At 67.7% G+C, this 57,671-nt stretch carries 48 protein-coding genes; 36 read left to right on the top strand and 12 right to left on the bottom strand.

The window, feature by feature from the left end; all coding sequences use genetic code 11:
- The first annotated feature begins 41 nt into the window (after positions 1-41).
- From BSZ40_RS06980 to BSZ40_RS06935, 10 genes are all read left to right on the top strand, one after another.
- Positions 42-1,034 (top strand): bifunctional riboflavin kinase/FAD synthetase, encoded by a 993-nt coding sequence (locus BSZ40_RS06980; RefSeq protein ID WP_073824676.1) that lies wholly within the window; start codon positions 42-44, stop codon positions 1,032-1,034.
- Between the two features lie 97 nt (positions 1,035-1,131).
- A complete protein-coding gene (locus BSZ40_RS06975; RefSeq protein ID WP_073824584.1) occupies positions 1,132-1,800 on the top strand; it encodes a hypothetical protein in 669 nt (222 codons plus the stop codon).
- Positions 1,801-1,966: 166 nt separating this feature from the next.
- Positions 1,967-2,236: a 30S ribosomal protein S15 gene (gene rpsO / locus BSZ40_RS06970; protein WP_073824582.1), complete on the top strand. Its 270-nt coding sequence runs from the start codon at positions 1,967-1,969 to the stop codon at positions 2,234-2,236.
- 250 nt (positions 2,237-2,486) lie between these two features.
- On the top strand, positions 2,487-4,814 hold the full coding sequence (locus tag BSZ40_RS06965) for a polyribonucleotide nucleotidyltransferase (protein WP_073824580.1): 2,328 nt from the start codon (positions 2,487-2,489) through the stop codon (positions 4,812-4,814).
- A gap of 66 nt (positions 4,815-4,880) precedes the next feature.
- On the top strand, positions 4,881-6,236 hold the full coding sequence (locus tag BSZ40_RS06960) for a M16 family metallopeptidase (RefSeq protein WP_073824577.1): 1,356 nt from the start codon (positions 4,881-4,883) through the stop codon (positions 6,234-6,236).
- Positions 6,237-6,319: 83 nt separating this feature from the next.
- Positions 6,320-7,441 carry an AAA family ATPase gene (locus tag BSZ40_RS06955; protein ID WP_245793949.1) on the top strand — a complete coding sequence of 374 codons (1,122 nt, stop codon included), beginning with the start codon at positions 6,320-6,322 and terminating at the stop codon, positions 7,439-7,441.
- Between the two features lie 339 nt (positions 7,442-7,780).
- Positions 7,781-8,524: a 4-hydroxy-tetrahydrodipicolinate reductase gene (gene dapB, locus BSZ40_RS06950; protein WP_073824574.1), complete on the top strand. Its 744-nt coding sequence runs from the start codon at positions 7,781-7,783 to the stop codon at positions 8,522-8,524.
- A 213-nt stretch (positions 8,525-8,737) separates the two neighbouring features.
- The gene (locus tag BSZ40_RS06945; RefSeq protein ID WP_084542693.1) at positions 8,738-9,286 is read left to right on the top strand and encodes a WD40 repeat domain-containing protein; all 549 of its coding nucleotides are present in this window, start codon (positions 8,738-8,740) and stop codon (positions 9,284-9,286) included.
- A 618-nt stretch (positions 9,287-9,904) separates the two neighbouring features.
- Positions 9,905-10,891 (top strand): aldo/keto reductase, encoded by a 987-nt coding sequence (locus BSZ40_RS06940; RefSeq protein WP_073824570.1) that lies wholly within the window; start codon positions 9,905-9,907, stop codon positions 10,889-10,891.
- Positions 10,892-11,008: 117 nt separating this feature from the next.
- The gene (locus BSZ40_RS06935; protein ID WP_073824569.1) at positions 11,009-12,619 is read left to right on the top strand and encodes an alpha/beta hydrolase family protein; all 1,611 of its coding nucleotides are present in this window, start codon (positions 11,009-11,011) and stop codon (positions 12,617-12,619) included.
- Positions 12,620-12,623: 4 nt separating this feature from the next.
- Here the strand turns inward: BSZ40_RS06935 and BSZ40_RS06930 are convergent, their stop codons facing one another.
- A complete protein-coding gene (locus BSZ40_RS06930) occupies positions 12,624-13,202 on the bottom strand; it encodes a GNAT family N-acetyltransferase (protein WP_073824567.1) in 579 nt (192 codons plus the stop codon).
- An 88-nt stretch (positions 13,203-13,290) separates the two neighbouring features.
- Between BSZ40_RS06930 and dapA the strand changes: the two genes are divergently transcribed.
- From dapA to BSZ40_RS06910, 4 genes are all read left to right on the top strand, one after another.
- On the top strand, positions 13,291-14,184 hold the full coding sequence (dapA, locus tag BSZ40_RS06925) for a 4-hydroxy-tetrahydrodipicolinate synthase (RefSeq protein WP_073824565.1): 894 nt from the start codon (positions 13,291-13,293) through the stop codon (positions 14,182-14,184).
- Between the two features lie 21 nt (positions 14,185-14,205).
- Positions 14,206-15,882 (top strand): ribonuclease J, encoded by a 1,677-nt coding sequence (locus BSZ40_RS06920; protein ID WP_073824564.1) that lies wholly within the window; start codon positions 14,206-14,208, stop codon positions 15,880-15,882.
- 121 nt (positions 15,883-16,003) lie between these two features.
- Entirely contained in the window at positions 16,004-17,017 is a 1,014-nt protein-coding gene (locus BSZ40_RS06915) for a PfkB family carbohydrate kinase (RefSeq protein ID WP_073824562.1), read from the top strand.
- 245 nt (positions 17,018-17,262) lie between these two features.
- A complete protein-coding gene (locus BSZ40_RS06910) occupies positions 17,263-19,650 on the top strand; it encodes a DNA translocase FtsK (RefSeq protein ID WP_073824561.1) in 2,388 nt (795 codons plus the stop codon).
- A gap of 10 nt (positions 19,651-19,660) precedes the next feature.
- Here the strand turns inward: BSZ40_RS06910 and BSZ40_RS06905 are convergent, their stop codons facing one another.
- Positions 19,661-20,923 (bottom strand): CapA family protein, encoded by a 1,263-nt coding sequence (locus tag BSZ40_RS06905; protein WP_073824559.1) that lies wholly within the window; start codon positions 20,921-20,923, stop codon positions 19,661-19,663.
- A gap of 76 nt (positions 20,924-20,999) precedes the next feature.
- Here BSZ40_RS06905 and pgsA point away from each other — a divergent pair, with 76 nt between their 5' ends.
- From pgsA to miaB, 10 genes are all read left to right on the top strand, one after another.
- Positions 21,000-21,584 carry a CDP-diacylglycerol--glycerol-3-phosphate 3-phosphatidyltransferase gene (gene pgsA / locus BSZ40_RS06900; RefSeq protein WP_073824557.1) on the top strand — a complete coding sequence of 195 codons (585 nt, stop codon included), beginning with the start codon at positions 21,000-21,002 and terminating at the stop codon, positions 21,582-21,584.
- 222 nt (positions 21,585-21,806) lie between these two features.
- Positions 21,807-22,148: a helix-turn-helix domain-containing protein gene (locus BSZ40_RS06895; protein WP_245793928.1), complete on the top strand. Its 342-nt coding sequence runs from the start codon at positions 21,807-21,809 to the stop codon at positions 22,146-22,148.
- A 108-nt stretch (positions 22,149-22,256) separates the two neighbouring features.
- Complete coding sequence (locus BSZ40_RS06890; RefSeq protein ID WP_073824554.1) at positions 22,257-22,475, top strand: DUF3046 domain-containing protein; 219 nt, start codon at positions 22,257-22,259, stop codon at positions 22,473-22,475.
- A gap of 78 nt (positions 22,476-22,553) precedes the next feature.
- Positions 22,554-23,828: an LLM class flavin-dependent oxidoreductase gene (locus tag BSZ40_RS06885; protein ID WP_084542701.1), complete on the top strand. Its 1,275-nt coding sequence runs from the start codon at positions 22,554-22,556 to the stop codon at positions 23,826-23,828.
- Positions 23,828-24,502, top strand: coding sequence for a CE1759 family FMN reductase (locus tag BSZ40_RS06880; RefSeq protein ID WP_073824553.1), 675 nt, complete (start codon positions 23,828-23,830; stop codon positions 24,500-24,502). Before BSZ40_RS06885 ends, BSZ40_RS06880 begins: the two co-directional genes overlap by 1 nt.
- Positions 24,503-24,504: 2 nt before the next feature.
- Positions 24,505-24,972, top strand: a complete 468-nt coding sequence (locus BSZ40_RS06875; RefSeq protein ID WP_073824551.1) for a MarR family winged helix-turn-helix transcriptional regulator — start codon at positions 24,505-24,507, stop codon at positions 24,970-24,972.
- A gap of 179 nt (positions 24,973-25,151) precedes the next feature.
- Positions 25,152-26,318, top strand: coding sequence for a recombinase RecA (gene recA / locus BSZ40_RS06870; protein WP_073824550.1), 1,167 nt, complete (start codon positions 25,152-25,154; stop codon positions 26,316-26,318).
- Positions 26,319-26,350: 32 nt separating this feature from the next.
- A complete protein-coding gene (locus BSZ40_RS06865) occupies positions 26,351-26,866 on the top strand; it encodes a regulatory protein RecX (protein ID WP_073824548.1) in 516 nt (171 codons plus the stop codon).
- Positions 26,863-27,381 carry a CinA family protein gene (locus BSZ40_RS06860; protein WP_084542690.1) on the top strand — a complete coding sequence of 173 codons (519 nt, stop codon included), beginning with the start codon at positions 26,863-26,865 and terminating at the stop codon, positions 27,379-27,381. The genes BSZ40_RS06865 and BSZ40_RS06860 overlap by 4 nt, the downstream gene beginning before the upstream one ends.
- Before the next feature lie 11 nt (positions 27,382-27,392).
- The gene (miaB, locus tag BSZ40_RS06855) at positions 27,393-28,922 is read left to right on the top strand and encodes a tRNA (N6-isopentenyl adenosine(37)-C2)-methylthiotransferase MiaB (protein WP_073824546.1); all 1,530 of its coding nucleotides are present in this window, start codon (positions 27,393-27,395) and stop codon (positions 28,920-28,922) included.
- Positions 28,923-28,978: 56 nt separating this feature from the next.
- Here miaB and BSZ40_RS06850 read toward each other — a convergent pair whose 3' ends face one another.
- A complete protein-coding gene (locus BSZ40_RS06850; RefSeq protein WP_073824545.1) occupies positions 28,979-29,917 on the bottom strand; it encodes a YbjN domain-containing protein in 939 nt (312 codons plus the stop codon).
- Between the two features lie 34 nt (positions 29,918-29,951).
- On the opposite strand from BSZ40_RS06850, the gene miaA reads away from it, so the two are divergent.
- The 3 genes from miaA to BSZ40_RS06835 all read left to right on the top strand — a co-directional run bounded on the left by miaA (position 29,952) and on the right by BSZ40_RS06835 (position 33,379).
- Positions 29,952-30,857 (top strand): tRNA (adenosine(37)-N6)-dimethylallyltransferase MiaA, encoded by a 906-nt coding sequence (gene miaA, locus BSZ40_RS06845; protein ID WP_073824543.1) that lies wholly within the window; start codon positions 29,952-29,954, stop codon positions 30,855-30,857.
- Positions 30,857-31,795 (top strand): diaminopimelate epimerase, encoded by a 939-nt coding sequence (gene dapF, locus BSZ40_RS06840; RefSeq protein ID WP_073824542.1) that lies wholly within the window; start codon positions 30,857-30,859, stop codon positions 31,793-31,795. Before miaA ends, dapF begins: the two co-directional genes overlap by 1 nt.
- A 126-nt stretch (positions 31,796-31,921) precedes the next feature.
- Positions 31,922-33,379, top strand: a complete 1,458-nt coding sequence (locus BSZ40_RS06835) for an OmpA family protein (protein ID WP_073824540.1) — start codon at positions 31,922-31,924, stop codon at positions 33,377-33,379.
- A 23-nt stretch (positions 33,380-33,402) separates the two neighbouring features.
- Here BSZ40_RS06835 and BSZ40_RS06830 read toward each other — a convergent pair whose 3' ends face one another.
- Positions 33,403-34,014 carry a class I SAM-dependent methyltransferase gene (locus tag BSZ40_RS06830; protein ID WP_073824539.1) on the bottom strand — a complete coding sequence of 204 codons (612 nt, stop codon included), beginning with the start codon at positions 34,012-34,014 and terminating at the stop codon, positions 33,403-33,405.
- Between the two features lie 97 nt (positions 34,015-34,111).
- Between BSZ40_RS06830 and hflX the strand changes: the two genes are divergently transcribed.
- From hflX to BSZ40_RS06815, 3 genes are all read left to right on the top strand, one after another.
- Positions 34,112-35,581 (top strand): GTPase HflX, encoded by a 1,470-nt coding sequence (gene hflX, locus BSZ40_RS06825; protein WP_073824537.1) that lies wholly within the window; start codon positions 34,112-34,114, stop codon positions 35,579-35,581.
- A complete protein-coding gene (locus tag BSZ40_RS06820) occupies positions 35,578-37,575 on the top strand; it encodes an ATP-dependent DNA helicase (RefSeq protein WP_073824535.1) in 1,998 nt (665 codons plus the stop codon). The genes hflX and BSZ40_RS06820 overlap by 4 nt, the downstream gene beginning before the upstream one ends.
- A gap of 70 nt (positions 37,576-37,645) precedes the next feature.
- Positions 37,646-38,641, top strand: a complete 996-nt coding sequence (locus tag BSZ40_RS06815) for an L-lactate dehydrogenase (protein ID WP_073824534.1) — start codon at positions 37,646-37,648, stop codon at positions 38,639-38,641.
- An 88-nt stretch (positions 38,642-38,729) separates the two neighbouring features.
- Here BSZ40_RS06815 and lexA read toward each other — a convergent pair whose 3' ends face one another.
- Positions 38,730-39,404: a transcriptional repressor LexA gene (gene lexA, locus BSZ40_RS06810; RefSeq protein WP_073824532.1), complete on the bottom strand. Its 675-nt coding sequence runs from the start codon at positions 39,402-39,404 to the stop codon at positions 38,730-38,732.
- Between the two features lie 131 nt (positions 39,405-39,535).
- Here lexA and BSZ40_RS06805 point away from each other — a divergent pair, with 131 nt between their 5' ends.
- The gene (locus BSZ40_RS06805; protein WP_073824531.1) at positions 39,536-39,955 is read left to right on the top strand and encodes a hypothetical protein; all 420 of its coding nucleotides are present in this window, start codon (positions 39,536-39,538) and stop codon (positions 39,953-39,955) included.
- 122 nt (positions 39,956-40,077) lie between these two features.
- Positions 40,078-40,524, top strand: coding sequence for a transcriptional regulator NrdR (gene nrdR / locus BSZ40_RS06800; RefSeq protein WP_073824529.1), 447 nt, complete (start codon positions 40,078-40,080; stop codon positions 40,522-40,524).
- 72 nt (positions 40,525-40,596) lie between these two features.
- Here the strand turns inward: nrdR and BSZ40_RS06795 are convergent, their stop codons facing one another.
- From BSZ40_RS06795 to BSZ40_RS06770, 6 genes are all read right to left on the bottom strand, one after another.
- Positions 40,597-43,413, bottom strand: coding sequence for a glycoside hydrolase family 3 N-terminal domain-containing protein (locus BSZ40_RS06795; RefSeq protein ID WP_073824527.1), 2,817 nt, complete (start codon positions 43,411-43,413; stop codon positions 40,597-40,599).
- Positions 43,414-43,484: 71 nt separating this feature from the next.
- Positions 43,485-45,341: a glycoside hydrolase family 3 protein gene (locus tag BSZ40_RS06790; protein WP_124912176.1), complete on the bottom strand. Its 1,857-nt coding sequence runs from the start codon at positions 45,339-45,341 to the stop codon at positions 43,485-43,487.
- 41 nt (positions 45,342-45,382) lie between these two features.
- Entirely contained in the window at positions 45,383-47,056 is a 1,674-nt protein-coding gene (locus tag BSZ40_RS06785; protein ID WP_073824525.1) for an AMP-binding protein, read from the bottom strand.
- Positions 47,053-48,816 (bottom strand): AMP-binding protein, encoded by a 1,764-nt coding sequence (locus BSZ40_RS06780; protein ID WP_245793925.1) that lies wholly within the window; start codon positions 48,814-48,816, stop codon positions 47,053-47,055. The genes BSZ40_RS06785 and BSZ40_RS06780 overlap by 4 nt, the downstream gene beginning before the upstream one ends.
- 188 nt (positions 48,817-49,004) lie before the next feature.
- Entirely contained in the window at positions 49,005-50,210 is a 1,206-nt protein-coding gene (serA, locus tag BSZ40_RS06775; protein ID WP_073824523.1) for a phosphoglycerate dehydrogenase, read from the bottom strand.
- Positions 50,211-50,265: 55 nt separating this feature from the next.
- On the bottom strand, positions 50,266-52,524 hold the full coding sequence (locus BSZ40_RS06770; RefSeq protein ID WP_073824521.1) for a HelD family protein: 2,259 nt from the start codon (positions 52,522-52,524) through the stop codon (positions 50,266-50,268).
- 144 nt (positions 52,525-52,668) lie between these two features.
- Here BSZ40_RS06770 and BSZ40_RS06765 point away from each other — a divergent pair, with 144 nt between their 5' ends.
- Positions 52,669-53,646 carry a PAC2 family protein gene (locus BSZ40_RS06765; protein ID WP_073824519.1) on the top strand — a complete coding sequence of 326 codons (978 nt, stop codon included), beginning with the start codon at positions 52,669-52,671 and terminating at the stop codon, positions 53,644-53,646.
- Between the two features lie 207 nt (positions 53,647-53,853).
- Positions 53,854-54,060 (top strand): cold-shock protein, encoded by a 207-nt coding sequence (locus BSZ40_RS06760; RefSeq protein ID WP_073824518.1) that lies wholly within the window; start codon positions 53,854-53,856, stop codon positions 54,058-54,060.
- 132 nt (positions 54,061-54,192) lie between these two features.
- Here the strand turns inward: BSZ40_RS06760 and BSZ40_RS06755 are convergent, their stop codons facing one another.
- On the bottom strand, positions 54,193-55,065 hold the full coding sequence (locus BSZ40_RS06755; RefSeq protein ID WP_143180904.1) for a spermidine synthase: 873 nt from the start codon (positions 55,063-55,065) through the stop codon (positions 54,193-54,195).
- 40 nt (positions 55,066-55,105) lie between these two features.
- Between BSZ40_RS06755 and dinB the strand changes: the two genes are divergently transcribed.
- Complete coding sequence (gene dinB / locus BSZ40_RS06750; protein ID WP_073824516.1) at positions 55,106-56,422, top strand: DNA polymerase IV; 1,317 nt, start codon at positions 55,106-55,108, stop codon at positions 56,420-56,422.
- The gene (locus BSZ40_RS06745; protein ID WP_073824515.1) at positions 56,397-56,816 is read left to right on the top strand and encodes a DUF3040 domain-containing protein; all 420 of its coding nucleotides are present in this window, start codon (positions 56,397-56,399) and stop codon (positions 56,814-56,816) included. Before dinB ends, BSZ40_RS06745 begins: the two co-directional genes overlap by 26 nt.
- The last annotated feature ends 855 nt before the right edge of the window (positions 56,817-57,671 follow it).

The raw sequence follows: 57,671 nt of genomic DNA, 5'->3' as shown, positions 1-57,671 counted from the left end.
CCGCGGCAAGTCGGGTGGCTGCGGCTGCGGAAAACGCTGAGGTGGAGATCTATCACGGCCGGGAAGAGATCCCGGCGGATTTCACGAGCGTGGTGACGCTGGGCAACTTTGACGGAGTGCACTTGGGGCACCAGCGATTGCTGGGACACACTGTGCAGGCTGCCCGCCGGGCCCGGGCCCGGGCGGTGGCCCTGACTTTCGATCCGCATCCCCTGCACGTGCACCGCCCGGAACTGGCTCTGCCGCTCATCACTTCACTGCCTGACCGCCTGGAGGCGATCGCGGCCACCGGTATCGACGCGACCGTGGTGGTGGACTACACCCTGCGGTTTGCGGCCCAGACTCCCCGCGAATTTGTCACCCACTGGCTGGTGGAGTGCTTGGGAATGCAACGCATCGTGGTGGGGGAGGACGTGCGTTTCGGGGCTGAGAACGCCGGTTGTCTGTCGGATCTAGAGGCGCTGGGGGGCGAGTTGGGCTTTGCCGTCGACGTGCTGCCCGACGTGGGCGGACCGTCCGGACGCCGCTGGTCCTCGACCTGGGTGCGGGAGCTTTTGGCGGCCGGGGATGTGGCTGGCGCCGGGCAGATCCTGGGGCGGGCGCACCGCGTGCGCGGCACTGTCATCCAGGGAGCGACCCGTGGGCGGACCCTGGGCTTCCCCACCGCCAATCTGGACGCTGACACGGCGGGAGTCGTGCCCCCGGACGGCGTGTACGCCGGCTGGTTGGTGCGGGCCGATACGCACGCCGTGCCCGAGCGTCTGCCTGCGGCGATCTCTATTGGCACCAACCCGACATTTGACGATGTCGCCCGCACCGTGGAGGCCCACGTGCTCGGGCGCGCCGACCTGAACCTGTACGGCCAAGAGGTGGTGGTGGAATTGACGCACCGGCTGCGGCCGATGCTCAGCTTCGCCGATGTGGGGGAGTTGTTGGCGCAGATGCGCACCGACGTGGAGCAGACCGCCGCCCTGCTCGGGGTGCCGGTGCCCGACCCGATCGACCCGGCGGCGGTCACCGCGCAGCCTGCCTGACGTCGGGCCGGGCCGGTCGCCGAATTGCGACAGCGACCGTCCCCGCCGCGGCCGCAGGGTGGGCCAGGATTGGGGCGAGTTGTGAGGAGGAAACCGCATGTCCACGAACCTGTTGCCCGGCCTGACCGAAGTCCCTGCCCTGCCGGGTGTGTCTGGGGCGGCGGCCATGAATGCCCTGGTGTGGGTGTGGCAGGACCTGCTAGCAGGCGAAGCCGAGCTGGAACTGCTGGAGCTGGCGGCCTGGGGTGGTATCGAGGCCAGCGTGGGGCAGGCGCCGCGGCCGCCCGGGCTACGGCAGTGGTGTGAACACCTGCTCCAGCTGCGGCGCCGCCGCCTGGCGGACTACGCGGGCGGAGTGGTCGAGGAGTTGCTGGCCGCCTGGCGGCAGGCCGACGTCTGGGCGGAGGTGTCCATTGAGGCCTGCGACGTGCCCTGCCCGCCGCCGCCTCGCAACCAGTGGCGTGCCACCGTGCTGCTGCTGACCGACGGGGCAAACATGCTGCAGCGCCGCGCCCAGCTCATGTGCTGGCCGCACCTGGGCTACCGCCAAGGGGAAAACTTCGAGGCCAGCCTGGGGGCGAAGCGGCGCCGCCGCCTGGAGGCGCAGGCCCTGATGGATCTGTACACCGAGGTACTTGAGCCCAGCATCACCGAGGCCGGGCTGCGGTGGGACTGGGACGGCAATGTCCGGCACAATCCGTGGGTGGAGGGGATCGAGGTCGTGCTGCCCCTGCGGGAGGGCCACGGAGAGGCGGAACAGGACTGACCGCCCCGTGGCCAGGGCGCCGGACCCGTGGGCGGGCTCACTTCGGGGCGGGCCGACCGCGGCGGCGGGCTCTGCTAGGCTGGGCGGGCCGTTAACGCCGGCCACGGAATTGGCATGCCCAAGGAAATGCCTTGGCGCTCCGTGCAACGAGAAGAAAAGGGTATCCATGTCGCTTTCCCCCGAGGTCAAGAGCAAGATCATCGCCGAGTACGCCACCCACGAAGGTGACACGGGCTCGCCCGAGGTGCAGGTGGCGCTGCTGAGCCAGCGCATCAAGGACCTGACCGAGCACTTCAAGACCCACAAGCACGACCACCACTCCCGCCGCGGCCTGATGCTGCTGGTCGGGCAGCGTCGTCGTATCCTCGGCTACCTGGCTGGCATCGACATTGAGCGTTACCGGTCGCTGATTGAGCGCCTGGGGCTGCGCCGCTAAGAGACGCAGCGGAGTAATAAAAGTGGGCGCGGGGCCAGTTGGTCCCGCGCCCACTTTTGCCGCTAGTGATACGCCACACGCGCCCCGGGCGTGCATAACGGTCCGGTTTCGGTCATTATTGATCCCGATAGAAAGACGAAAATGTGGGCTCGACCGGGCCCGCGGCGTGTGCCCACCGACGCCTCGGTGGGGCCGCCACGAGGGTGGCGAATGTCGCGCGGATGCACGCCGTTGAAGAGAAGGGGGACCCGTGGAGGGTTCTGAGATCAAATTCGCTGAGGCCGTCATCGATAATGGCCGCTTCGGTAAGCGCACCATCCGTTTCGAGACCGGCCAGCTGGCCCGCCAGGCCGCCGGGAGTGCGGTGGTCACGCTCGATGACGAGACGACGCTGCTGAGCGCCACGACCGTCGGCAAGCACCCGAAGGATCAGTTCGACTTCTTCCCGCTGACCGTCGACGTCGAAGAGCGTCAGTACGCCGCGGGCAAGATCCCGGGTTCGTTCTTCCGGCGGGAGGGACGCCCGGGCACCGAGGCCATCTTAGCTGCGCGCCTCATCGACCGCCCGCTGCGCCCGTCCTTCGTCAAGGGCCTGCGTAACGAGGTGCAGGTGGTGGAGACCGTGCTCTCCATTCACCCCGACGACGCCTACGACGTGGTGGCCATCAACGCCGCCTCCATGTCCACTCAGCTGGCAGGCCTGCCGTTCTCCGGCCCGGTGGGGGGGACCCGCATCGCGCTGATTGACGGCCAATGGGTGGCCTTCCCGCGCTACTCGGAGCTGCACCGCGCCGTGTTCTCCATGGTGGTGGCCGGCCGGGTGGTGGACAACGCCGATGGTTCGGACGTGGCCATCATGATGGTCGAGGCCGAGGCCACCGAGAACGCCTGGGAGCTCATCAAGGCGGGCGCCCCGGCACCCACCGAAGAGGTTGTGGCCCAAGGGCTGGAGGCCGCCAAGCCCTTCATTCGGGCCTTGGTCGAGGCGCAGGTCGAGTTGGCCAAGGTGGCTGCTAAGCCGGTGCGGGAGTTCCCGCTCTTCCTGGACTACACCGACGAACAGTACGCCCGGGTGGCCGAGGCCACCGGCGACAAGCTCGACGCCGCCCTGGTCATCGTGGAGAAGGCCGAACGCGAGGAAGCGATCGACGCGGTGCGCGACGAGGTGCTGGCCACCTTCGGGGAGCTGACCGAGGACGAGGAGAAGGACTACAAGGCGGCCTTCCGTTCCCTGACCAAGAACGCTGTGCGCACCAAGGTGCTGACCGACGGCGTGCGCATGGACGGGCGCACCACCACCCAGATTCGCCGCCTGGCCGCCGAGGTGGAGGTGCTGCCGCGCGTGCACGGCTCGGCCCTCTTCGAGCGGGGCGAGACCCAAATCCTCGGGGTGACCACCCTGAACATGCTGCGCATGGAGCAGCAGCTGGACGCGCTCAGCCCGGTGACCCGCAAGCGCTACATGCACAACTACAACTTCCCGCCCTTCTCGACCGGTGAGACCGGGCGCGTGGGTTCGCCCAAGCGGCGCGAGATCGGGCACGGGGCCCTGGCCGAGCGGGCCCTGGTGCCGGTGCTGCCGAGCCGGGACGAGTTCCCCTACGCCATCCGCCAGGTCTCCGAGGCGCTGGGCTCCAACGGTTCGACGTCGATGGGGTCGGTGTGCGCCTCGACCTTGTCGCTGCTGAACGCGGGCGTGCCGCTGCGCGCCCCGGTGGCGGGTATCGCTATGGGGTTGATGAGCGACGAGGTGGATGGTCAGACTCGCTACGCCGCCCTGACCGACATTCTGGGGGCCGAGGACGCCTTCGGTGACATGGACTTCAAGGTGGCCGGTACCCGCGAGTTCGTTACCGCCATCCAGCTGGACACCAAGCTGACCGGCATCCCGGCCTCGGTGCTGGCTGCGGCCCTGACCCAGGCGCGCGACGCCCGCCTGCACATCCTGGACGTTATGGAGTCCGTCATCTCGACCCCGGACGAGATGGCCTCCACGGCGCCACGGGTCATCACCGTGCACGTGCCGGTGGACAAGATCGGCGAGATTATCGGCCCCAAGGGCAAGATGATCAACCAGATCCAGGAGGACACCGGCGCCGACATCACGATCGAGGACGACGGCACCGTCTACATCGGCGCGGTCGATGGTCCGTCGGCCGAGGCGGCCCGCAACGCCATCAACCAGATCGCCAACCCGCAGATGCCGGAGGTGGGGGAGCGCTTCATCGGCACCGTGGTCAAGACCACGACGTTTGGGGCGTTCGTGTCGCTCTCGCCCGGCAAGGACGGACTGCTGCACATCTCCCAGATTCGGCGCCTGGTGGGCGGCAAGCGCGTGGAGAACGTTGAGGACGTGCTCGACGTCGGCCAGCAGGTTGAGGTCGAGCTGGCGGAGATCGACGCGCGCGGCAAGCTGTCGCTGCACGCCGTGGTCGACGAGCAGACGGCAGCCGCCGAGGCCGAAGCGGCGGCAGCCCCCGAGACCGAGGCCGCCCCGGCGCGCGGCGAGGGCGAGCGGCGTACCCGTCGTCCCCGGCAGCGCACCCGCCGGTCGCGCGAGGACCAGAGCGAAGACTGAGCAGTCCGCTAGGTGAGGCCCGGGCCGATGGCCCGGGCCTCACCCCGTGAGGGAAGTGAAGAAACCATGCGAAACCTCATAGATCTGCCCCTGACGGGGGCGAGCAGCTTCACCGTGGCGCAGGCCGACAGCACGATCACTCGCACGGTGCTGCCGGGTGGCATTCGGGTCATCTCCGAGCACATGCCGACCCAGCGTTCGGCCACGATCGGGGCCTGGGTGGCGGCCGGGTCACGCGACGAGCAACCGGGGGAGTACGGTTCCACCCACTTCCTGGAGCACCTGCTGTTCAAGGGCACCGCGCAGCGCGACGCCGCCACGATCGCGGAGGCGTTCGATGCGGTCGGCGGGGAGGCCAACGCCGCCACCGGCAAGGAGTTCACTGCCTACCACGCCCGGGTGTTGGCCGAGGACGTGCCGATGGCGGTGGAGGTGCTGGGCGACATGGTCACCTCCTCGGTGCTGGACCCGCTTGAGTTCGAGCGGGAGCGGGGCGTGATCCTGGACGAGTTGGCGGCGGCTGCCGACGATCCCCACGATGTCGTGCACGAGGAGTTCGCTGCCGCCGTCTACGGGGACTTGTCCCTGGCCCGTCCCATTGGGGGCACCTTGGAGACTGTCGGCGAGCTGGCGGTCCAGTCCGTGCGGGACCACTACGAACGCGTCTACGTTTCGCGGGAGCTGGTGGTGGCCGCTGCCGGGGCGGTCGAGCATGCCGCGCTGGTGGAGCTGGTAGAGCGGGCGGTGGCGGCGGGCGGCTGGGACCGTACCGTGGGGGCTCAGCCGGTGGGGCGGCGCGCACCGGGGGCGACGGTGATTAGCAGCCAGGAGGTGGCCGTGCGGGAGGTGGTGCGCCCGGGCGAGCAGGCCCACGTGCTGCTTGGCTGCCGCGGCATTGCCGCCAACGATCCCCGCCGCTGGGCGCTCAGTCTCCTGACCGCCATCCTCGGTGGCGGCATGAGCTCGCGCCTGTTCCAGGAAGTGCGGGAGAAGCGGGGTTGGGCCTATTCCACTTACGCCTTCGACGCGCGCTACTCTGACGACGGGCACTTCGGGCTGTACGCGGGCTGCGCGCCGCAGCTGGCCGACGACGTTGCCGCCGTCATGCTGGAGCAGTGGCAGGACTTGGCCGCCACCGGGCCGCGGCCGACCGAGCTGGCCCGCGCCAAGGGCCAGTTGCGCGGCTCCATGCTGATGGGCCTGGAGGACAACGGGTCGCGCATGTTCCGGCTGGGGCGCGGCGAGATCATTCACGGTCACCTGGCCACCTTGGAGCACATGGTGGCGGGCCTGGAGGCCGTGGACGAGGCGGCGGTGGCCGAAGTGGCGCGCGAGCTGCTGGCCCGCCCGCGGGCGGTGGCGCAGGTCTCGCCCCGCGCCCTGAGCGGCGCGCTGACCGACACGGTGGCCGCGGCCCGCTGAACAGGTCACATTTCACCTCGCGTGTGTAAAATGATTGAGTGCGCATTACACACGTGGAAATAGCCAACTGGCGCAACTTCAAAATGATAGATATCCCGCTTGGGAAACGGCTTTTTGTGGTTGGGCCCAATGCGTCCGGGAAGTCGAACTTCCTGGATGTTTTCCGATTCTTGGCGGATATCGCCAAGCCTGGAGGGGGCTTGGCTGATGCCGTCGAGAGTCGACGAGGCCTGAGCTTTGTGCGTAGTCTTTTCGCGCGTAGGCATCGAGGCGGGCGGGTAGAGATAACGGTAACTTTGCGCGACGAAAGTGGGGGAGGACAGGAGGACGAGTGGCGTTACAGCCTAGCCATCAGGGGGGAGGCGAAGGGTAAGAACCGCATCTTTGTCGCCAAAGAGGAAGTTGTAAAGAATGGTGTGGTTGTACTTTCGCGCCCCGACGCCGATGATCAGGCGGACGACGAGCTGCTAACGCAGACGCATCTGGAACAGATCAGGGCGAACGCCAAGTTCCGGGCAATCGCCGAATACTTCCAGAAGATTCACTACTTCCATCTGGTGCCGCAGGTGGTGCGGGCCGCGCCCAGCGGCAGCGCCGATTCTTTCGGGGCCGGGTTCATTGCGCAGATAAACTCGACGCCAAAGAAGACCCGGGAGGCCTGGCTACGGCGCATAACGGAGGCGCTTAAGTCCGCAGTGCCGGAGTTTGAAACACTAGAAGTGACTGTCGATGATACCGGGCGTCCACATCTATCGGCAGGTTACCGAAACTGGCGGGCTAGCCCCACCGTCCATACCGAGGCGGAGTTTTCCGATGGAACTTTGCGGCTAATCGGTCTGCTATGGACAGTGGTCAGCTCTCCGAAGGGAGGGGGCTTGATTCTGCTGGAAGAACCCGAGCTCTCCCTCAACGCCTCGATAGTGCGCATGATCCCCACCATGCTGGCCACCGTACTGCGGGACCCAGGCGCCCAGATTTTCCTGACCACTCATTCGCCGGATATTCTCAACGATGAAGGGGTAAATCCCGACGAGGTGCTGGTGGTGCAAGTGGGCAGCGACGGTTCGGTGGGGGAGCTCTTAGGAAGTAACTCGGATCCGGTAGTCAAGGCGGAGATTGCGGCCGGGGTTCCCCTGTCGGCGGTGGCCGAGCCGCTGCTGTCCACCGGAGATCTGCGCGGTCTCATTGGCATTGGCCGCCGCTGATGGCCTCCCTCATGCTCCTCGTGGAGGGCGAGTCCGATAAGGAGTTGGCGCGGCGTTTAGCGCTGCACTGTGGCCACACTGTTAGGCACGTGCGGGTGGCAAGGGGCTCAGGCAACCTTGACACTTCATTGAGTAAATGTAGAGATGCGGCCCGCAATGGAGTGAATTACTTCATCCTGCGGGACACCGATGGGCGGTGCCCGGTTGAGGTTCTAGCGGAGCTGGCCCCTGGGTCCCAGAGCGAACCAGGGTTTTGCCTGCGTTTGGCCCACCGCGAGTCGGAAACTTGGCTCCTGGCCAGCAGGCGGGCGGCGGCCGCGGCCCGCTAGATTTGTGCCCATGACGAAGGTTGCAGTCTTGGGGGCCGCGGGCCGCATGGGCGCCACCGTGTGCCGGGCGGTGGAGGCAGCCGCCGACATGGAACTCATCGCCCGCCTGGACGCGGGCGACACCATCGAGCCGACGACCCTGGGCGGGGCGCAGGTGGCAGTGGACTTCACGGTCCCGAGCGTGACGGAAGCCAACGTGCACCGGCTGCTGGACGCCGGGCTGGACGTGGTGGTGGGCACGACGGGCTGGAGCCAGGAGGCCCGGGACCGCGTGGTAGCGCACCTGGCGCAGCTACCCGGGCGCAGCGTCGTTATCGCCCCGAACTTCGCCCTCTCGGCGGTGCTGGCGATGCGTTTTGCGGCCCAAGCCGCCCGCTTCTTTGAGTCGGCCGAGGTGATCGAGCTGCACCACCCCGGCAAGGTCGACGCCCCCAGCGGTACCGCCGCGGCCACTGCCCGCGCTATCGCCGCCGCCCGCCAGGCCGCGGGCCTGGCGCCCATGCCGGACGCCACCGAGCTGGATCCCGATGGGGCGCGGGGGGCCCGAGTGGCGGAGGTGCCAGTGCACGCCGTCCGGCTGCGCGGGCTGATGGCCCACGAGGAGATCCTGCTGGGTAACCCGGGGGAGATGCTCACCATCCGCACCGACACGTTCGACCGCGAGTGCTACATGCCGGGTGTGCTCCTCGCGATCCGGCGGGTACGGGGCCGCGGCGGCCTGACGTTCGGACTCGACCAGCTCCTGGAGTTGTAGATTCGGTGGGCGAGGTGCTGCCACAGCTCCTCGCCGACGCCCCCAGCGGATGGGCGGATCACGCCCGAGCCGCCCCACCGTGAGCAAGCCGAACCCCGGGACTGGCCCTCACCGATCTCTGCACGTGAGCTTTACCCGACTGCACCAGCGCGTCACGTAAACGGACATTTCCCAGGGGCCAGGGCCCGCTGGCTCCTCTGCCAGACTGACCCCATGACCAATGAACCACCCGGGATCAGATGTGTGGCATGGGCGCCCGACGGCACCCGCGTGGCGGGCGGTACCTGGGAGGCCGAGGTGCTCGTCTGGGACCCCCGCACCGGTGAGCTGCTTCAGGAGCTCATCCACTCCGACCAGCCCACGGTGCAGCAGGCCGGCTTCATGGAGGTCGTCGAGTTCAGTCCCGATGGTGGGCACCTGCTCAGCGGCCACGAGACGGGCTCGTTGGTGATCTGGGACGCGGCGGGCAACGCGACGCTTCGGCTTGAGCTCCCCGACTTCCTGGCCGGCGCCGGGTGGAGCCTCGACGGTGGCCACGTCTGGGCCGTGACCCACGACGATCAGCTGCTCCTCTTCGATGTCGCCACCGGGGCCCGCACCACGTTGCGGAGACCACAGCAATTCGACCTCCCCGACTTTCAGGCCAGCGCCGGGTGGAGCCTCGACGGTAACCACGTCTGGGCCCTGACCCAGGACAGCCAGCTACTCCTCTTCGACGCTGCCACCGGGGCCCGCACCACGTTGCGGAGATCTCGGCCGTGAGTGCCCGAGCCGGCGCCGTGGCCTAGCTGGCTGAGTTCGTTTGGGTTTAGGGGGCGTGGGCGGTTGGGGGGTGTTGGTTGTTGAGGGGTGCCAGATCGCGGTGACCATGGCCCGCAGTCGGGCGGTGAGGCGCGCAGATGTCCCGGTCAGGGGGCGTTGGCCGGGGTTTGCTGGGGCGGGTTGTCCTGTGCGGGCGGCAAGGACCTGTGGTGCTGCCAGGAGGGTCTGCGGGTCACTGCTCACGCACTGACTTTGGAGACCCTCCACCCACGCCCCCAGCCCCACCGCGTCCAACAGACTCGGACTCGGGCATCTGGGGGCGGCACCGGCGTGGGGCCGCCCTAGTTGGCCATGGGGGAGCCTTATCCGGTGTATATGGCGCCTGTCCCCTCCTGGCGGCCAACTAGGGCGACGCCCGCGCCAGAAGCGGTGGCGCCGACGCGCGAGAAGTGAGCCCCGCGCGCGGGAAGGGCAGGCAGGACACGGTCTTCAAGACCGACGCACAGTGCAGTCAGAAGAGTCTCAAGGTCATTGCTCACGCACCGACTATGGAGGCCCTCCCCTCATACCCACCGCGCTCAACCAACCAATGCGGACGCATTCATCTAGGGTAGGGCCATGGAACAACGGCGTATGGAACGGCTCGGGCTCAACACATCGGTCATCGGGTTGGGCTGCTGGCAGCTCGGCGGGGACTGGGGCGAGGTGAGCGAGGAGCACGCGCTGGCCACCCTGCATGCGGCGGTGGACGCCGGGGTCACCTTCCTCGACACCGCCGACGTCTACGGCGACGGCCGTAGCGAGCAGCTGGTCGGGCGGTTCCTGCGCGAGCGCGGTGCCGACGGCCTCACGGTGGCGACCAAGATGGGGCGGCGTGCCAACCCGCACGTGGCGGAGGAATACAACGGCACCAACTTCCGCGCCTGGAACGACCGCTCCCGCGCCAACCTGGGCGTCGACACCCTGGACCTCGTCCAACTGCACTGCCCGCCGACGCCGGTCTACCGCACCGATGCCGTCTACGACGAGCTCGACGCGCTGGTCGAGGAGGGACGCATCAAGGCCTACGGCGTCTCCGTCGAGACCGTCGAGGAGGCCCTGACCGCGATCGCCCGCCCCAACGTGGCGAGCGTCCAGATCATCCTCAACGCGTTCCGGCACAAGCCCCTGGAACGGGTGCTGCCCGCCGCCGCGGCAGCCGGGGTCGGCATCATCGCCCGCGTCCCCCTGGCCTCCGGCCTCCTGTCGGGCAAGTACGACGAGTCGACCCAGTTCGCCCCCTCCGACCACCGCACCTACAACCGCCACGGCGAGGCCTTCGACAAGGGCGAGACCTTCTCCGGGGTGCCCTACGACGTCGGCGTGGCCGCGGCACGCGAGGTCGCCGCGTTGACGCCGCCGGGGGCGTCAACGGCGCAGTTCGCGCTGCGGTGGATTGTCGATCAGCCCGGTGTGAGCGTCGTTATCCCCGGGGCGCGCAACCCGGAACAGGCGCGGGCCAATGCGTTGGCGGGCTCGCTCGCGCCGCTGACCCAGCCGCAGCTCGCCGCCCTGGAGCGTATCTACGACGAACGCATCCGGGCGCACGTCCACGCCAACTGGTGACGGCCGGGGTGCAGCCCCGCGGTAGCTTTTCACCTGCACCACGACGCAGACCGGCACGGGGCGTGCGGTCTGGAGCTTTGGCCTCGGGCGTGGGGGCACGGAAGTGAGGAGAAACGAATGAGGCTGTCGGGTAGCTATTGGCTCGCCGCTCTGGCGCTGGTGTGCGCGCCGCTCGGGGCCTGCGCGTCCCCCGCCCCGCCGACGGCGAGTGCGGGCCCTACCACGAGCCCGCCGGTCGAGACGGCAGGGGCGGACGGTCCGCACGCCCCCGCCGACCGCGTGCTGGCACCCCCCAGCGCGCAAGCCAGCGCTGACGGCCAGTCCACCATCATCGACCTGGACCTCGGCAACGTGACCGCCGGGCAGTACGCAGCGCCGGTGCGTGGGGTGATCGTGACCCCGCGCCAGGCGAGCGGTCCCACCCCCGTGATCGTCGTCTCCCACCTGCGGGCCCCCAACTGCAGCGACCAGACCTTCGCCTACCCGTGCGCCGACGGCGCCACCGAGCTACGTTTCGACCGTGGCATGACGTACCTGGGCCAGGCCCTGGCGAGCGCGGGCTACACGGTGCTCATCCCCGACATGGGGGGCATCTTCGTGGGCAGCGACCTCACCGTGCCCTACGACCAACACCGCCTGTGGCGCGCCAGCGTGCAGCAGTTGCTGGAAGCGATCACCCGGCCGACCGCCGCCGCCGAGCTTGGGGTGGAGCGCGTGGCGCCCCTGGATCTGCGCCGGGTGGGCCTGGTGACCCACTCCCGCTCGGGCACCGTCGTCGAATCCGCTCAGCAGCTTTTCGGGCCAGACAACCTGCGGGCGGTACTCGCCTACGCCCCCGCCTACGACACCTTCGACCTGGAGAGCATCTCGCCGGCCCCGGCCGCGGTGCCCTACCTGGCGGTGGTCGGGCTGGCCGACGCCGACGTCGGCCCGTCAGCCAACCTGTGGCTCGGCCACTACCTGGGACAGGAGCGGCAGCACAGCGCCGCCGTGGTGGCCCTGCCCGGCCTCGGACACCTCCTGGTAAACCCCGCCGCGAGCGCCGCGCTGGGGGACGATCGGCGCGGCTGTGACCTGCTGGAGTGTCCGGATGCGGCGACCCACGAGCGGGTACTGACCGAGGTGAGCCTGGACTGGTTGGGGGCCCACCTGCTGGGGGCAGATACGCAGCTGCCGGTGCGGGCCGACCAGGAGCTGCCCGCCACGGTGGCCGGGCTGCCCGCGCACTGGCTGGCCGCCACCCCGCAGGCCACGGCGCGGTTGGCGCCCGCGGACCTGGCGGCTGCGGCGGCCGGGACGGCGCAGGTGTGCCGCCACGTTGACCCGATGAACCCGGAGCCGGTGGCTGACGCCTGCCCCGAACCGGAGCAGGGGGTGGTGCAGATAGTTACCCCCGTGGCTCACCTGACGGACGCGATTGCCGCCGTGGAGGTGGCGGGCGCGCGCGGAGTGGCCGTGCACGTGGCACCGGCCGGTACCGACCCGCAGGGCGGTGCCGCGCTGCGGGTGACGCTGACGCTGCGCGACGGCCAGGAACACGTGGTGCGCGTCCCGCCGACCGATCCTGCTTTGCGCAGTCGCGCCAGTGAGCACGACAACGGCAGCTACCAGCTGGGGACCATCCGGGTGGCGCTGCCGCCGGAGGTGAGCGCCGGCACGATCACGCAGGTGCGCCTGCGCAGTGATGGGTTGCCGGTAGAGGTGCGGGGCGTGGACTTTTGGCAGTAGGCGGCTAAAGACGGGTGACGTACAGGTGGGCGCGCAGGGGAGTGGGGGCGTCGGCAAAACGCACCGCCACCCCCGTCTCGGCGAAGCCGGCGGCCGTCAGCAGTCCCGCCAAAGCGGTGTCGGGGGCGGGCACCCAGGCCCGCAGCGTCGCCAGTTCCTCGGCGCGGCAGACGTCGGTCAGCGCTGCCAGGAGTCGCTCCCCGTGCCCCGGCCCGGCCGCGGGGCTGACCACCAGGTAGGCCAGTTCGGTGGGCGCGCCCTGGGCGAGGGCCACGAGCGGGGAGCTGTCTGGTGCAGGGGCGGCAGTGGCAGGGGCGTTGGCCACGGACACAGCCAGGGCGAACCCGACTACTTGGTCCGCCTCGGTGGCCACCAACAGATGGGTGCCCGGGGTTTGGTCGGCCCGGGCGGCAGCGAAGCCGGTGGTGGCCGCGGCCCCGCTGCCCGGGGGCAGCAGCCGGAACGGGGCCAGTGGTTGGTCGCTGACCTGGCTGAGCCACGCCAGGTAGGCGGCGTGCAGGTCGGCAACGGGGGTCAGATCACCGGGGCGGGCGGGCCGGACGAAAGAGGTCTGCTGCTGCATGCGCCCACCATAGGGGGCAAGTGTCCGAGGGGCGAAACAACCGGTGTGCGGCGCGTTGAAAAGTCAGCGCGGCCACTACGGTTTTCCCATGAGCGAGCTAAAGCGGGTATTCGGTTCCGTCGTGGTGGCCATGGTGACGCCTTTTCACGCCGACGGCAGCGTGGACATCGCCACCGCCCAGACGCTGGCCACCCACCTGGTGGACCTGGGCTGTGACGGCCTGGTGCTGAACGGCACCACGGGGGAGAGCCCCACCACGCACCAACCGGAGAAGGACGCCCTGGTCGCCGCCGTGGTTGAGGCCGTGGGGCAGCGGGCCTTCATTACCTGCGGGGCGGGGTCCAACGACACGGCGCACGCGGTGCGCATCGCGCAGGGGGCCAAGCGGTCCGGCGCGCACGGTTTGCTCGTCTTGCCGCCGTACTACAACCGCCCCAGCCAGGAAGGGGTCTTCCAGCACATGTCCGCCGTTATCGCGGCCGCTGACCTGCCCACGATGCTGTACGACATTCCCGGCCGCACGGGGGTGCGGCTGGAGGACGCCACCATGGATCGCCTGGCGGCCCTCGAACCGGTCATGGCCGTCAAGGACGCCACCGGCAATGTGGCGCACGGCTTTGAGGCAATGGCCCGCACCGGTCTGGAGTTCTACTCCGGTGACGATGGGCTGAACTTCGCGTGGCTCGCCCACGGGGCGGCAGGGATCGTCTCGGTGGTCGGGCACGTGGCGGCGGCGCAGTATCGGGCAATGGTGCGCGAAGTCGACGCGGGAGACCTGGCGGGGGCGCGGCAGATCGCCTACGAGCTGCGCGATGTTGTCGGCGCCATCATGGGCAGCGGGCAGGGCGCCGTTATGGCCAAGCATGCGCTGCACCTGCAGGGGCACCTGCCCACCCCGACCCTGCGACTGCCGCTGGTGTCGGCGCCTGCCACAGACGTAGACCAGCTTGCTGCGGTGTTGCGTAGCCACGCTCTGCTCTGAATTTGCCACAATGGGGCCGTGATGAAGACTTTGCGCACCCCTCCGCCCCTGCCCGAAAACACCCTCCGCATCGTGCCCCTCGGCGGTCTGGGCGAGGTGGGGCGCAACATGACGGTCTTCGAGGTCGACGGCAAGCTGCTGATCGTTGACTGCGGGGTGCTCTTCCCCGAAGACTCCCAGCCGGGCGTGGACCTCATCCTGCCCGACTACAGCTACATCGAAAAGCGGATGGACGACGTCGTCGGCATCGTCCTGACCCACGGACACGAGGATCACATCGGGGCGGTGCCCTACCTGCTGCGCCTGCGCGCCGATATCCCCATCATTGGCTCGGAGCTGACCCTTGCTTTTGTCGCTCCCAAGCTGGCCGAGCACCGGGTCACCCCGCCCACCCGCACCGTGGTGGAGGGTGAGCGGCTCACCTTGGGGCCCTTTGACTGCGAGTTCGTCGCCGTCAACCATTCCATCCCCGACGCGTTGGCCGTCATGCTCCGCACCAGGGCGGCCACGGCCCTAATCACCGGGGACTTCAAGATGGACCAGCTGCCCCTGGATGGACGCATCACCGACCTGCGGGCGTTCGCGCGGCTCGGGGAAGAGGGTGTAGATATCTTCCTGGTGGACTCCACCAACGCTGAGGTGCCAGGGTTTACCACCCCAGAGCGCGAAATCGGGCCGGTCCTGGACTCGGTCTTCGCGGGTGCGCGCGGACAGATCGTGGTGGCCTCCTTCGCGTCGCACGTGCATCGCGTGCAGCAGGTGTTCGACGCCGCGGCCAAGCACGGACGGAAGGTGGCCTTAATCGGCCGCTCCATGGAACGCAACATGGCTATCGCGGCCGAGCGCGGCTACCTGGAGATTCCCGCCGGTGTCTTGTCTGACTTGCGCACCGTTAACGAGCTGCCCGTCGAGCGGCGGGTGTACGTGGCCACGGGATCCCAGGGTGAGCCGATGGCGGCCCTGTCGCGCATCGCTAACGCCTCCCACCCGAAGGTGGCCGTCGGCGCGGGCGACACCGTCATCTTCGCTTCCTCCCTCATTCCGGGCAACGAGAACTCGGTGTACCGCGTCATCAACGGGTTGACCCGGCTGGGCGCGAAGGTGGTGCACCAGGCCAACGCGCGAGTCCACGTGTCGGGGCACGCCTCGGCGGGAGAGCTGTTGTACTGCTACAACATCGTCCAGCCCAAGAACGTGATGCCAGTGCACGGCGAGATTCGGCACCTGGTGGCCAATGGGGCGCTGGCGGTCCAGACCGGGATCAGCGCCGAGCGGGTCATGCTGGCCGAGGACGGCGTGGTGGTGGACGTGCGGGACGGCAAGGCGCAGATCGTGGGGGCGGTGCCCTGCGGACACATCTACGTGGACGGTTCGTCGGTCGGGGAAATCTCAGAGGCCGAACTCGTCGATCGTCGTATTTTGAGCGAGGAAGGTTTTATCACCGTATTCGCGGCCGTGGATACTGCCCGGGGAGTGGTGCTAGCCGGTCCGCAGATCCAGGCCCGGGGTATGGCCGAAGACGACGCCGTCTTCACCGAGATTTTGCCAGAATTAGAACGGGTGCTGGCGCAGGCGGTTGACCGCTCTAACGGGGATACGCGGGAAATTCAGCAGGCGCTGCGACAGTCCCTCGGCCGGTGGGTTAGCCGCCAGCTGAAACGGCGACCGATGATCGTGCCGGTGGTCGTCGATGCCTGAAACTGGGCGAGGTGCTGGACCGCGTTATATGATGTAAGAACTTGCACTGATACTCGACGAATCGGCGCGAGACTGCTCCCTCGTTAATTGTTGTATCGACTTCCGCCGTCAAGGAGGACGGATGGTAACCCATCTAGAAGCAGCGCTCGAAGAAGATATCTCTGCCCACAATGGGAGCTTTTTGCCGCGTTTTGTTTCCACCGGCTCGGTCGTTATCGATCTGCCGATGCGAGTTTTGAAGCTCCCGGATCGCGGCACCGACGCAATTGCCTATTCCAGCGGCACCGTGGTGGGGGGAGGCTTCAACGTGGTCTCGGCCGCCGCCCGGCAAGGCACCCGGGTGGCGCTCGCCAGCCCATTAGGCACCGGCCCGAACTCGGCGCAGGTGCGCAACGCGCTCAGCGCCGAGGGCATCGAGACTCTCTTCGATGAGATGGTCGGCGACACTGGCTTGTGCATCGCGCTGGTCGAACCGTCGGGCGAACGCACCTTCGTCACCACTTTGGGGGTGGAGGCCGAGCCACAGCCCGAAGACCTGCAGGCACTGCGGCTCTATCCCGGCGACTACCTCTACGTCTCCGGCTACGACCTCGCCTACCCGACCTCGGGTCCCGTCCTGGTACCGTGGCTGGAGACCATCGGCACGGACGTGGTGGTGGTGATGGATACCTCGCCAATCGTCAACGAGATCGAGGTAGAGGTGCTGCGCAAGGTGCTGAGCCGGGTCGATGTCTTGACGATGAACCGGCGGGAGGCCCGCCTCCTCGGTGACCAGCTCGGGGTGCGGGACTGGACCGAGCTGGGACAGTTACTTGCCCCCAACCGGTTGGTGGTGCGCCGCACCGGCGAACACGGGTGCGAGATTCTGCGCACCGGCAACGGTGGGTCGGTGACCGTTCCCGCCTATCCCGTCGAGCCGGTCGACACCACCGGGGCGGGCGATGCGCACACGGGCGTGCTGGTGGCCGCTTTGATGGACGGGCAAAATATTTTTGCCGCCGCGGAGCGGGCCAACGCGGCCGCCGCGTTGACGGCCACCCGCCAGGGGCCCGCCACCTGCCCCACCCGGGCGGAGATAGACGAGTTCATGGCCCAGTGCAGCCAGGGACGGCCCCAGATATCCGGGTGGTATTAGGACTGTCGCAAACCAACTTCTTCATTGCCCGGCCCTGTTTGCCGGACCGCGCCAGCCGCAGGCGGTAGCGTGGGTGCACTATGAGTGGCAAAGGTAGTGGATCCCCAGCGCGTGGCAAGCGCCCCGCGCGTACCGCATCCTCGGCGGGCAAGAAGAAAACCCCTGCGTCCCGCGAGGAGAGTGCGCAGGGTGGTCCCAGCGTGGGTGGGCGCCTGTGGCGGGGCCTGACAGGAGGAGTAGGGGCGATGGTCCGGGCATTGGGGCACGGCCAGGACACGGATCCGGCGCTGCGGCGCGATGGAGTGGCTTTCGTCCTCCTGGCGTTGGCGATCATCATCGCGTTACGGGAATGGTTCTCGCTGTCGGGCATCGCCGGCAAGGCTATCCACCACGTGATAGCGGGGCTGGTGGGAATCTACGCGGTGCTGGTGCCGCTGCTGCTCCTGGTCATCTCCGTGCAGCTGATGCGCAAGCCTGCCTCCACCCAGCCGGGGCGCCTGATCAGCGGCGGTTTTGGCATCGTGGTCGGTACGGCAGGTATCACCCACATAGCGAGCGGGCACCCCTCGCCCATGCGCCAGTGGAGCCAATTGGAGGCGGCGGGCGGCCTGTTCGGCTACCTCTTTGGGCACCCCCTGTCGCTGCTGCTCTCGCCGTGGGGGGCGATTCCGGTGCTGGTGCTAGTGGTGATCTACGGGCTGTTGGTGGCCTCCGATACCCCGATGCGACAGGTTCCCGCCAGGCTGCGGCGCGCCTGGGGCGGGGAAGCGCTCACGGACGTCGGCCTCGACCACGGTCCGGGCAGTGACGACGGTCCGTACGCCAGCGCCGTGGATCGATCGACTGAAGACACCGCCGTGGCCAAGCCCCGCCGTCGGGCACCACGCTCCACCCCGGTGGCCCCACCGGAGCCGTTGCCCAACGACGCGCCGACGGCCCCGTTGGACGCCGCCCCCGCCCCGGCCGCCACGCAGGTGCTGCCACCGGTCAACACCGAGGCGGAGACCCAGGTGGAGGAGCCCCCGCTCACGCCGCTGCCGGGCGGAGCGGTGCAACTGGAACTGAGCCCACACATCACCTACGAGCTGCCAGCTGACACCCTCCTGGCCCGCGGCACCCCGCACAAGACCCGTTCGGCGGCCAATGACAGCGTCGTCGAGGCCCTGACGCAGGTGCTGACGGAGTTCGGGGTGGATGCGCAGGTGACCGGCTTCTCCCGGGGGCCGACCGTGACCCGCTACGAGCTGCAGTTGGGGCCGGGGGTGAAGGTCGAGCGCATTACCGCCCTGTCCAAGAACATCGCCTACGCGGTGGCCAGCGCCGACGTGCGCATCCTGTCTCCCATTCCGGGCAAGTCCGCGATCGGGGTGGAGATTCCTAACGCGGACCGGGAGACGGTGGCGTTGGGCGACGTGCTGCGCTCCAATGCCGCGCTGCGCTCCGACCACCCGCTGCTGGTGGGAGTCGGCAAGGACGTCGAAGGCGGCTACGTGGTTGCCAACATGGCGAAGATGCCGCACCTGTTGGTGGCCGGGGCCACCGGTTCAGGGAAGTCGAGTTTCGTGAACTCGATGATTGTGTCGATCCTGATGCGGGCCACGCCCGAAGAGGTGCGGCTCATTCTGGTTGACCCCAAGCGGGTGGAGCTGACCGCCTACGAGGGCATCCCGCACCTGATTACCCCCATCATCACCGACCCGAAGAAGGCCGCCGAGGCCCTGGAGTGGGTGGTGCGCGAGATGGATGTGCGCTACCAGGATCTGCAGACGTTCGGCTTCCGGCACGTGGACGACTTCAACAAAGCGGTGCGGGCGGGGACGGTCAATCCGCCCCCCGGCTCGCAGCGTCCCATCGCGCCTTACCCGTACATCCTGGTGGTCGTCGACGAGATGGCGGACCTCATGATGGTGGCCCCCCGCGATGTGGAGGCATCCATCCAGCGCATCACGCAGCTGGCGCGTGCCGCGGGCATCCACCTGGTGCTGGCCACGCAGCGGCCCAGCGTCGATGTCATCACCGGGCTGATCAAAGCCAATGTGCCGGCACGCCTGGCCTTTGGCACGACCTCGCTGGCCGACTCGCGCGTCATCCTGGACGCCCCGGGGGCCGAGAAGTTGATCGGGCAAGGTGACGCCTTGTTCCAGCCGGCCAACGCCTCCAAACCCATGCGCGTGCAGGGGGCCTGGGTAGGGGAAGCGGAAATCCACGAGGTGGTCGCGCACGTCAAGGAACAGCTGGAGGCCAGCTACCGCGAAGACGTCATCGTCCCGAGTGCCAAGAAGAAGATCGAGGAAGAGGTCGGCGACGACCTCGACTTGATGCTGCAGGCCGCCGAGTTAATTATTTCCTCCCAGTTCGGCTCCACCTCCATGCTGCAGCGCAAACTGCGGGTGGGCTTCGCCAAGGCGGGCCGCCTCATGGACCTGCTGGAGAGCCGCGATGTGGTCGGTCCCAGCGAAGGGGCCAAGGCCCGCGACGTGCTGGTGCCTGCCGAGCAGCTGCAGCAGACCCTGGCCCGCCTGCGGGGCGACGTCCCGACCGAGGCACCGATCGTGGCCGCCGCGGATCCCGGTTGGGACTTCGCCGAGGAGGACGACGAGGACGCCTGGTCGTTGACGGGACGCGACGGTTAAGGCCGCGCCGCTAGCGGGGACGCGGCACTACCTGCGGCTCGGGGCCCGAGGGGGTGTAGGGTGCGCGTCGCTGCAGGCTATCTCCGCCCATCACCTCTACGAGGGCCGCGAGGCGCTCGCTGGCCTCGGTGGCGCTGATGGTGGCGTCGGGGAACTGCCCGGCGGCCAGCTCCGCCAGCGGGTAGACCCGGTGGCCGCCGTCGGTGTCCGTGGTATGGGCCGTCCACGTCATCTCCGTGGTCACCGCCCCGTCCGGCTCGCCCGGGACGGTGACGGTGAGCACCAGGAAGAGCCCGACGGGGGAGAGATAGGCGCAACACTCGGCACTCTGGTTGGACACGTAGTTGCCCGAGCCGTAGGCGACCCAGGTGGTGCCGTTAGGGCCCCCGCCCAGGCGGGTGATGGGTTGGGGGACGTGCACGTGATTGCCGAAGATGGCGTCGAACTGGCCGGTGGCGGCCAGCTCGGCGGCCAGGTTTTCTTGGTTCTGATCCGGTTGGCTCTGGTATTCGGTGCCCCACTGGATCTGGAGCACGACGACGTCGGCCCCGGCGGCGCGCGCGAGCTCGGCCTGCTTGGCCAGTTGCGGCACGTCTATGTGTACCACTGACCACGGGGCCTGCTCGGGCAGCGGCAGGCCGTTGGTGTCGTAGGTGGCGGCCAGCTGGGCCACGGTGATGGTTCGCTCGCCGCGTTGCAGCTGGTAGAGCTGGGCCGCGGGGGCCTCTATTTCGGTGCGTCCGGTGCCCGCCGTCCCCAGTCCGGCGGCCTCGGCGGCGTCCAGGGTGGTGACGATGCCCTGCCAGCCCTGGTCGAGGGAGTGATTGGAGGCGGTGGTGCAGCCGTCCCACCCTGCCGACGGCAACGAGGCAATGACTGCGGGCGGCATCCCGAACAGGGGCCAGCCGGAGGGCTCGCCCCCGGGGGGTACCTGCGGCACCTCCAGCCCGCACAGGGCGAGGTCCACTCCGCTGGTCCAGGGGGCGAACGGGGCGAGCAACTCGGTCAGGTCGCCGTCGGGGGTACTGTCGAGCACCGGCATGTGGGTCAGGACGTCGCCCGCGTATCCGATGGTGATGGTCACGGGGGCGGGCGGGGTCGGGGTGGGAGTCGGGGTACTGGAAGTGGCGACCGCGCTGGGGCTGACAGGCGGGGCAGCCGGGGCAGCCGGGGTCGGGGCGGGCGCGGCGGGGAAACAGGCAGCCAGTAGCACACTGCCCGCCAGGGCAGTGCCGATCAGCGGCCGGGGGACACTAGCGCGAAATACTGCCATTTTGCAATGTTACGGGCGATGCGGCGTCGGCGCTTTGACTTTCGAAAAACGATCTCGGGCCCGCTAGGCTGGGGGTATGCCAGAAGCCAAGACCACGGTGAGTCTGTGGAACCCCGCCAACCTTTTGACCATGCTGCGCCTGGCGCTGGTGCCGGTTTTCGTGGTGCTGCTGTGGCACAACTCCCCGACGAGCCGCTGGGGGGCGGCAGCGGTCTTCGCCGTGGCGGCTGCGACCGACAAGTTCGACGGAGATCTGGCCCGGAAATACGGGTGGATCACCAACTTCGGCAAGCTGGCTGACCCTATCGCCGACAAGGCGCTTGTGATGTCGGCGCTGGTGCTTTTGACCTGGCAGGGGGTGCTGTGGTGGTGGGTGGCCCCGGTCATCATCGTGCGGGAGCTTGGCATTACCGTGCTGCGATTGTCTTTGGCGCGGGTGGAAGTTATTGCGGCGAATAATTTGGGGAAGCTGAAAACGGTGACCCAGATGCTGTTTATTCAGTTGGCCCTCATTCCGTGGTCTACTTTTCTTTCGCCGGGCGCCGTCGGGCGGGTGCAGGTGGTCGTTGAGGTGCTGGTAGTAATCGCGGTTGTGCTCACCGTCTGGAGTGGTGTGGGTTACATTTGGGGCGCGCGGCAGTCGCTGCGGGCGCGCGACTAGGCCCGGCTGGGGCGGTAGCCGGGGAGGGGGGAATAATCGCTGGCGGTTGGCGTTGTCATTTTACGAATGGCGCCGCTGGCGTTATTCAGCCAACGTCCATTAACTGCCTCTATTGTAGGAGTCATGACAAGGATGCACCCTATGAACCCGGTTCCGAGTCGCCCGATGCCTAGCAACCGGCGCCCGCTGACACGACCTGCGGTTACCCGCTACGGTAAGGGTGTGGTTTCTCCATCGGCTTCCGTTTCCGCACCTGTACCCGCCGCTACCCCGGTCTTGCGTTCCGAGATTGGTGACGTGCTGCGCGACCTGCGACTGAAGCAAGGACGCACCTTGCGGGAGGTCTCGGCTGAGGCGCGGGTCTCCCTCGGGTACCTCAGTGAGGTGGAGCGCGGACAGAAGGAGGCCTCTTCGGAACTGCTCGGCGCCATCTGCGCGGCGCTCGGGGTGCCGCTGTCGTTGCTCCTGCGCGAGGTCTCGGAGCGCATTGCCTTGGTGGAAGGGGTCACCATCCCGGACACCATTCCGCCGGAGTTGATGCGCTCGGAGGCGCCGATTTCCTAACGCGTGTGGTGCAGGTGGGACAGGGCAGTGGCCCTGTCCCACCTGTTTGTGTGGTGGGTCTTAAACTGCGGGTAGTGGCGCTAGCGCGGGAGAGCGGGGAGGGGCGGCGTGAAGCACAGCGAGTTTGCGGCGGCGTTGAGGCAGGCTTTCGGGGACGTGCTGGGGCCGAGCTACGCGCAGGACGTGGTTCTCTCGCCCTGGGGGCTGACGGCGAGCGAGGCGCTGGCGGCCGGACAGCGGCCGGAGGAGGTTTGGCGGGCGCTGTGCGAGGCGGTGGGGCGGCCGGAGCTGCGGTGGCTGCATCGTGAGGTGCGGTGGCCGAAGTGAGGGAACCCACGTTGCAACTTCTGTTCAAAGTTGAAATAATCAGTGGGACGAAGTCGACGTAAGGAGAAAGTCGTGTTCATGCAATTTGGCGTCATGTCTGTAGGGGATGTCACCACTGACCCCACCACCGGCCGCACCCCCACCGAGGGCGAGCGTATTGACGCTATGGTGCGCATTGCCATCCACGCGGAGGAGGTGGGCCTGGACTTCTTCGCGCAGGGGGAGCATCACAACCCACCGTTCGTGCCCTCCTCGCCCACGACCATGCTGGCCTACATCGCCGCCCAAACCTCTCGCATCCTGCTGTCGACCTCGACGACCTTGATCACCACCAACGACCCGGTCAAGATCGCCGAAGACTACGCCACCTTGCAGCACCTGACCGGTGGGCGGATGGACATCATGCTGGGACGCGGCAACACGGGCCCGGTTTACCCCTGGTTCGGCAAGGACATTCGCGACGGCATCCCGCTGGCGGTAGAGAACTACGCGCTGTTGCGGCGACTGTGGGACGAAGACGTCGTGGACTGGTCCGGCAAGTTCCGTACGCCGCTGCGCGGCTTCACTGCTACCCCGCGTCCGCTAGACGGACTGCCGCCCTTCGTGTGGCACGGCTCCATCCGTAGCCCCGAAATTGCAGAGCAGGCGGCCTACTACGGTGACGGCTTCTTCCACAACAACATCTTCTGGCCCGCCAGCCACACGGCCAAGATGGTCCAGCTCTACCGGCGCCGCTTTGCCCACTACGGGCACGGCACCGAGAAGGAGGCGATCGTCGGCTTGGGTGGTCAGGTATTCATGGCCCGAAACTCGCAGGACGCCGTTAAGCAGTTCCGGCCGTACTTCGACAACGCACCGGTCTACGGTCACGGCCCCAGCTTGGAGGACTTCTCCGAGCAGACCCCGCTCACTGTTGGTTCTCCGCAGCAGGTCATCGACCGTACGCTGAGCTTCCGCGAGTACGTGGGGGACTACCAGCGCCAGGCCTTCCTCATCGACCACGCGGGGCTGCCCCTGGATGTAGTCCTGCGGCAGTTGGACTTCCTGGGCGAGATCCTGCCCACTTTGCGGGCCGAGTTCGCCGCCCGGCGGGAGCCCGGGGTGCCCGACGCGCCGACGCACGCCAGCCGCCTGGCGGCCCGGGCCGGCGCCAGCGGTGCGGAGCAGGCGCAGCCGGAGCCTGGCAACGACGAGCAAATCGTGCTGGCGGAGCAGGCCAGCGACCACTTTGGGGTGCGGACTGGGCGCGGTGGGGACAACGTGACCGGCGCGAGCTTCTACCCGCAGGCGGCCTCCGACGAGGCAGCCATTGAGCGGGCGGACGCCTTGCTGCGAAAAGCCGAGGGGGAGTAATGCGAGCGGTCGTCATCGACGCTTCCTTGTCGGAAGCTGCTACCTCGGCGCGTTTGGGGGACCAGCTCATCGAGAGGCTGCCCGAGCAGTGGCAGGTGCAACGCCTGCAGCTGCGCCCCCTGGCGCATGAGCTAGTTGACAACCTGTTGACGGGCTTTCCGTCGCCGGCGCTGGAGCAGATGCAAGCCGCGGTGCAGGAAGCCGAGGTGGCGATCGTTTTGACCCCCACCTACCAGGCGGGCTACTCGGGGCTGCTCAAGCTGTTCTTCGACACCTTGCCGGAGCAATCTCTTGCGGGCACGGCGGTGCTGATAGGTGCCACCGGGGGCACGGCCCGGCACGCCCTGATGGTGGAACACGCGGTGCGGCCACTGTTGTCGTACCTGCACGCCGTGGTGGTGCCGACCGCGCTGTTCGTGGCGGCCGACGACTGGGGCGGGATCCAGGGGGCCGACGAACAGGACGGGCCGGGGGCGCTGGCGCGCAGGCTGGATCGGGCGGTGGCAGAATTGAAACTGCTAGCGCAGCTGGTCCAGGGCCGACCGACAGAGGTAGTGGAACCCTCCGCTCCGACTGCGGAGCGAAAGGTGGACGACGGATTGGCTTTTGCACGGACAAAGGTTGATGATTTAGATACTGTCGTCCCATTTGAAGTTCTACTACGGAGTGTCTAGTTGTGAGCAAGCGGATTTCTCCAGCGAAGCTCGCTGCGTGGGGAGCCTATCTGGAGTATTCCGCGCGCATCATGGTGCACCTCGAGCGCGGCCTGAAGGCCCGCTCGGGGTTAACCATGGGGGAGTACAACATTCTTTTGGTCCTGGCGCAGGCCGCTGAGCCCCTGCGGATGGGGGAGTTAGGGCAGAAGGTGGTTTTTGCCCCCTCGCGCCTGACCTACGCCGTCGGGGTGTTGGAGAAACGGGAATTGGTGGAGCGCTGCCCCGATGCCGGAGACAGGCGGGTGGCCCGCGTGACGCTGACGGCGGCGGGTCGGGCGGCCTTGCGGGCCGCCGCCGGGCCGCACTTGGAGGACATTGACACGACCGTCATGTCCCACCTGGATGAGGCAGACGCGGCCCACCTGCACCGCATCTTCACCCATCTGGGGCAGTGCCTGCCCGACGGCGCCACGCCGCCCCCGAAATAGCCACTCGAACACCTGTTCGTATTAAGGTTTCCACTGAGCGGCTGACGCGGTGTCCATCCACATGCCGGAGGGCGGGCGCGTCAGGATGTCAGTGGCCGGGCATAGTCTCGCTCCCAGCGGCCCGGAGAGGGCAACTTGGCAAGGCCAGGACTGAAAACCTAAGCGAGGAGCGACAAACAATGGCACAGGTAAACGCGGATCGGGCAAAGGCTCTGGAACTGGCCCTCAGCCAAATCGATAAGCAGTTCGGCAAGGGCTCGATCATGCGCCTGGGGGACGACACCCGGCCGCCGGTGGCGGTAATTCCCACCGGCTCGGTCGCCCTCGACGTGGCACTCGGCACCGGCGGGCTGCCGCGTGGGCGGATCGTGGAGATCTACGGCCCGGAGTCTTCGGGCAAGACAACGGTGGCCCTGCACGCGGTGGCCTCCGCGCAACGTGCCGGTGGCAACGCCGCCTTCATTGACGCCGAGCACGCGTTGGACCCCGAATACGCTAAGAAGCTGGGGGTGGACACCGACAACCTGTTGGTCTCGCAGCCCGACACCGGTGAGCAGGCCCTTGAGATCGCTGACATGCTCATTCGCTCCGGTGGCCTGGACATCATCGTCATCGACTCGGTGGCCGCTTTGGTGCCCAAGGCGGAAATCGAGGGCGAAATGGGTGACTCGCACGTCGGCCTGCAGGCACGGCTGATGAGCCAGGCCCTGCGCAAGATCACCGGCGCCCTGTCCGCCTCCGGCACCACCGCCATCTTCATCAACCAGCTGCGGGAAAAGATCGGGGTGTTCTTCGGCTCCCCCGAGACCACTACCGGGGGCAAGGCGCTGAAGTTCTACGCCTCGGTCCGCATCGACGTGCGCCGCATCGAGACCCTGAAAGAGGGGGGCGAACCGATCGGTAACCGCACTCGGGCCAAGATCGTGAAGAACAAGATGGCCCCGCCCTTCAAGCAGGCCGAATTTGACATCCTCTATGGGCAAGGCATCTCCCGCGAAGGGGGCCTCATCGATCTTGGTGTCGAGACCGGCATCATCCGCAAGTCCGGATCGTGGTTTACCTATGACGGTGACCAGTTGGGGCAGGGCAAAGAGAATGTCCGCAACTTCTTGAAAGACAACCCGCCGCTGGCCGCGGAGATCGAGAAGAAGATCCTGGCTGCGCTCGGCATCGGCCCGAGCCCGGCGCCCGAGGTGGAGGCGGCTGCCGAGGGCGACGCCCTACTTGACGTGCCCGCTGCTACCAAAACCGTGGCGAAAGCCACGGCCGCGGCCAAGAAGGCGGCTGCCGCCCCGCGGGCGGGGACCAAACGCACTAAGAACGCCGAGGATGCGGGCGGCTTCTAGTGGAGGCGCGGAGTGGTCGGCAGGGACGGCGCGTGCGGCGCTCGCCCGCCGACCTGCCGCCCGCCGCGCGCTACGAGGCCGCCCGCGAGGTGGTGCTCAAGTCCCTGACCGCGTGCGCGCGCACCCGGGGGCAGCTGGCCGCCACCCTGGCGCGCAAGGGCTTTGACGAGGCAACCGCGACGGCGGTGTTGGACCGGCTCACGGAGGTCGGTCTAATTGACGATGCGGCTTACGCCGAGCTGCTGGTGCGCACCAGGGTGGCCGAGCGGGGGCTGGCACCTGCCGCCATCGCCAGCGAGCTGGCCCGCAAGGGGGTGGCCAGCAGCATCGTGCAGGCCGCGGTGGCACAGATCGACGCCGACCAGCAGCGCCAAATGGCGAGCCAGCTGGCGGTTAAACGAGCCCGCAGCCTCACCAACTGCACCCGGCAAGTGGCCTGGCGGAGGCTGACCAGTATGCTGGCCCGCAAGGGCTACCCCGCCCAACTGGTCAGCGAGGTCGTGACCCAGGTATTGGCCGACTGGGCCGAGCCGGAGGAGGAGCAGTGAGGCAGGCGGTACCCGACCACGAGGAGCTGGGGCGGCAGGTGGCCGCCGCGGCCGAACGGTTGCTGAGGCAGCTGCGGCGCCTGCACTATTGCGTGGCCACCGCCGAAAGCCTGACCGGCGGACTCGTGTGCGCCTCCCTGGCCGCCGTCAATGGGGCCTCCCTGGTGTTGCGGGGCGGCATCGTGGCCTATCAGGAGCAGATCAAGCGGCGGCTGCTGGGGGTCGACGCCCAACTGCTTGCCGACAAAGGCACGGTCGATGCCGAGGTGGCGCGCCAGCTGGCCGACGGGGCGGCCCGCACCCTGGCAGCGGACCTCGCGCTCGCCACCACGGGGGCGGCAGGCCCGACCGGGGTGGGCGCGCACCCGCCCGGCACGGGATTCATCGCCCTGGCCCTGCCCACGGGACAAACGCTAGCGCGCGCTTTCGCATTTGCGGGTGACCGCAACCAGGTGCGCCTACAGGTAACCGCGGAAATACTTGCCTGGGCGGAGGAGCAGGTTTCGGTCCTTTAAAATCTGCGCCGATGACTACGATGATGCCCCGCACGTACCACGTGCGCACCCTCGGGTGCCAAATGAACGTTCACGACTCCGAACGCATGGCAGGCTTGCTACTGGACGCGGGCCTGGTGCCGGTGGAATCGGTGCCGGAAGCTGCCGCCCGGGCCACACAGGCCGGGGACGGGGGCGCAGACGTCGTCGTGCTCAACACCTGCTCGGTGCGCGAGAACGCTGCCACGCGCCTCTACGGCAACCTCGGGCAACTGGCTGCCGTTAAACGCAGCCGCCCGGGCATGCAGATCGCGGTGGGCGGCTGCCTCGCGCAGCAACTGCGGGGGAGCCTGCTTGATAAAGCCCCCTGGGTGGACGTGGTGTTCGGCACGCACAACATCGACGTGTTGCCCACGCTGCTGGAGCGGGCCCGGCACAACGCGGCGGCTGCCGTTGAGATCGAAGAGTCCCTGCAGGTCTTCCCCTCCACCCTGCCCGCCCGCCGCGACTCGGCGTTTGCTGGCTGGGTGTCCATCTCGGTGGGGTGTAACAACACCTGCACTTTTTGCATAGTGCCGCAGCTACGCGGGAAGGAACGCGACCGGCGGCCCGGCGACGTGCTGGCCGAGATCGAGGCCCTGGTCGCCGAAGGCGTGGTGGAGGTGACGTTGCTGGGGCAAAACGTCAACTCCTACGGGGTGTCGTTCGGAGACCGGGGGGCGTTCGCCAAGCTCCTGCGCGCCTGCGGACAGATAGAGGGGCTGGAACGCGTGCGCTTCACTTCGCCCCACCCGGCGGCCTTCACCCACGACGTGATCGACGCGATGGCGGAGACCGCTAACGTCATGCCGTCGCTGCACATGCCGTTGCAGTCCGGCTCGGATCAAGTGCTGCGGGCCATGCGGCGGTCCTACCGCAGCGAGAAGTTCCTGCGTATCCTGGCGGATGTGCGGGCCGCGATTCCCGACGCCGCCATCACCACCGACATCATTGTCGGCTTCCCCGGCGAGAGTGACGAAGACTTCGCCCGCACCCTCGAAGTCGTGCAGGCCGCGCGCTTCAGCTCCGCCTTCACCTTCCAATACAGCCCGCGGCCGAACACTCCGGCTGCCGATCGGCAGGACCAGGTGCCGAGCGACGTGGTGGCGGCCCGCTATGCGCAACTGCTGCAGCTGCAAGAACGCATCAGCGAGGAAGAAAACGCCGCGCAGGTGGGGCGCACCGTCGAGGTGATGATCGCCGAGGGCGAGGGGCGAAAGGACGATCGCACTGCTCGCATCACTGGGCGGGCACGCGACAATCGCTTGGTGCACCTGACGCTGCCCAGCGATCTGCCCACTGACGCGCACCCCCGCCCGGGGGACATGGTCACCACCGTGATCACCCACTCCGCTCCTCACCACCTGCTGGTAGACGCCAACACTGCGCAGGGGGCCTTTTCGGTGCGGCGCACCCGCGGGGGTGACGCCTGGCAACAGCTGCAGGCCGCCCCGCAGCTGGAGAAGGACACCGCGCCGGTCAGCTTGGGTTTGCCCACCCTGCGGGTGGGACCGCCGCGCTAAGGAGGTTTGCGGCTGGCAGCGGCGCGCCCGCGGTGGCGTCCCTCGACATGGGATGGCTAATGCGAGATGGCCACCGCTCCGAAGCTTTCCAGGGCGGAAATCACCGCGACCAGAGCCTCGGTGAGCCACGTGCGCAGCTGTTCCGCGCCTGCGCCCGCCGAGACATCGATGATGAACTCGGCCCGCAACACCCTCTGCTCGTTCGTCTGGTAGCACAACGTCGGGGCGACAGTGGCCCGATTCCAATCGTTGGTGATTAGCCCCAGTTGGGAGACCACCAGGTCGGAGAGTTCGCCGGGCCACTGGCCAGCGACCCGCACGAGGCCCGCGTCAGGCAGGTGGGTGATCTCCAGCGGAAAGTTGTTGACCACCCCGTGGAGCCCGCCGGTGTCGTTGATGCCGAAATGGAGGTCTAGTTCCCGCAAGGCCCGTTGCAGGTGGGCCAGGTCGACGTCCGTGGTCACCTCGGTGACATCCTCCGGTGCGGTTGGCAGTGCGGGCAGTTCCACAGCCGGGCCCGGCAGTGCCGCCGGATCGGTGACTACCGCTACGGCGGCTCGCTGATTAGGGCGTAAGGGGTCGGGCCAGGCAGCGGCCAGCTTTTGGCTTTGCGACAGAGACCGAGAGGCAAAGTTGTGGAGGAAGGCATCAAGTTGGCTGTCGCTCACCCCCGCCTGCACCGGCAGGGCCGTCTCCCACACCACCACCACGGTGCCGTCGTCCAACACCCGGGTGTAGCACTTTGGATCGGGGCGCTCGAAGTTCAAGTCGCGCAGCAGGCTCAGCAACTCTGTTTGCTGCTCGATGTCGGCGCGGCGTGGCCAGGCCACCCGTGCCTGCAGGATTTGGTCTTCCGGACCTACTTGATGCAGCCGCACCACTAGGCCGCCGAGGATCAACCCGAGGTGACCGACGCCGTCGCTAAACCAGTCATATCCTCCGCGCTGCAGGGCGTGCGCCAGGCGGGCGGTGGAATAAGGAGCGATCGTGTGCATGGGTCCAGCCTAGGCGGCCCCGTAGGCTGGGGGCGTGATCATTGCTTTGGTGGGCCCCACCGCAACGGGCAAGAGTGAATTGGCCCTGGACGTGGCCGAGGCTTTGCAGCGTGACGTCGAGATCGTCTCGGCTGACGCCATGCAGCTCTATCGCGGCATGGATATCGGTACCGCCAAGCTGCCGGTAGCCGAGCGGCGGGGAATCCCGCACCATCAGCTTGACGTCCTAGAGGTGTGGCAGGAGGCCTCGGTGGCCGCCTACCAGCGGCACGCCCGGGCCGACATCGCCGCGATTCGCGCGCGGGGGGCGGTGCCCCTAGTCGTGGGGGGATCGGGGCTCTACGTCCGGGCCCTGCTGGACGAGATCGACTTCCCCGGCACTGATCCCGCGGTGCGGGCCCGCCTGGAGCAGGAGGCGGCAGCCAGCGGCCCGGCGGCCGCCCACGCCCGCCTAGCGGCCCTCGACCCGCCGGCCGCGGCGCAGATTGCGGCGGCAAACGTGCGACGGGTGGTGCGGGCCCTGGAAGTCATCGAACTGACGGGCAGACCGTTTTCGGCCCAATTGCCCGCCCAGCGATACCACGCCCCCACCATGCAGTTTCAGATCACCGTCGACCAAACCACTTTGCGGCAGCGAATCGCGGCGCGCACCGATGCCATGCTCGCTGCCGGGCTGCTGGAAGAAACCCGCTTACTGGCAGCGCAGGGGTTGCGGGAGAGCAAGACCGCCGCCCGCGCCACCGGTTACGCCCAGGCATTGGCGGTGCTCGACGGGCAGCTGACGCAGGCCGAGGCGGCTGCCGCCATCACCCTGGCTACCACCCAACTTGCTCGCCGACAGCGCAAGTGGTTCGCCCGGGACTCCCGTATCCACCATTTGGATCCGGCGGAGGATATGGTCAAAACCTGCGTGCAAATGCTGAACCAAGAAGGACTGTGATGTTCACCAACCCGACCCCGCCCCCGCCTGCGGGCGCCCTCCTGAGCCTGGCCGATGTCACCCTAGTCAAGGGGCACGCCACCCACAACGACTTTCTGGTGCTGACCGACCCCACCGGCAAGGTGGTGCTCACCTCCGATGTGGTGGCCTGGCTCTGCGACCGACGGGCCGGAATCGGCGCGGATGGCTTGATCCGGGTTACGCGTCCGGAGTTCGTGGCTGCGGCCCCGGCGGAAACCGCGGGCGCCGAGTGGTTCATGGACTACTACAACGCAGACGGCACCCACGCAGAAATGTGCGGTAACGGTGCTCGCTCGTTCCTGCACCGGTTACACGCGTCTGGTTTGGCAGAACTTACCCCCTGGGAGCCGCTGCAGTTCGGGACCCGCGGTGGGCTGCGGCGCGGCTGGCGCCAGGCCACCGCCGGGGGAGACCTCTACACGATTGATATGGGGCCGGCCCAGTATCCGGGCGGTGACTCGGCGGTGGCAGATGGGCACGACGTGTCGGTCCAGATTGCGGCCTTGGCCGGGCAACGGCCCGGGTTGCGGGTGGCGATGCCCAATCCGCATGTGGTGGTGGCCCTCGATTCCGTCGACGAGTTGAATCAGGCACAGCTGGTGGGCGACGCCAACGTCACTCCGGTGCTGCCCGAGGGCACGAACTTGGAGCTGGTGGTACGGCAGGAAGACATTAGCCCGGAGCTAGGCGCGTTCCGGATGCGGGTGCTGGAGCGTGGCGTCGGGGAGACGGCCTCTTGCGGTACCGGCTGTTGCGCAGCCGCCGCCGCGGTGCGGCTCTGGGACGGGCCCGAGAGCCCGGACCGTTATCAAGTCACCGTCCCGGGTGGGCAAGTTGAGGTCCACCTGCGGGAAACCACCATTGAACTAACCGGCGACGCCGTGGAGGTGGCTCATATCACGTTAGGGGTGGTTTAGTCTATTGGTCGGGGGCGGATTTGGGGCGCTTGCCCCTAGGTCTTGCCTCTCCGCACCTGTTTAGCTGGAACGCGAAAAAGTCACCCGTCCCTGCGAGGACGGGTGAGTTATTGACGCAGGAGGCAAATGTTGCGGTTCGGGCGTTCAGTGGGGCTGCTGGCAGGCACCGCCCTAGCAGTGAGCGGTTGTGGCATGTTTGGGCCGGTGCAGGCCGGAGGAGCGACGTCTTCCTCCGCCTCAGCGGTGCCTTTCGACGCCGCCAGCCCCACCCAGGGCAGTGCAGTCACCCGGCACACTTCCCTCCAGGGCGTGGACCTCACCGTCACCGTCGGACCTGCCTTGCGCCAGGCAGAGCGACTGGTGGTGCCGGTAAATGTGGTAGGACGCGGCGACAAGACGGTGGACTTGGCGCCCCACTGGACTGCCCCGAACTCCCAGGGCGTGACCGGGGCCGCCGTCGTCGACTTCACCACCGGACAGCTTTACCCCGCCACCGCGCTCGCCACCGAGAAACTGCCGGTAGGAGGGGAAAGTTCCGAGCCCGCGGTGGCTCACCTGGCGACCGCTGCCGTCGCGGGCCCGCAGCTCTCGGTGCTCCTGCCCGGTATTGGCATGGTGCACAACGTGCCGGTGCTCGACACGGAGATCCCGTCGGCGTTGGCCGCAGAGCTGGACAAGCTCGGTGCCCGCTTCCCGGCGACCCCCCACGCTCTGAATGTCTCGCTCACCGAGACGTCCTCTGGCCTGCGTATCAGTCAGACCGACGCAGGTGTCACCGCTGTCCTGCCCACTGACGACCTCTTCGTGCCGGATTCGCCTGACCTGACTTACACGGCCCACGACGCACTCGCGGACCTCGCAACGTACGTCGCGCCGCTGAGTGGGGGCACCATCCAAGTGACGGGGCACAGCGATGGCGTTGGTGAGGCCGCCGATAATCTGGCCTTGTCGCAGGCCCGCGCCGAGGCGGTAGCCGGGGCGTTGCAAGAACAACTGGCGGGAGCAGGATTTGAGTTTTCCGCCAGCGGGCAGGGGGCAAATCAGCCGCTGGTCCCGGAAGTTGACGCCGCAGCAAATCGGCGGGTCGAGGTGACCATCACCGCGGACGTTGAGGGAGCGCTGGTGCCGCCGAGCGCCGGAGAAGAGGTGCCCGTGCCCGCCCGCAACGAGCTGGTCGGGCAGGGGCCCATCGAAGTGGTCGATAGTGAGAACCAGGAGGCGGTGCGCATCGCCGTCAACAGTTTGCAGCGCCACGGCGACTTCCTCGTCGGCGAGTTTCTGGTCACCGCCACCGGGGAGAGTCATACACGCTCCGCCGCAGACTGGCTGGGGCTTTCGAACGACAACCGGGAGACGGTAGCGGTGTTGGACGGGCAATTGCGGTTGGCGCCGGTCACTTTCACGGAGGACGGCGCCCAGGTGCCACTAGCCGACCTAGGTTCCACTGAGCCGCTGCCGGAAGACGAGACCGTGGCGGTGACCGTGGTCTGGCCCGCGGTCGACGCAGAAACCGTCACCCTCGATGTGGCAGCCACGGAGGAGGGCAGTGAGGGCTGGCGATTGACTGACGTGGCCACTGACTGAGTAGGAAAGGAAATTTTCTAGTCTTAGTCCGCGGATCGTCTGGTTTCCAGCACGCGGAAGCCTTTGGCCGAGGCGAGGCGGATGGTCGGGAAGCCGTTGTCCGTCAGCCAACGTGCTAAGGAATCGGCACCCAGGTTCTTGGAGACGACCAGGTGGGCGGGCGCATGCGGGGCGAGGAGCGGTAGCCAGGACTGCAATAGCTGATGCAGGGCCTGTTTGCCGATGCGAATCGGGGGGTTGGACCATAATCCCGCCAGCTCAATGCCGCGTTGCCTGAGGCGGGCGGGAGCATCGGCGCCTAGCACCTCCACGTTTGGCAAGCCGGCGCGGGCAGCGTTTTCCCGCGTCAGTGCTTGGGCGAGCGGGTTGATGTCGGCCGCCACCACCTGGGCGGCCGGGCTGGCGGCCGCCAATGTCAAGGTCAGCGGGCCCCAGCCACAGCCCAGATCGGCCAAATAGCCGGTGGCGGGCGGGGGAGGGACATGGGCCAGCAGCACCGCGGTCCCCGGGTCAAGCCGACCGGTGGAGAAGACCCCGGCGGCCCCCACCACCTGCCAGGTCCGCCCCGCCACCGTCACCTCGTGCTGCGTGCGGGCGGCGTCAACCGCGGCCGAGTCAGAAAAGTAGTGATCCACAGGGCAACGGTATCCCCAGCACGCGCGCCTGTGCGACGCGCTCACGCGCAAAAGATGGGACAATCAGGCAACTGCCCACCCCAACTGCAAGGATCCAATGACTGACGCACAGCCCCCCATTCGCGAAGATGACATCGTGGCCCGCATCCTGGCCAGGGCGGGCACGGCCCTCGCCTCGACCGAGGGCCATGTTGAGTCCTCGGCCGGTGAGCTGGAACGTGAGGAGCGACTGGCCCTAAAGCGTGTGCCTTCGCTATCCACCGAACTGGAAGATGTCTCCGAGGTGGAGTACCGGCAGGTACGGCTGGAGAAGGTGGTGCTGGTGGGCCTGTGGTCCACTGGCGGCGTCGAGGCGGCCGAGGTGTCCCTGCGGGAGCTGGCCGCGCTGGCAGAGACAGCAGGCTCCCAGGTGCTTGACGGGGTGCTGCAGCGGCGCGCTACCCCCGACCCCGGCACCTACCTCGGGAAAGGCAAGGCCGCGGAGCTGGCCGAGATCGTGGCGGAGACCGGGGCCGATACCGTCATTGTCGACTCCGAACTCGCCCCCTCGCAGCGACGCGGTCTGGAGGACGTTGTGAAGGTCAAGGTGGTAGACCGCACAGCCCTGATCCTGGATATCTTTGCCCAGCACGCCAAGTCACGGGAGGGCAAGGCGCAGGTCGAGTTGGCACAGCTGGAATACCTCCTGCCGCGCCTCCGGGGCTGGGGGGAGTCCATGTCTCGGCAAGCCGGTGGGCGGGTAGCGGCCGGTGCCGGTATTGGGTCGCGCGGCCCCGGGGAGACCAAGATTGAGCTGGATCGGCGGCGCATCCGGCAACGGATGGCGAAGCTGCGGCGGGAGATAGCCGCCATGGCCCCGGCCCGGGAGACTCGCCGGTTGAACCGGAAACGCCACCGGGTACCGGCGGTGGCGATCGTCGGCTACACCAATGCCGGCAAGTCCTCCCTGCTGAACCGACTCACCGACGCCGACGTGATGGTGCACGACGCGTTGTTCGCCACCCTGGACCCAACAGTGCGCAAGGCGGAGACAGCCGAGGGACGCGCCTACACCCTGACCGACACGGTTGGCTTCGTCCGCAATTTGCCCCACGAATTGGTGGAGGCTTTTCGCTCCACCTTGGAGGAGGTGGCGGTAGCGGATCTGCTACTGCACGTGGTCGACGCCGCGCACCCCGATCCAGGGGGACAGATCGAGGCGGTCCACGAGGTAATTAGCACGATTCCTGGAGGCAGCGAGGTGCCCGAGCTGATCGTGTTCAACAAAGTGGACCTCGCCGATCCGGTGGACCTGTTGGCCCTCCGCACGCGCTTCCCGCAGGCGGTGGCAGTCTCGGCCTACACCGGGCAGGGCATCGACGAGCTGCAGCGGCGACTGGCCGCTGAGCTTCCCCATCCCGGCACCCAAATTGACTTGGTGGTGCCCTACAGCCGAGGGGATCTGGTGGGGCGCGTGCACGCAGAAGGGGAGATAGAAGTGGAGGAACACCTGGAGGCAGGCACCCGCTTGGTGGCACGAGTCCGGCCGGGCTTGGCACAGGAGCTGGCGCGCGCCGCACAGCCGTGAGCGAGGACGCCGCTGCCGCCAGCCTAGAAATCCTGCGACACGCCGTCGCCCAACTCGGGGGCGCTCCGCGCGCCGGGCAGGCAGCGATGGTAGACGCCGTCGCCGCGCACCTGGAGACGGGCAGCCACCTGCTGGTGCAGGCGGGCACCGGCACGGGGAAATCGATCGGCTACCTGGCACCGGTCATGGCCTACACCGCCCGCACCGGGAGGCGGGTGGTTATCTCGACCGCCACCCTGCCCTTGCAACGCCAGATCCTGCGCAAGGACGCCCCCCGAGTGGCGGCCGCCACGGAGCAGGTGCTAGGCACGGCCCCCACCTTCGCGGTGCTGAAGGGGTGGGCGAACTACGTCTGCCGCTACAAGGTGACCGAGGCAGCCACTCCTGACTCCCTGTTCAGCGTTGGGGAGGCTAGCGGGGTCGAGGAGGGGCAGGGGGCCCGCTCCGAGCTGGAGGAACAGGTGCTGCGGGCACGGGAGTGGGCGGCAACCACCAGCACAGGCGATCGCGACGATATGGTGCCTGGTGTCTCCGATAGGGCCTGGGCGCAGGTCTCGATGGACAGAGCACGGTGCCTCAAACGGGCCTGCCCATACCTAACTGATTGTTTTGCAGAAACCGCGCGTGCCACCGCCTTCGCTGCCGACGTCGTGGTTACGAACCACGCGATGCTGGCGGTGGTGGCGGGCGGCAACAGCGCGGCCCTGCCCGAGCACGACGTGCTGATCGTTGACGAAGCACACGACCTTGTGGAGCGGGTAAGAAGCCACAACACCTTCACCCTGTCCGGCCCCGCTGTGGCCCGGGTGGTGGCCACCGCGCGGCGCGGGGGCGGGGCGCAGGTGGGGGCCCTGGAAGAGGCCGGGCGCGGTTTGGAAAACGAACTGTGGCAGATCGACGACGGGCGGCTGCCCGATGGTCCCGGCCCACAGCTGGTGCAGGCGTTGACCTTGGTGCGGGCAGCGGCCGTCACCGCGTTGGAGACGTGCCGCAAGCCCGGCCCGGGTATGGCCACCGACGAAGTGGCCAAAGCGACGGCGGCCGCTGCCGCCCTCACCGATTTGGTCACTGCCACCGAGCACGCGCTGTCGCCCGCGATCGCTGAGCGCCGGGAGGTGGCCTACGTCGAGCGACCCAATTTTGGGCAAGAACCGCCCCAGCTGGTGATTTGTCCCATCGAAGTGGGAGACAAGGTTGCGTTTGAGCTCTTGCAGGATCGGGCGGCGGTGCTGACCAGCGCCACCCTGAGCCTCGGGGGCAATTTCTCAGCGGTCGCGGCCTCGCTCGGGCTGGGGCTGACCGAGCAGCCCTGGCAGAGCCTGGATGTGGGCAGCCCCTTTGACTACGCCCGGCAGGGCATCTGCTACCTCGCGCCGCACCTGCCCGCCCCGACTAAGGACGGCACTTCCCCACAGCTCTTGGACGAACTGGTGGAACTGATCGAGGCTTCCCAAGGTGGGGCACTCGGCCTCTTCTCCTCGCGGCGGGCCGCCGTGCGGGCCGCGGAGCATGTGCGTGCAGCAGTCGATTTTCCCCTCTACTGCCAGGGGGAGGATCAGCTGCCCACGCTGCTGGAGTTGTTCCAAACGGATCCGCACGCTTGCCTGTTTGGCACCCTGTCCCTCTGGCAGGGGGTGGATGTGCCCGGGGATACCTGCCGTCTGGTCACCATCGATCGCATCCCCTTCCCGCGTCCCGACGATCCGGTGTTGGAAGCTCGCAGCGAGCGCGTGGCCGCCCGGGGCGGCAACGCGTTCATGACGGTGACCGTGCCCTACGCGGCCCTGAAACTCGCGCAGGGGGCCGGGCGACTCATTCGGCGGGCTGACGATCGGGGGGTGGTGGCGCTCCTAGACCCCCGCATTGATACGGCCCGCTACGGCAGTTATTTTCGCCGCAGTTTGCCGGAGTTCTGGGTAACCAGAGAACTGGCAACAGTCAAGGGGGCTTTGGCACGCCTCGCGGACACGGCCACTAAACATAATCAGCCCTAAGGGCCCTGCCGACGCCTGACAACACGCACTAGCCTAGAAGTACTGCCGGTTGCCCTAAAGGAGAGTAGACATGTCCGGTCCCGACAACGTTGCCCAAACCCTGTACCCAACCCGCGGCGAATCCCGGCCCTCGAAACTGGCCATTATTGGAGCCGGCGCGGTGGGCTCCACCCTGGCATACGCCGCCGTCATCCGCGGCGTGGCACGGGAAGTGGTGCTCTACGACATCAATAAGGCCAAGGTCGAGGCGGAAGCCCTCGACATCGCCCACGGCATCCAGTTCACGCCCATGAACCAGGTCCTGGGATCCGACGACATTGAGGCGGTGCGGGATGCCGACGTTGTCGTCATCACGGCCGGCGCCAAGCAAAACCCCGGCCAGTCGCGCCTGGAGCTGGCCGGGGCGACCGTCGATCTCATGAAGAAGATCCTGCCGGGAATCCTGGAAGTGGCCCCGAACGCGGTCTACATCTTGGTGACCAACCCGGTCGACGTCGTCACGTATGCCTCGCTGAAGATCTCCGGCCTACCGCAGCAGCAAATGTTCGGCTCCGGCACCGTGCTGGACACCTCCCGGCTGCGTTATCTCGTGTCGCTGGAGACCGGCATCGCCGTGCAGAACATTCACGCCTACATTGCCGGGGAACACGGCGACTCGGAGGTGCCGTTGTGGTCCACCGCCGAGATCGGCAACGTGCCGCTGGAGCGGTGGGATCTAGGGGACGGGCGCCGTTTCGATGAGGCGCTGAAGGAACGCATTCGCGTGGACGTGGTCGAGTCCGCCTATCGGATCATCGCCGGTAAGGGAGCTACCAACTACGCGGTGGGGCTGGCCGTCACCAAGATTATCGAGGCGGTACTGCGCGGCGAGAACCGGGTGCTGACTGTTTCTACCCTGCTCAATGGCTGGAACGGGATCACCGATGTCTGCATGGCGGTGCCGACCATCGTCGATCGCAACGGGGCCGGGCGCGTGCTGGAGCCACCAATCACGATGCACGAGCGCGATTTGCTGACATCCTCGGCGATGCAGCTGCGCGCGGTCGCCCGCGACTTGGGCTTCTAGACGCCCGGGGGCAGACTTTGGGGGCGGAACCACGCCGTGGTTCCGCCCCCAAAGTCTGCCGTCGAGGCAATCGCGGCAGACCCGCGCGTTACAGGGACCGAATGACGGTCACCACCTTGCCGAGGATCGTGGCCTCATCTGCCGGGATCGGGGGGTAGGAGGAGTTGCGCGGCAAGAGCCACACGTGCCCGTCACGGCGCGACAGCGTCTTGACGGTGGCCTCCCCATCCAACATGGCAGCGACTATCTCGCCGTTGTCCGCCACGGCTTGGCGGCGCACCACCACCCAGTCGCCATCGCAGATAGCGGCATCGACCATGGAGTCACCCACCACCTCGAGCATGAATAGTTCGCCCGCGCCGGTAAAACGACGCGGCAGGGGCATGACATCCTCCACGTGTTGCTCGGCCAGGATCGGGTTGCCAGCGGCGATACGGCCCACTAGCGGCACGTAGGTGGGGGCGGGCAGTGGTTCTTCGTCATCGGCCAGCGGTGGCGGTGCCACCACCGGCAGCTTGGTGACCTTCGCAGCGGGCGCCTGTGCGCCGAGAATCTCAATCGTGCGCGGGCGCCGGGGGTCGCGGCGGATGAACCCACGTTCGGCTAGGACATCAAGGTGGTGCTTGACTGAGGACGTGGACGACAGGCCCACGTGCGTGCCGATCTCCCGCATCGACGGCGGATAGCCAGTATTGGCGGTCCTTTGGGTGATGAAGTCCAGGATCTCGACCTGTCGGGCAGAGAGTACTGATTCAGGCTCCACTGCTCCTCCTCAAAATGTCAGTGCCTCGCGTTGCACTTAGGGCACCAGCTTACGGACCGCGATACCGGAAAGCAAACGTCTGTTCGAATGAATCTCGACAAACGGGTGCCCGGGTCGTAGCATGGGAACAGATGTTCGACGAACAAGTGTTCGAGGAGATGAAGATGAGTGCTTTGCCGATCAGCTCGGTGCTAACCACCCCGCGGCCTACCCCTGTGCGGCGGCACTTGCGCGCCGTCCCAGACTTGATCGCCGCCCCGGTGACCGGGGGCACCGATTCGCCGTCGCCTACCCTGCCCGTGCGCCCTGCGCGGCCGCGTCCCGTCGCCGATTCAACGGGGCGTCCAGCCCGGCCGCGACCGGTGGGGGCGGTGCGCCCCGTGCACTGCTCGCCTGGAGTGCGGGGGCAGGTGCCGAGCAAACCGCAGCGAGGTTGGGCACGTCTCCGCCGGGTGGCGGAGAACATTGCCATGGGGGTAGTGGCCCTCGGAACGGTCGTGGTCGTGGTGGCGGTTGCCGCGGCGGTCGCTGGCTTCGGCCCGTTGGCGTGAGGGAAGACGGGCGCGCAGCCCGCGCGTGGGCGCGTAATCGGCAGCGCAGGGCTGCGCGGGCACTGCCTACCGGTGGTTAACAGGGTAGGCTTTGCATTCCAGCCCCGAGCCGAGGAGACCGAGTGCGTTGCCCCCTGTGTCTGAACGCTGATTCGCGCGTAGTCGATTCGCGAGCCAGCGAGGACGGCAGCGTCATCCGGCGACGGCGGGAGTGTGCCGGCTGTCAACAACGCTTCACCACCACCGAGACTGCCAGTCTTTTCGTGCATAAGCGCTCCGGGGCGCTGGAGCCCTTCTCGCGGGAAAAAATCGTCTCCGGCTTGCGGCGTGCCTGCCAAGGGCGTCCAGTTACCGACGATGAACTGGCACTGCTCGCGCAGCGTGTCGAGCACACGATCCGCGCCACGGGCGCTGCCCAAATTAACGCCCACGACATAGGCATGGCGATCTTGCCGCCGCTGCGCGAGCTAGACGTCGTGGCCTACCTCCGGTTTGCCTCCGTATACCAAAACTTCTCCGGCCTGGAAGATTTCGAACGGGAGATAGCGGCGCTGCGGGCGAGCCAGTAGCCCCTGCCTACCTTTACGAAACGCGGCGGCGGAGCCCGCCAAGGCTCCGCCGCCGCGTGCAGACGAGGGCGGCTAGCGGCGCAAAATTCCCGCTAGCTCGGCATAGACGGCCTCACTGACGGAGGCCTGCCCGCCCACCACCACGACGTGGCGCAGCTCGGGGTTGTCTGCCAAGGCCGACCGGACTGTGCCGGGCAGAGTCGTCGCCGGGGTGAAAAACAACGCGGCCTGGCGGTCGTTGGCCAGCGAGCCTCCGCTGAGGGCGTCGGCGTAATCCTGTCCGGAGGCCACCACAACTGCGCGGGGCTGCGGCAGGAACTTGGCCGCCAGCTGCACCGCCGTGGCGTAGCGGTCCCGCCCCGTCACGGCCTCAAAGTCGAGGGGCGCACCGTGCGGGTGCTGCAGAGCAGTTGCCGCTGCGCCCCCTACCCCGACCAACTTAAGGTTGCGATCGGCGAGGAACGTCTCGACGGCAGCGGGCAGACGCCCGCCGTCGCTGAGCAGCACCACGGCTTGGGCCGGGCCCGCCGCGGTCCCCGCCGCCAGGGCGTCCGGGAAATTGGTGCCGTCGGCCACCAGCACCCGTTCGATATCCGGGCTAGCGTCCACGGTGGCCTGCGCTAAGGCAACTGCGGTGGCATACCGGTTGGGCCCGGCCACCCGCTCGACCTGCAGCCCGGCCTGGCGCAGGCCGTCAGCAACCGCTGCGGGCACCGAGCCTTCGCCGCCAGCAATGGTCACCTTGGTGATGCCGTGTGCCTGCAACGCGGGAATCAGTTCGCTGTCCAGGGTGGGACCAGTCAGCAGCACCGGGGCATCCAGGGCCTGCGCCAATGGCAGAGCTGCCACCGCGTCGGCGAACGTCGTACCGGAGGCCAGCAGCGCGGTATCCGCCCAATCACCGCTTGCCAATACCTCCCGCGCGGTGGCATACCGGTCCGCCCCGGCCACGCGCTCGATATCCCGATAGTTCAGGCCCCAGCCGCGGGGATAGGCCACGTCGCTGCCGTCTGTCTTCGGTACCGCCACCGGCAACTTACCAACCGGGTCCTGGCCGACCAGCACCCGCACGACCGCCTCGGCCGAGACCTGCTTGTTGGAATAGGTAGCGATCGCCGCCTGCGGGAAGGCCTCGGCCTCAAACTTGGCCAGGTCGTAGGGATTACGGGTAGAAACCATGATGACTGGCTTGCCTGTGGCCGCCACCTGCCGCACCATGCGCTCCTGGGCGGCAGAGAGGTTGTAGGTGGTTAGCAGGACCACGTCGACCTGCCTGGCCGCTTCCACCATCGCCGCTATCTCTTCGTCGGTGGGCTGGATCTTGGCCGTGGACTTAAACGTCACCGTGAAGCCGGCCGCCTCCAAGGCAGGCGGGAAGAACTCGGGATTGCCGTAGGTAGAGCCGGCCACCAACACCTTCGGCGTCCGGGCAGCGGACAGCGGCAGCAGGTGCGAGTTGTTGCGCAGCAACGTCACCGACGAGTCAGCGATCTGGCGGGCAACGGCCAGATCGTCCTGACTCCCGACCACATTGGCGGCCGCCGCCGGATCGACCGGGGTGTGGTCGAGGATGCCGCGTCGTTCCTTCCATTTGAGGATGCGCAGCACGGACTCGTCCAAGCGCTCGCTGCTGAGTGTGCCGTCGGCCAGCGCCGCCTTGACCGCGTTGATGACTGCCGGTGCGTCGTAGACGTTGAGCAAGATGTCGGAGCCCGCCTGCAAGGCCTTGACTGCGACCCGGCCGCGGATGGGGGCCATGAATGCTTTGAACTCCGCCGAGGCCGCCTGGGCCTGGTCGGCGTAGGTTGGGTCGGCTGCGGCTTGATCCTTGGCGGCCTTCTCTGCGTCCTTCAGCTGCCGGTAGCGGACCTTTTCCTCCTCAGTCATCACAGCCAGCTGGGCCCCCTCCATGTCGAGGGCGTCGGTGGTGATGAGCCCGGTATAGCCCAACTCGCCCCGCAGCAAGTCCGTCAAAACGGCCTTAGACAGGGTCCCGGGCATCGTCGGGTCGATCGCCTCGACGATGATGTGGGCAGTCATGATCATGTCCACCTCGGCCGCTATCGCCGCCTTGAAAGGCGTCAGGTGCCGGTCGAGCGTGGCGCGGTCATACTTGACCACGGGCAGCCCCAGGTGCGAATCCACTTCGGTGTCGCCGTGGCCGGGGAAGTGCTTGGCCGTAGCCGACACCCCAGCCTGCTGCATGCCCGTGATCTGGGCGGCTCCGAGCTCGGCGACAAGGTTTTCGTCGTCACTGATTGATCGCACCCCGATGACCGGGTTGGCGGGGTTGGTATTGACGTCGACGGTGGGGGCAAAGTCGACGTTGATGCCGAGGGCTGCCAGTTCGCGTCCCAAAACCTGTCCCTGTGCCAGCGCCAGGGGAACCTGACCGGTGGCACCGAGCGCCATGTTGCCGGGAAAGACCGTGGCCGGGGAACCCACGCGGGCGACCAAGCCGCCCTCCTGGTCGATGGTGATCGCCAGGGGCACCTGAGCGCCGGAGGTTTTCGCGGCGGCCTGCAGGCCGTTGGAAAGGGTGGCGACTTGTTGTAGGTCGGTCGGGTTGGATTTCAGGTTGCCCGACCAGTTGAAGTACAGCACGCCCCCCAGATGGAACTTGGCTACCGCCTGTGCCGGCGTGCGTACGTCTGGACCGAAGACGGCCTGGTTTTTCGCCGCCAAACTCTCGTCGTCGGCGCTTGCGCCGTAGACGTGTGTCCACAGCAGCTGCCCGACCTTCTGATCGAGCGTCATTTGGGACAGGATCTCTTCGGCGCGTGAACCGGTTGTCGACTGCGGATCGCTGTCCTGCATGGTGCTATGGGCTGTGCCCGCGAGACTGGCAGCCAACAGGGTGGCTGCACAGAGTGACGCCAGTGCTCTCACAAGTCCTCCTTGAATCGTGTGCTCCAGCAAGTATCCCCCGGCAGGCTGCCGAACGGGGCTGGGGAGGAAGACTATTTCTCGGTGGCGGGCAGCGACAGACGCACCGGCAGGCTGCCCGGGGCCTTGCCACTGGTCAGGGCCGCGACCAGTGCGCTGTCCGCGCCGGGGGCGGTGCTAAAGGTGGCGAGGAGCGCGGGAGCATCGGCTTCCTGCTGCCAGTGCGCCAGCTCGTATGGCGTGGCCGTGGCCACCACGACCAGCGGGGTAGCCAGGGCGGCCAGCTGGTGCACGAACTGCAGCTGCGCGTCGTCCGCATCAGCAGTCAGGGCGAGGACGACGTCGACCCGCTCGGCCAAGGCCACCATCCGGGCCCGCTCGCCTGCGGTCGGCACCAGATCCGCGCTGGTGATCGTCTCCACCGCGAAGCCTGCTTGCCGCAGCGCCTGGGCGAAGAACTCGGGGGCGGCCTCCGGTGGCCCGACCAGGGCCAGGCGCGGGGTGGACTGCACGCTCAGTGGCAGCGGCGCCCCGGCCCGCACCACGGTAACGGCCGCCCCCGCCACTTCGCGGGCTACCTGTTGGTGCTGGGCCTGGCCCAACTGGTCGGCGGCAGCGGCGGCCTCCACTTGCGGGGGCGCGAGCAGGCCGCGCTTGGCCTTCCAAGTCAGAACGCGCCGGGCAGCGTCGTCTAGGCGCGCCGAGGGGAGCGAGCCATCGGCCAGGGCCGCCTCAATAGCGGAAACGGCCGCGGGCACGTCCGGGACGCTCAGCAGCACGTCCGCCCCGGCCTGCAGCGCCTGCACGCAGACCCGTCCCGTGACGGTGGCATGCAGATCCGGGTCTGCCTGCGCGTAAGCCTCGGCCTCGCCGGGCTCCAGGACCGCCAGGCGCACCCCCTCCATGTCGAGGGCATCGGTGGTGATGAGCCCGGTGTAGCCGAGATCGTCCCGGAGGAGGTCAGTGAGGAGCGCAGGGGAAAGGGTGGCGGGGCGCTGTGGATCGCGGGCCTGGACAATGATGTGGGCGCTCATTATCAGGTCGACATCCGCCGCAATGGCGGTCCGAAAGGGGGCGAGATGAGTTTGCAGGGTGGCTTCGTCGTAGGTGACGATGGGCAGCCCGAGGTGGGAGTCAACCGCGGTGTCGCCGTGACCGGGGAAGTGCTTGGCAGTGGCGGCCACCCCGGCCGCCTGCAGGCCTTCGATTTGCGCTGCCGCCAGCGGTCCGACCCGTTGTGGATCGTCCCCGAGGGCCCGCACCCCGATGATCGGGTTGGCGGGATTGGTGTTGAGGTCCACGGCGGGAGCGAAGTCGACATTGATGCCCAGGGCGGCTAGTTCCTGCCCGAGGACGCCGCCGACACGCCGGGACAGCTCCGGCTGGTTGGCGGCCCCCACCGCCAGGGCCGGGGGCAGGAGCGTGGCGGGTGCCCCCAGGCGACTTACCGGTCCGCCCTCCTGGTCGACGGCCAAGGCGAGGGGAACTAGCCCGCTGCGGGCGGCGCTGGCCTGTAGGTCCGCGGATAGCTCCGCCACCTGGGCGGGGTCGAGGGGAGTGGAGAGGTTGTCGGTCCAGGTGAAGTAGAGCAGGCCGCCCAACCGGTGGGTAACAACTGCTTCGGCCGGGCTGTGCACTTCCGGGCCGAAGACGGCCTGGTTGTCGGCGGCCCGGGAGGTGTCGTCGGCGCTCGCGCCGTAGGCGTAGGGCCAGATGATTTGCCCTATCTTGTCGCGCACACTCATGCGGGACAGGAGCTGCTCCACCGCCGGGGTACTCGGCGATGGGGCACCGGAGGCGGTGGCTGCCGGTGGGGCGGTGGCCGTCGGTGGGGTCGTCGCCGCAGCCGGGGCCCGGAGGGGCGGGGCGGTGGTGCAGGCCGCAGCTAGCCCAAGGCAGACTATGCCCAAACTTGCCAGTCGTCTTCCCATGATGCCTTCCCTCGCCGCTGGAGTCAGTATGGCAGGGGCGGTCAGCGCAAAGATTCGCGCACGAGCCGTCGCTGCAGTTTGCCGATCTCGTTGCGAGGCAGGGTCTCGGCCAACTCCAGGCGCCGGGGCAGGGCGTAATGCGGCAGCTCCTGGGCGGCTGTCGCGCGCAGCTGGTCCAGGGTGGGGGTGGCCCCCTCCTGCGGCACGACGACGGCGACAACCTCCTCCCCGGCCGCGCCGCGCGGCAGGCCGACGACCGCCACCTCCTTGACGGTCGGGTGCCCGCTGAGCGCGGCTTCCACCGCAGATGGATAAACGTTGAAGCCATTGACGATTATCAACTCGCGTCGGCGATCTGCCAGGTAGAGGAAGTGGTCCTCCTCGCGCACAATGTCGCCGGTGTGCAGCCAACCGTCGGCGTCGATGAGGGCGGCGGTGGCCGCCGGGTCGTGCAGATAGCCCAGGCACACCTGCGGGCCACGGATCAGCAATTCGCCCGGTTGTCCGGGCGCGACGTCGGCCCCCGTCTCGTCAACGATACGCACGTCGGTGGAGGCGAAAGGCACCCCGAGGCTGTCGGGGCGGCGGGCGGCGGTCAGCGGAGAGCCGGAGACGATCGGGGAGGTCTCCGTCATGCCGTAACCGGCCACGATGAGTCCGCCGGTGGCTGCCTCCCAGTCGCGTGCTAAGTCGCTTGGCAGCGCCATCGCCCCAGACACGGCGGTGTGCAGAGTTGCCAGGGACACCCCGCGCTTGTGGGACGCCTGCAGGAGCCGCTCGAACATCACCGGCACTCCCACGCAAAACGTGGCGGGGCGGCGTTGTAAGGCGGGCAAGAGCAGCTCGACGTCAAAGGTGGGGAACATGAGCTGCGTGGCGGCCTTCCCGACGGCGCACAACAGGTTAAACGTCAGCCCGAAGGCATGGAAGAACGGCAATACCGTCAGGAACACCTCGGCACCGTTGTTGAGGTGCGGCACCCACTGCAGGGCCTGGGACACGTTGGCGCGCAGATTGGCGTGGCTGAGCATCACTGTCTTGGGCTCGCCGGTGGTGCCGCCGGTGTGCAGCAGCACGGCCACCGCCGCACCGTCCACCGCGGTGGCCGGTGGGGGCGGGTCGGGCGCCCGGCGTAGCGCTGCGCCCCAGGGGCGAGCGAAAGCCGGCGGGCGGGCCCGGAGCTTGGCGCGCACCTGGCGGGCGCGGGCCACCGGCAAGCGCAGGGCCAGCTGCTTGCCGACGGGCAGGGCAGCGGCCAGGTTCACGCTGAACAGAGTCAGGCCGGGGTCGTGGCCTGCGATAGCGGCGGCCGCGTTCTCCCAGGCGATGATTACCCGCGCCCCGTGGCGCGCCAACTGCGTCTGGTGCTGGTGGGCAGGGGCGAGGGGATTGTGCTCGGCGACAATGGCCCCGAGGCGCAGCACCGCATAGAAGGCCACCACGTGTTGGGGGCAGTTCGGCAGGCACAGTGCCACCACGTCGCCCTGCCGTACCCCAGCTGCCGCTAACGCGCCCGCCGCCTGCTCCACGGCGGCCAGCAACTCCCGGTAGGTGGTGCACTTGCCCAGAAAGTCGATGGCTACCACCTCGGGGTAGGCGCGGGCGCTGGCCTGCAGCACCTGCCACAGATTGCCTGTCGGTGGGGGAATGGTGGCCGCGACCCCGGGGGCGTAGTGCGGGCGGACGTACGCCGTCGCCGGGGTGCGCCCGCTCACTGTGGAGCCTTGTCGCCGTCCGTGCGGGAGGACCGGCGTTCATCAAGGGCGGAGCTGACGGCGGCGGCCGCTTGCCGCGCCAATTCGCGCGCCTCCTCGACTTTCGAGCCAACAGTGGCTTGCGCCTGGAGCAACTGCTCGCGGACACTGCGGCGCAGTACCTTGCCGAGGGCGGACCGTGGCAGTTCGGTCAGAATGGCGATCTGGCGGGGCAGCGCGTAGTGCGAGATGGACTTTTCCGCCCAGGCGCGGACCTCCTCCAACGTGACTCCGGCCCCGGGTTCGAGCACGAGGGCGGCCAGCACTGATTCACCTACCGAGCCACTTGGCATCCCCACCACGGCCACATCTAGCACCCCCGGCATGGAGCGCACAGCCTCCTCAACTTGGGAGGGGTAGACGTTGAAACCGCCGACGAGGATGAGCTCTTTGCGGCGGTCGGCCATCACCACGAAGCCGTCCTCATCGCGCACAATGTCGCCGGTGCGCAGCCAGCCTTCTTTGGTGAACAGCTGGGCGGATTCTGTCGGCTCGTCGAGGTAGCCCTGGCAGACCTGCGGACCGCGGACGATCAGCTCCCCAGTCTGTCCTGTTGGCACGTCGACGGTAGGATTTTCTGGGTCAACAATGCGGACCTCGGTGGAGGGAAACGCTACCCCTAGGGCCCCGGGACGGCGGGCATCCGAGACGGGGTTGCCGAGGATGATGGGGGAGGCCTCCGTCATCCCGTAGCCCTCGATTACCAGGTGACCAGTGAAGTCTTCCCAACGGCGGGCAACCTCGGGATCTAGCGACATTGCCCCAGACAGCGAGGTGCGGCAGGCCGTGAAATCGGCGCCCCGTTCGCGGCCCGCCGCCTCCAGCTTGTCCAGGATCGGGGGGACGGCAGGCAGAAAGGTGATGGGACGTCGCCGATTGGCCGCTAGTGCCAAGTCGACATCGAAACGAGGCAACAGCAGCAGGGTCGAGGTGCGCGAGATGCCGTAGACCAAGCAGAGCAGCAGCCCGAAGGCGTGGAAGAACGGCAGCACCGACAGGATGACTTCCTCGGCGTCCCGCATGAACGGTAGCCAAGCCTTGCCTTGGGCGGCGTTAGCCAACAGATTGCGGTGCGTGAGCATCACCGCTTTGGGAACGCCCGTGGTGCCGCCGGTGTGCAGCAGCACCGCGAGGTCCGTGTTGCGGGGGCGCGGGTGGGCGGGGTCGAGCCGGTGGGCGCGGGCTGTTACGCGCTCCAGATAGGGGGTACCGGTCGGCACTGCGGCGCGCATCTCGGCGCGTTTGGTGCGGGCCGCCCGCACTGGCAGGCGCAGCGCTAGGCGGAGCTTGGTTGGCATCGCGGCCGTGAGATCCACCGCGACGTAAAGGCGATCAGCGCCCGCGGGATGGTGGGCGGCCAGGCGGGCCAACACTGGTTCCCACGCGATGACGACGCGGGCCCCGTGGCGGGCGAGTTGTTTTTCTAGCTCCTCGGTGGGGGCGAGTGGGTTGTGTTCAGCCACCACCGCGCCGAGGCGCAAGACCGCGTAGAAGGCAATGACGTGTTGGGGGCAGTTGGGCAAGACGAGGGCAACACGATCGCCGGCCTTGATGCCCTGCAGATGCAGGGCATGGGCCGCCCGCTCGACCTGTTCGAGAAGATGGCCGTAGGTGGTGGTGGCCCCCAAAAAGTCTAGGGCGACAACGTCGCGGGCGCGGGTGGCGGCAGTTTCCAGGCCCGCATAGAGGTCCCCGGTGGGTATCTCGACGGTAGTGGGCACGCCAGGCCCATAGTGTTGGTGCGAACGGGCGGTAATCGTCATGAGCGCTCCCGGAGGTAGGGGCGCTGGTGCGCCCGTGGCGATGCGAGCCCAGCTTAACTTACGGTTCCGTAGGTTGGGGGTGGTGGGGAACTACAAAAGCGGCAGCCGCGCCCGAGGCCTGCCGGGCGCGGCTGCCTGCCGCTTGGTCACAGACCGAGCACACGCAACCGAATAGTGGGTTCCATCTCGGAAATGGCGGCGATGGCCTCCACCGGCAGCTCCGAGGCGATGTCGGTGCACACGTAGCCGATATCACCGCGGGTGCCCAGAATCTGCCCGTCGATGTTGGCCCCGGCCTCCGCAAAGGTCTGGTTGACCAATGCCAGAACCCCGGGCGTATTGCGGTGCACGAAGGCCACCCGATAGCGCGAGGTGGGCGAAGGCGGCAGCGTCAACTGGGGGAGGTTGACCGCCATGTCCGTGGACGCTGCCTGCAAAAAGTCACAGAGCTTGTTCGCCACGAACCGTCCGATGTTGTGCTGGGCCTCCTCCGTGGAACCGCCGATGTGGGGGGTGAGAATGACGTTGTCGTAGCCGCGCAACGGGAAATCGAACTCGTCACCGTTGGCCTTGGGCTCTAAGGGGTAGACGTCAGCGGCCGCTCCCGCCAAGTGCCGCGAGTCCAGGGCACGGTGGAGGGCGTCGTAGTCCACCAGGTGCCCACGCGAGAGGTTAATAAATAGGGAACCGGGGCGCATGCGCGCGAACTCCGCATCGGAGAACACCGCCTGGGTACCAGCAGAGCCGGAGATGTGCACCGAGACGATGTCGGCCTGCTCCAAGAGCGCCGCCAGCGAGGGCATCGCCTTAGCGTTACCGAGGGCCAGTTTCTCCACGATGTCGTAATAGATAACCTGCATGCCGATGGCTTCGGCCAACACCGACAACTGGGAACCGATGTTGCCGTACCCCACGATCCCCAGGGTGCGACCCCGCACCTCGTGCGCCCCGTCAGCCGACTTATCCCACACGCCGGCGTGGAGAGCGTCGTTCTTCGGCGTCAGGCGCCGCGTGAGGCAGATGATCTCGGCCAACGCCAACTCCACCACGCTGCGAGTATTGGAGTACGGGGCGTTAAAGACGGCAATGCCCTGGTGCGCGGCAGCCGACAGCGCGATCTGGTTTGTGCCGATGCAAAAGGCGCCGATGGCCAGCAGGCCCGGGCGGGCGGCCAGCACGCGCTCAGTGATGTGGGTCTTGGAGCGAATGCCCACTACATCGATGCCGTCCAGAGCCTCGATCAGTTCCTCTTCGTCCAGGGCTCCCGCGTGGCGCACCACCTCGTAGCCGTGGGATGCCAACACCTCGTCGGCAACCGGATGGGGGTTTTCCAGCAACAAAATGCGCGTCATGGCGCCATTGTGCCTGCTGCGGCGCCGAAGTGCGAGGCTGCCCGCTTGGCGGACGTTACGGCAGGCGGGCGCCCGTGTGCAGGATGTCACCGAGCCGCGCGGGCAGGGCGGTAGGGTGCGCCACCACCAGCCGGGTGGTGGGGCGCGTCATCGCCACGTAGAGATCGGCGGGCGTCACCGTGGCGAGCGCCAGCGGGTCGAAAACCACCACCACGTCGAACTCCAGCCCCTTCGCGAGCAGCGGCGTGAGCACCACCACCCGCTGCAGGAGATCCGCCTCGCCGGTAGCTTGCGTCAGAAAGTCGGCCAACACTTCCCGTGCCTGCGCCACCTGCCCCGCTGGAGCGATGACCGCCAGCCGTCCCGCCTCGACGCCCTTGTCCGCATCCAGGGTGGCCAACTCGGTCGCCACCAAGTCTGGCAACTGTGTGAGCAGCGTCGGGGTCACGGCCAGGGCGGTAGGCAGGTCCCGCGCCGCTGTCATCGGCGGGGGAGCGTGCCCGGTCAGGTGTGCCAAGACCTCGCCCGCCGCGTCGATGATGCGTTTGGGGGTCCGGTAGGACACCGTCAAGACGTGCTCGCTGAGCGCCGCAGTCTCCACCCCGGCCAGCGCAGCTGCCCACGAGCGGCGCGCCGCCAACGAAGAGGCCTGGGCGAGGTCCCCCACGACGGTCAACGACCTGGCGGGGCAGCGGCGCAGCACCGCCCGCCACGCCAACGGACTCAACTCTTGTGCCTCGTCAACGATTATGTGGCCGTAAGTCCAGCGGCGGTCCCGGCGGGCGCGCTCCGACAGCGTCAACTCCTCGCCCAAGTCGGCGAAGCGGTCGGCCAACATCTCGGCGCTCACTAGACCACCCGCCAGCCCCGCCGTCTCCAAAGCCGCCTGGGCCGCCGCCACCTCCTCGGCCCGCCGGGTTGCCTCCGCATCGGTCGTCCACGTGAGCGGGGTATCGCCCACCAGCTCGCTCAGCTCGTCCAACAGCACAATGTCCGCCTCAGTCAGCTCGCTGTGTAGGGGGCGCCAGATGCGTGCCTTGTCGTCCTCGCTCAGTTCGGGAGCATAGGTGTCTAAGTAGTGGGGATGGTAATAGATGCGGGCAAGCAGACGCTCCACATCGATCGGCATCCAACACAGATTCAAAGCCGTGCGCACGTCGGGATCGGAGCGCAACTCGGCCCGCATCCAGTCATCCACCTCGGCCTTCGGGCCCTGCAGTGCCGCGGCGTACCGCACGGCCAACTGCTCGATCATGACATCGACAAACTTCACGCGGGCCTCGTTGTGGGGAAAACCGGTGCGACGCGCCCGCGTGATGGCCGCCCGCACTTCATCCGGCTCCAGCCAGATGCCCACGCCTCCCACGCGCAGCTGGCGGCGCGGCAGGGTGCGCTCCAACGCCCGCACGATGCGAGCCAGAATGTCGCGCCACACCTCCCGGCCCTTCACCTCCGCAGCGGCGCGCGTATCGACCGCTCCCACCCGCTTGCCCGGCAGCAAATCGCCGAGCGTGGTGGAGACCACGCCGGTTTCGCCGAGAGAGGGCAGGACGTGCTCGATGTAACGCAGAAAAGCGCGCGACGGTCCCAAAATCAGCACGCCGGACCGCGCCAGCCGCTCCCGGTGGGTGTGCAGCAGGTAGGCGGCGCGGTGCAGGGCCACCGCTGTCTTGCCGGTGCCCGGCCCGCCCTGGACAATCTGCACCCCGTCCAGGGGCGCGCGAATAACCTCGTCCTGTTCAGCCTGGATGGTGGCAACGATGTCGTTCATGCGCCCCGAGCGCGCCGCCGACAACGCCCCCATGAGCGCGCCGTCCCCCCGCACTTCGGCCAGATCCAGGCCCGACGTGCCGTCCAACAGATCGTCCTCCAGGTCGACCACCCGCCGGGCCCGGGTCAACACGTGACGTCTCCGTGCCACCCCCAGCGGTTGGGCCGCCGTCGCCCGGTAGAAGGGCTCACAGGCGGGAGCCCGCCAATCCAGCAGCAGCTTGGCCCCCGCATCGTCGGCCAAACCGATACGCCCCACGTACCGCTTCTCCCCGTCGACCATGTCGAGCCGCCCGAACACCAACCGGTCTTCTATCTGGGCCAGCCGTGTCGCCTCGTCGCCGTAGTGGGCTGCCAAAGCGTCTCTCTCGGTACGGTTTTGGGGGGTGGAGGCATAGTTCTCTGCCTGGACGCGGGCTTGCTCGGCCCGGTAGTGCACCCGCCGTGCATCGAGCGCGGCGTAGGCCGCATCCACCTGCTTCTGCTCGCGCTCGATCTCTTCGTCGCGGACAGCGGGGGTGTTTTCGGGCACAGAAACACGCATAGGGCGAGCAACCTTTCTAAAGGGGCAGCTATTAATTATGCGGAAGGCACCCCGCAGCGCGCACCGTGCGGCGTGTGAGCCGCAGCAAGCCAGGGGTGGGAATAGGCTAGGAAGCACAGGGCGTTGAGATAGGTGGAGGTGACTATGAACCAGTACTACGACGTGCACGTTCCCGGCGTGCGCGCCCCCGTGCTGCTCCACCACTTGCAAGGAGCGATGGACGCGGGCAGTGCCGGGCGCTTGGTGACCGAGCAGTTGCGCGCGGCGTTGCCAGTAACCCGCATCGCCACGTTCCAATCCGACGAATTCGTCGATTACCGCGCCAACCGGCCCGCGGTGTGGCTGGAGAACTGGCAGCTGGGCAACGTCGAAGGCCCCGAGATCGCCCTGGACCTGATCCACGACGACGCAGGGGTGCCGATCCTGTTGCTGCACGGCCCCGAGCCAGACTTCAAGTGGCAGGCCTTCCGGCACGCCGTGGAGGAGATCATCGCGGCAGCGGGGGTGGAAATGACGGTGTCGGTACACGGCGCCCCCATGCCGGTGGCGCACTCGCGCCCTCTGCCGGTGCACCTGCACGGTAACGATGCCGATGCCACCGCCGGGCAACCGCTCATGATCGGAGCCATGCGGCTGTCCGCCTCCATGGATTCCATGTTGGAGATAGACCAAGCGCAGCGGGGCGGAACTGCTCTCGGACTGGTGGCGGCGGTGCCGTTCTATCTGGCCGAGTCTGACTTTGCGCCCGCGGCGGTGGCGCTGATCCGCAAGTTGACAGAGGTAACCGGCTTGAAGCTGCCCATCGGTGACCTGGAGGCGGCGGCTCGGCACACCGCCGGGCAGATCGATGCGGTGGTGGCGGGGCAGTCGCCGTTGGCCGAGGTCATCTCCTCCCTGGAGGAGCAGCACGACTCCCTGCGGCCCGAGCTCATCTCTGGCCCCGGGGAAGGGGAGCTGCCCGACGCCGAAGAGCTCGCTGGGCAGTTGGCGGAGTTCCTGCGCATGGTTGATTCGGCCGATGCGATTGATGAGCGGGCGCATCGGGACGCGGTCCTAGAAGTCGATCCGGGGCAGCAGCCCAAGCGGCGCGGTCGGTACCGCAAGGACGTGGACCCCACCTAGAAGTTCACTCTCGGCTAAACCGTTCGAGCGCGATATTTGCGTCGTGCCTCGGGTGTAGGCGGGTGGGGCATGTAATGCTTGGGGGGTTGCACCCGCGTTCCCCGCGCAGAAGTATCCTCCAGGCGGTTTTCCCGTAGCGGTGGCGAGCGGACCGGGACTGGTGTTGCGGCATTGCTGAAGGTAACAACGTCCCGGAAGGACAAATGCATGGCTCAGGGCACAGTGAAGTGGTTTAAGGCGGAGAAGGGCTACGGCTTCCTCGCGCAGGAAGACCCCACCGCCCCGGACGTTTTCGTCCACTACTCGGCGATCCAGACTGAGGGTTACCGCACCTTGGAGGATGGGCAGCGAGTGCAGTTCGACATCAGTGATGGTCCGAAGGGGCCGCAGGCGGAGAACGTCGTTCCCCTGTAATTCACGGAAAGACAAGTCGGTGGGGTGGCCTGCTGAACTGCTCCCCGGAAGAAGGAACCCGATTACCAGGCCCAACTTCCGGGGAGTAGTCCATGCGGCCACCCCACCAGTGTCTCTCGCCGCTTGGGGCCGCTAGGCAGCTGGCTGCCCGGTGGGAGAAGGCGGATCCATAAACGGGGCGTGGCCCGCGGCGAACTCCGCCAGTTTGGTTCCGCTGAGGAATGTGGCTGGCAACGGCAACCGGGTGAGGCGGCGAGCCAGGTCGGTGGTAGCCCAATCCACCCCCGGGGCGCTTGCCAGCACCAGGTTGCTAAACCGACGCTGCGAGAACACGGCCGGGAAGCTGATGAGGGCCAGATCCGGCAGCTGGGAAAAAGCGGTGGCCACCTCCCGCCGGGCCTCGCTCAGCGGCGGACCGTCAGCTAGGTTGGCCAAAAACACCCCGCCGGCAGCCAGGCGCGCGCGAACCAACGCATAGAACTGGCTCGTGCGCAGGTGCGGTGGCACCTGGCGGCCCACGAAGACGTCACGCACGATAACGTCCCACTGACCGGCATTGCCTGCCAGCGCCGCGCGGGCCTCGGCGTGGCGAATTCGCAGGCGGGGAGCGCGCGGCAGGGCAAACCAGTGCCGGACCTGTTGGGCCAGCACCCCGTCGTACTCGATCACCAATTGGCTACTGGACGGCCGGGTGGCGTCCCAGGCCCGCGCCAAGGCGCAACCGCCACCCCCCAAATGCAAGGCGCGCAGGCCCGCGCCTGCCGGGAAGACGGCATCGACAACCGCAGCGAACTGCTGCATGTACTCAAATTCCAGGTGAGCGGCGTCAAGGGCGTCCAGGTAGGAGCTTTCTACCCCGTCGAGGAGCAACAACACGCCTCGCTCGTCCGGCACACACTCGATCCGTGCCCACTGGCCAGCCACCTCCCCGGCAGGCAAGGCAAAATCGTCCCGGAGGGAACGCGCCCCGCGGCCGCGCCCCTTCCCGGTCCTGTGCTTGTTCACACCAGGGAAGATAGTGGCTTGGGGGAAGAAAGGAGAAGTCATGTCCAACGCGCCGCGGTTGGCGGCCGCCCGCCGTCACTGGGGTGACGATGACAGCGCTACCCCCATCCTGCACGTGGATATGGATGCCTTCTTCGCCGCCGTAGAGATTCTCGACCATCCGCACCTGCGCGGTCTGCCAGTGGCTGTGGGCGGGCCTGACAGAGGCGTGATCAGTGCGGCCAGTTACGCAGCCCGGGCTTTCGGGGTGCGAGCGGCGCAGAGCGTCGCCCACGCCAAGCAGCTGTGCCCCCAGCTGGTACTACAACCGGCCCGAATGCGCCGCTACCAAGAGGTCTCGCGTTCGGTGATGGCGATCCTGCAGCGGGTGACCCCGCACGTGCAGCAGGTCAGCGTTGACGAGGCCTACCTGGATGTGGCGGGAGCGCGCAGGCTGTGGGGATCTGCCCTGCCCATCGCCACCCAGTTGCGGCAAACCATTCGTCGTGAAGTCGGGGTAGTGGCCTCGATCGGCATCGGAGACACCAAGCTGTTGGCCAAACTGGCCTCCGCACACGCCAAACCGGACGGCCTATTGCTCATACCGGCAGACCGGTCCTTGGACTTCCTGCACCTGCTGCCCATCGGTGCCCTGCCTGGTGTCGGGCGAGTGACGGCGCAGAATCTGCAACTGCGGGGAGTGGAGACGGTGGGCGACCTCGCTCGCCTTGACACCAGTCAGCTGAGCAAGTGGGTGGGCCGCGCCGCTGGCGCCCGCCTGGCCGCTCTGGCCCGCAACGACGATCGGCGACAGGTGCGCCCAGGACGGGTGGAGAAGTCCTACGGCACCGAGACCACCTTCTTTACGGCGGACGTGACGGCCGCGCAGCTTCGCCGTACGGTCCTGCACCAGGCCCGCACCTGCGGCAGGCAACTCAGGCAACGTCACCGGTTGGCCACCACCGTCGTGCTAAAGGTCAAGACCCCAGATTTCCGCCTGCATACGCGTTCTCGCACCTTGGCCCAGCCGACCGATTTGGATGCTGAGCTAGCAGCAATCGCCCTGCGCCTGCTGGCCGAGATGGCCCTAGCGGGGCCAGTGCGGCTGGTAGGGGTGCGCGTGGAGGGAGTGGTGGAGCGGGCCGTCGGTGTGCAATTTGCGCTCGATTCGGACGGAAGGCAGCAGGCCACCCAACGCTCCGTTGACGAGGTGCTGAACCGTTTCGGGCCGCGGGCGGTCCAACCTGCCAGTCTCCTCGCGGGGCAAAAGGGGACCGGCCCAGGCGGCAAGACGGCGATTAGGGGGCGGCGAGCGGGCTATCCTGTAGGTAGCGAGCAGAATGGAGCGGAAGATGGGCCTGTCAGAACGCGAACGTGAGGTGCTTGCGCAGCTGGAGGCACAGATGCGAGGCGAGGATCCTGGGGCTGCCGCCCCCACCGGACCTGCCAGCCCCAGTTCGCTGCGGCCTGTGTCCGGTGGCGCAGCCGGTGGGTTCTCTTTTACCCGGGTGGTCGTGGGGGTAGCGGGAACCTTCGTGGGCATGGCGATTCTGGTCGGGGCGGTGGCCTTCCGGCTAGCAACGGTTCCTGCCGTCACCCTGGGGGTGCTGGGATTCCTGGTGGCTCTCGCGGGGGTCGTGTACGCCATATCGCAGCCACGCGGGGGGCGGAAGTGGGCGGCGGGGCGTCGCCCGCGCGGGGGCGGAAAGCAAGGCTCGTTCATGCAGCGGCAGCAAGAGCAGTGGGACAAACGTCGGCGCTCGCGCGAATAGTGAGCGGCTGGTAAGCAGGCGCCCTGCTACGACTGTCCCCCCGGACAGTGGCGGGGCGCCCGCGTTCGTCCCCTGCGCCGTATAACGCTGACGGCGCTGCGCCTGCCTGCCGCGGGGGAGGGGAGCGCTGCCTGGTGCCAGGGTGGGGGGAGGTGTTCCTGCCTGCCGGGGCGTGGGAGATAGGGAGCGACTGGTTGGCAGGGGCGCGTCGTCTCGGCACTATTTGCGGCGCCCGGGGCTGTGCCCGGACAATTTGGCCGCCGCATATGTTTACCAACGCGCGAAGCTGAGAAAATGCTGAGCGGTGCGCCTATCGTGATGTCGCGGGCCGGGCTTATCGTTTCCCAAAAAAGGGCGAAAAATCCCTCCGCTTTATTTCTATCCTGTGGGAACCCTGGGTGAATTCTGTTGCCGGGTTCCGCGGGGGCGCCGCTCTTTCTGGCGCTCCTCCCTTTCCAGGTTTCTTACGTAAAGAAAAGGTCATGTCAGGGTGCGCATTTGTCATGCGGGGGAAGGGAAGTGGGGGTCTACTGGTGTGCGCCTCCACTTTCCTCCCCCGTGGCGGGGTTGCCGTTGGGAAACCGGGAGAAACCTGCGCCTGACGTCCCACCTGGCTTGCCACCCGCTCCACTTTCCTCCCCGCTGGGCGATTTCGGGGGACTGGGTGGTCAGGCGGTTGGGTTTTGGCTGCATAACCTGCCCTTGGCCCAGTGGTGACAATATCTGTGTCTTGGGTCACGCGCCACGCCGGAGTGGGGGTGGCGGACTAGATCACTCCATTGTCCCCCACCGGTAATTTTCGTTGAAATTGCGCGACAAATTACTTCTCTTTCAGCATTTGTTCAGCGGGCATGT

Origin of the sequence: Buchananella hordeovulneris, assembly GCF_001907235.1 — a bacterium.
Classification (GTDB): domain Bacteria; phylum Actinomycetota; class Actinomycetes; order Actinomycetales; family Actinomycetaceae; genus Buchananella; species Buchananella hordeovulneris.
This window is presented reverse-complemented; position numbering and strand designations above follow the sequence as displayed.

Coding starts and splice junctions, on each gene's coding strand:
- BSZ40_RS06975 (WP_073824584.1), top strand. CDS start 1,132: ATGTCCACGAACCTGTTGCCCGGCCTGACCGAAGTCCCTGCCCTGCCG.
- rpsO (WP_073824582.1), top strand. CDS start 1,967: ATGTCGCTTTCCCCCGAGGTCAAGAGCAAGATCATCGCCGAGTACGCC.
- BSZ40_RS06960 (WP_073824577.1), top strand. CDS start 4,881: ATGCGAAACCTCATAGATCTGCCCCTGACGGGGGCGAGCAGCTTCACC.
- BSZ40_RS06955 (WP_245793949.1), top strand. CDS start 6,320: ATGATAGATATCCCGCTTGGGAAACGGCTTTTTGTGGTTGGGCCCAAT.
- dapB (WP_073824574.1), top strand. CDS start 7,781: ATGACGAAGGTTGCAGTCTTGGGGGCCGCGGGCCGCATGGGCGCCACC.
- BSZ40_RS06945 (WP_084542693.1), top strand. CDS start 8,738: ATGACCAATGAACCACCCGGGATCAGATGTGTGGCATGGGCGCCCGAC.
- BSZ40_RS06940 (WP_073824570.1), top strand. CDS start 9,905: ATGGAACAACGGCGTATGGAACGGCTCGGGCTCAACACATCGGTCATC.
- BSZ40_RS06935 (WP_073824569.1), top strand. CDS start 11,009: ATGAGGCTGTCGGGTAGCTATTGGCTCGCCGCTCTGGCGCTGGTGTGC.
- BSZ40_RS06930 (WP_073824567.1), bottom strand. CDS start 13,202: ATGCAGCAGCAGACCTCTTTCGTCCGGCCCGCCCGCCCCGGTGATCTG.
- dapA (WP_073824565.1), top strand. CDS start 13,291: ATGAGCGAGCTAAAGCGGGTATTCGGTTCCGTCGTGGTGGCCATGGTG.
- BSZ40_RS06920 (WP_073824564.1), top strand. CDS start 14,206: ATGAAGACTTTGCGCACCCCTCCGCCCCTGCCCGAAAACACCCTCCGC.
- BSZ40_RS06915 (WP_073824562.1), top strand. CDS start 16,004: ATGGTAACCCATCTAGAAGCAGCGCTCGAAGAAGATATCTCTGCCCAC.
- BSZ40_RS06910 (WP_073824561.1), top strand. CDS start 17,263: ATGGTCCGGGCATTGGGGCACGGCCAGGACACGGATCCGGCGCTGCGG.
- BSZ40_RS06905 (WP_073824559.1), bottom strand. CDS start 20,923: ATGGCAGTATTTCGCGCTAGTGTCCCCCGGCCGCTGATCGGCACTGCC.
- pgsA (WP_073824557.1), top strand. CDS start 21,000: ATGCCAGAAGCCAAGACCACGGTGAGTCTGTGGAACCCCGCCAACCTT.
- BSZ40_RS06885 (WP_084542701.1), top strand. CDS start 22,554: ATGCAATTTGGCGTCATGTCTGTAGGGGATGTCACCACTGACCCCACC.
- BSZ40_RS06880 (WP_073824553.1), top strand. CDS start 23,828: ATGCGAGCGGTCGTCATCGACGCTTCCTTGTCGGAAGCTGCTACCTCG.
- recA (WP_073824550.1), top strand. CDS start 25,152: ATGGCACAGGTAAACGCGGATCGGGCAAAGGCTCTGGAACTGGCCCTC.
- miaB (WP_073824546.1), top strand. CDS start 27,393: ATGACTACGATGATGCCCCGCACGTACCACGTGCGCACCCTCGGGTGC.
- BSZ40_RS06850 (WP_073824545.1), bottom strand. CDS start 29,917: ATGCACACGATCGCTCCTTATTCCACCGCCCGCCTGGCGCACGCCCTG.
- dapF (WP_073824542.1), top strand. CDS start 30,857: ATGTTCACCAACCCGACCCCGCCCCCGCCTGCGGGCGCCCTCCTGAGC.
- BSZ40_RS06835 (WP_073824540.1), top strand. CDS start 31,922: ATGTTGCGGTTCGGGCGTTCAGTGGGGCTGCTGGCAGGCACCGCCCTA.
- hflX (WP_073824537.1), top strand. CDS start 34,112: ATGACTGACGCACAGCCCCCCATTCGCGAAGATGACATCGTGGCCCGC.
- BSZ40_RS06815 (WP_073824534.1), top strand. CDS start 37,646: ATGTCCGGTCCCGACAACGTTGCCCAAACCCTGTACCCAACCCGCGGC.
- BSZ40_RS06805 (WP_073824531.1), top strand. CDS start 39,536: ATGTTCGACGAACAAGTGTTCGAGGAGATGAAGATGAGTGCTTTGCCG.
- BSZ40_RS06790 (WP_124912176.1), bottom strand. CDS start 45,341: ATGGGAAGACGACTGGCAAGTTTGGGCATAGTCTGCCTTGGGCTAGCT.
- serA (WP_073824523.1), bottom strand. CDS start 50,210: ATGACGCGCATTTTGTTGCTGGAAAACCCCCATCCGGTTGCCGACGAG.
- BSZ40_RS06770 (WP_073824521.1), bottom strand. CDS start 52,524: ATGCGTGTTTCTGTGCCCGAAAACACCCCCGCTGTCCGCGACGAAGAG.
- BSZ40_RS06765 (WP_073824519.1), top strand. CDS start 52,669: ATGAACCAGTACTACGACGTGCACGTTCCCGGCGTGCGCGCCCCCGTG.
- BSZ40_RS06760 (WP_073824518.1), top strand. CDS start 53,854: ATGGCTCAGGGCACAGTGAAGTGGTTTAAGGCGGAGAAGGGCTACGGC.
- dinB (WP_073824516.1), top strand. CDS start 55,106: ATGTCCAACGCGCCGCGGTTGGCGGCCGCCCGCCGTCACTGGGGTGAC.
- BSZ40_RS06745 (WP_073824515.1), top strand. CDS start 56,397: ATGGGCCTGTCAGAACGCGAACGTGAGGTGCTTGCGCAGCTGGAGGCA.